Origin of the sequence: Burkholderia sp. Nafp2/4-1b (genome assembly GCF_003635165.1) — a bacterium.
Classification (GTDB): Bacteria; Pseudomonadota; Gammaproteobacteria; order Burkholderiales; family Burkholderiaceae; genus Burkholderia.
In genome coordinates, this window is record NZ_ML058597.1 from 509,660 (window position 1) to 567,330 (window position 57,671).

Here is a 57,671-nt window from a genome sequence, read left to right on the forward strand (position 1 = left end):
GCGAGCGACCGGCAGGTCGTGAAGGAAACCCGACGGCATGCGGGTGCGGTCACGCTCAGATGGCCGGCGCAGGGCAAGATCGTCGATGCGTTCCGGCCGGGGCAGAACCGCGGCATCCAGATCGCCGGGAGGCCGGGCGACCCGGTGCGCGCGGCGGCCGACGGTCGCGTGATGTATGCGGGTACCGGCCTGAATGCTTACGGCAGCCTGATCATCGTCCAGCACAACGCGGATTTCCTGACCGCGTATGCGCACAACCGCAAGGTGCTGGTGAAGACCGGCGACATCGTGCGCCAGGGCGACGAGATCGCCGAGATGGGCGATCTCGACAACTCGCGTGTCGCGCTGCTGTTCGAAGTGCGGCGCGACGGCAAGCCCGTCAATCCGATGCCGTACCTGCCTTCGTCGCAAGGCTGACGCCGGCCGCGTTGCTGGAATGCGGCCGTGGTCGCTGCTACGCTACGGTCTGTTCATGCGAGCCCCGCCGCGTGCGGGCCGACGGTCGTTTGCGGGGATGTGCGGCGCAGGTCGTCGTGAGCCGGTCGTCGGCGTGAACGCGTGCGCATCGCCGATGCGCACGTGCATTGCTCCATGCCATCGTTTCCGACAGACCACCATTCATCCATGGAACACTCTCCGACACGCCGCTCGCTGTTGCTCGCCGCCGTCGCCGCGCCGTTCGTCGCCGCGTGCTCGTCGGCGCCCGTCGCCGAGCAGGGGCACGCACATGCCGCGCAAGCCGAACTCGCCGCGCTCGAAAAAGCGTCGAACGGCCGGCTCGGCGTCGCCGCACTCGATACGTCGAACGGCACGCGCATCGCGCATCACGCGCGCGAGCGCTTCCCGCTGTGCGGTACCTATGCGGTGGTGACCGCCGCTGCGATCCTCGCGCGCGGTTCGCTCGACGCGTCGCTGCTACCGCGCCGCATACTGTATCGCCGCTACGACGTCGTGGCCGGCTCGCCGGTGACGGAAAACCACGTCGACACGGGGATGACGATCGCGCAGCTGTGCGCCGCGATGCTGCAGTCGGGCGACAAGGGCGCCGGGAACCTGCTGATGGGCGTGCTCGGCGGCCCGCAGGCCGTCACCTCGTTCGCGCACGAAAGCGGCGACACCGTGTTCCGGCTCGACCACTGGGAACCCGAACTGAACCGGGTCGCGCCCGGCGATGAGCGCGATACGTCGACGCCGGTCGCGATGGTCGACCAGCTGCAGCGGCTGCTGCTCGGCGACACGCTGCGCGAGCCGCAGCGTGCGCAGCTCACCGAATGGATGACCGGCGGCGCGCGCGGCGCGACCGGGATCGCCGCCGGCGTGCCGCCCGGCTGGCGCATCGCCGACAAGGCCGGCAGCGGCGGTTACGGCACGACGACCGACGTCGCGGTGCTGTGGCCGCCATCGCGCGCGCCGATCGTGCTGGCCGTGTCGTTCACGCAGCCCAGTGCGGACGCGGCCGCGCGCGCGGACGTCGTCGCGTCGGCGGCGCGCATCGCGACGGGCGCGTTCACCGCCACGGCCTGAGGGTCCGGCGCATCTCGCGCAAAGCCGGCGTTTGGCTTATCGTGTCGGTCAGCGCGCGCCGGTGACGGCGCGCGGTCCTGCCGCGCCCGGCTTTGGCGCGGTCGATTCGTCTACCCGCTTCGTCATGCGCCGACTTCCCCCTCTGCACGCGCTGCAGATCTTCTCGACGGTGGCTCGCCACCGCAGCTTCACGCGCGCGGCCGAGCAGCTGTGCCTCACGCAGGGTGCGGTGAGCCGGCAGATCCAGACGCTCGAAGCGCATTACGGTTTCCCGCTGTTCAAGCGGCACGCGAAGGGCCTCACGCTGACGGCAGAGGGCGAGCAGCTGCTGCCGGTCATCAACGAGAGCTTCGCGCGGATCGAGGACATCTCGATGAAGCTGACGCGGCAGCGCACCGATCTCGCGCTGAAGGTGCCGACGTGCGTGATGCGCTGGATGCTGCCGCGCATCATGCGCTTCCAGGGCGAGCATCCTGATCTCCATGTGCAGATCACGACCGCGTGGCAGCACGTGGTGGACTTCTCGACCGAGCCGTTCGACGCGGCGGTCGTCTACGGCACATCGCCGGGCCCGGGCGTGTTCGCGCTGCCGCTGTTCGACGAGCGGCTGACGCCCGTGTGCGCGCCCGAACTACGGCACGCCGCGCCGCTCGATGCGGTCGGCGATCTCGCGCGCCATACGCTGCTGCACCCGACCCGCGACCATCGCGACTGGCGTGCATGGCTCGACCACGCGGGCGAGCGTGCGGTCGATGCGGAGCGCGGGCCGACCTTCGACACGCTCGATCTCGCGACGAACGCGGCCATGCAGGGCTTCGGCGTCGCGATCGGCGATGTGACGCTCGTCGACGACGACGTCGCCGCGCGCCGGCTCGAACGGCCGTTCGACATCGTGCTCGAGACCGGCGCCCGCTATTTCTTCGTCTATCCCGAGAACATCGGCAGCCAGCAGAAGATCCGCGCGTTCAGCGACTGGATCGCCTGCCATCGCGACTGACGCGCGACGTCTCCGGCAGCGCGCTTTACTGGTAAGTCACGACCGCGATCAGCGGCGCCTGCGCGCTGCCCGGACGGTTCGGTAAAACGATTGCGGGCGAAGCTTGCGTAAAGGCCGTGGTCTTGATCGTGCGCAGGCTCGCCGCGTCGACGAACGCGACTTGGCCGCTCGCCGGGCGCGGGCAATTGGGCCGTACGCGTGCATGCGCGGCGTCGGCCGTGTCGAGCGCGAACGCGCATGGCGGCTCGACGATCGAGCCGGTGAAGTGAATGACGCCGGACACGCCGGCTGCAAATGAAGAGGACGAGGCCAGAAGCGAGGCAGCCAGGGCAAACGAGGCAGCAAACAGGCGATGCTTCATGACAGGCTCCAGAGAGGAAGCGCGTCGCAGCTGGGCCGCTCGAGTGGCAGTCCGTCAACGCTGCGATGCTGTATGCGTAAACGGCAAATCCATCGGACCTCTTGAATGAAAAATCGGAAATAACGGCAATAAGCAAATGACGCCGTATTCCTTCAATCAATTTATCTCAAATTTGTGCGGCCGCAAGTCAGGGTATTGCCGGTGGCGTACGCTAGCGGAACGGGCGTCAATGGATGCGCGATTCGCCGGTAAATCGTTGAGGACTCAACGAATCGATAAATCGGCTAGTGCGGCCAATTCGGTAAATCGCGAATTCGCGATGACGCAAAAGAAAACGGCCGCTCGATGAAGAGCGGCCGTCCTGCGTTGAAGCGGGTGCTTGCGGCGATCAGCTCGCGCGCTTGCGCACCGCACCGACGATCACGAGCAGCACGATCGCGCCGATGATCGATGCGATCCAGCCGGCGCCCTGACCCGGCGCATACCAGCCGGCGGCGCGGCCGACGTAGCCCGCGATCAGCGAGCCGACGACGCCGAGCACGACGGTCATCACGATGCCCATCTTGTCGTCGCCGGGCTTGAGCGCACGGGCGAGGAGGCCGACGATGAGCCCGACCACCAGGGTTTCGATGAATTGCAGCATGAATGCCTCCCTGTTGCTGTTGAGTTGTTGACGAAAGGACATGGACCCGCGCGGCGCGCCAGGGTTCCCGGTGGCGGCGAACCCGCGCGCGGCGTGCCGAGTATGGCACGCTGCCGTGTCGCACGGATGTCGGCGCTGCCGGGCCCGCGTATCGTTCACTGATAGTCGAGCAGCACCTGCGCCGCGCCATGCACGGAACCGCCGCCGATGTTCGCAGCGGTTTGCAGGTAGGACGCCCGCAGCGGAATCGACGGCGATCCACCGTTGGCCCGGTCGTAGTTCGTCACCGTGTGCGATTTTCGCAGCGTCAGCGGTTGGCCGGTGGTGGCATCTGCGATATGGATACCGACGCCGCTGGCCGTCGCATCCGGACGCAACTGCATTCCGCCGGGCGTGCCGACGACCACGTCGTCCAGCGGCGCCAGCTGGTATCCGATCCGGTTGTAGCCGGCGGGGCAGTTGTTCAACCGCACTTGGAACTCGGTCGTGCCGGCAGTCGAGCCCACGCCGTTGAAGTCGCGGCGCTGCACGGGCGGCAGTGTGACGGTCTGGTCGGGAATCGAGCAGGTTCCGTTGATGAAGCTGACCTTCGTGTCGAGGAAGACCGTTGCCGTTTGACCGAGGATGCCGGACTTGTAATTGATGAGGAAATACCCGTTGAAGGCGCCTGAATTGAGCGAACCATCCCGGGGCTGACGGCTGTCGCGAAACAACTGCACCTCGACTGTATTGCGCAGCGTTACTTTCGTCGTCGAGACGGCCACCGTGCCGTCGATCAGCATCCGCGTCGAGAGGCCGGACACGTTGGTTTCGAGGTCGGGGCCGTTGGTGCCGCCCCACACGCTCCCCTTCGAGTACATCGGGATGCTCGTGATCTGGCAGGTGCTTGCGCCGCACACGTCCTGCGGCGTGAAGTAATGACGGGCGACGATCGTTCCGGGCGTCGTGTTCGACGGACTCGACACCGTTGCCTGCCCGAATGCATAGAGGGCCTCCGCAGCCGCGTCGGTCGCCAACGCGCCGTATGCGAGCAGAAAGGTCGACGCGCCCGCAATCATGCGGGCCATGCGTCGGGCCACGGTGCCGCAAGCGGCACGCATGTGCACGATGGCTGCCCAGCTCGTAACCCGGGGCGCTTCGGACGATGAGTAAAGGCAGGTCATCTGGATTCCTTATTGAAAGGCGGCGGCGCTCGAATCGGTCTGGTTGACGCACGTGACGGTCTGGATGCCCGACGATCGCCGGCGATGTTCCGCGATGGGAAGCTCGTACGCGATTCGGCAGACCGGGCGACCGTCGGTGCCCCATTGAATCGTCAGCGCGCCGCGGTCGTTGAGTCCATGCGCGAAGATCTTGCTCGCCTGCGTGACGATGCCGACTTCCTTGCCGGCCTCGTCGTGCACGGTGGCGCCGAATGGCTGCGGCGAGCCGTCGACGCTGCGGCGCCCGGACGAGCGCGGCGCGGTCGGTGTCGCTTGCAAATCGGATAAGCGGCACCGCATCGGCGCGCGGCGCGAACTGCCGGCTGGTTTCCTCCACGGAGCGGACCGGTGTGGCGCACCGAGGTTCCGGTGGCGGGAAATCGGCGCGCGGCAGCCGAGTGTTACATGGCGCCGTGTCGCGCGAATGTAGACGCCGCCAGGAAGTGCGTGCCGTTCATTGATAGTCGATCAGGATCTGCGCCGCCGCGTGAACGGAACCGGTGCCGACCTGCGCGCCAGTTTGCAGGTAGGCCGCGCGGAGCGGAATCGACGGCGATCCGCCCGTGGCCGGGTTGTAGCCGGTCACCGGGAGCGATCGTCGCAGCACCAGCGGCTGGCCCGTCGTGCCATCGGTGAGTTGGAGGCCGACGCCGCTGGCCGTGGAATCCGGTCGCAACTGGATTGCGCCGGGTGTGCCGACGATCACGTCGTCCAGCGGCTCCAGCTGGTATCCGATCCGGTTGTAGCCGGCCGGGCAGTTGTTCAACCGCAGCTGGAAATCGGTCGCGCCGGCGGTCGAACCCACGCCGTTGAAGGCGTTGTACATGACGGACGGCAGCATGACGGTCTGGTCGGGAACCGAGCACGTCCCGTTGATGAAGCCGACCTTGGCAGCGAGGAAGATCTTGGACGATACACCGGACTTGTAATAGAGCGAGTAATAGAAGTCGTACCTGCTCGAAGAGAGCGAACCGTTCTTCGGTAGCCGGCTGTCGCGAAACAGTGTGACTTCGAGCGTGTTGCGTAGTGTTATCGGCCTCGTTCCCGCGACGACCACGTTGCCATCGATGAGCATACGTGTGGACAGGCCGGATACAACGGTTTCCAGATCGGGGCCCGGGGACTGAATTTCCGCGCCCCGGGTATACATGATGATCTCGTTGATCTCGCAAGTGCTCTTGCCGCAAGCCTCCTGCGGCGTGAAGTAATGACGGGCCACGACCATTCCGGGCGTTGCGGTTGACGGACTCGCAACCGTTGCCTGCCCGAATGCATAAAGCGGCCCTTCTGCTGCCGCGTCGGTTGCAAATGCGGCGCATGCGAGCAGCAAGGCCGACGCAATCGCGATCATGCGGCCCGTGCGTCGCGCAACGCTGCCACGTGCGTCGCGCATGCACGCGATGCCTGCCCGGCTCGCGACCGGGAACGCTTCGGAAGATGAGTAAAGGTAGGTCATCTGAATTCCTTATTGGGTGGCGGCGGCCGTCGAATCCGGCTGGCAGACGCTCGTGACGGTCTGGATGCCCGGCGATCGACGGCGGTGTTCCGCGACGGGAAGCTCGTACGCGATTCGACAGACCGAGCGACCGTCGGCGCCCCATTGAACCGTCAGTGCGCCGCGTTCGTTGAGCCCGCGCGCGAAGATCTTGCTCGCCTGCGCGACGATGCCGACTTCCTTGCCGGTCTCGTCGTGCACGACGGCGCCGAACGGCAGCGGCGTGCCGTCGGCCTGCGGTGCCCGCACGAGCGCGGCGCGGCCTGTGTCGGTCGCAAACCGGATGAGCGGCACCGCACCGGCGCGCGGCGCGATCTGCCGGCTGGTTTCCTTCAGTTCGACGTCCATCGACATCCCCTTCGGATCGAGCGCGATCGTGTTGAGGCTGTACGGCGTCAGGTAGGGCACGACCGCATAACCGTTGCCGTCGACCTTCACGCCTGCCGCATTCGTGATGCGCGCGCCCGACGCACCCGGCGCCTCGACGATCGCGAACGTCTCGGATACCGGCTGCGAGAACGTGATGCCGCCGCGGTGCGCGACGAGCGCGCCACGCACGCCGAGCGAGCCCTGCTGGAAGTCCGTGCTCGCGCCCGCGCTGGCATTGATTTCTGCCATGCGCGTGCGATACGTGACGTTGGCGCTGCCGTCCGTGACCGAGTCCGCCCCGGACGCATGGTTCGCGCTGACGCTGTACGACAGCGCGTGATCGTCGCCGAGCGATCCGGACAGCGTGGATTGCACGCGGGTGCGGCCGAGCGTGTCGCGCGACACGTTGCCCGAGACGGTCATCGGGCTCGCGTGGCCGAGCGGGATCGTGACGCTCGCGTAATAGAGCGTGCCCATGTCGCCGCCGGCATTGCGCTGCCGCGTGGCCGTCAGGCTGTAGGACAGGTTGCGGAACTGGTTCGTATAGCCGATCGAATAGTTGACGTCCGAGCCGGAGCGGTTCCAGTAGTTCACGGTCGAAGCCGTGGCGTTGATGCGTCCGCCGGTCGCGCCGAGGCGCTGCGTGAGCGCCAGCGACGCGCGATGGCGCTGACGCCAGACCGAACTGGCCGGACGGCCGTCCCGGACGGCATCGCGCGCCTGCATCGCATCGTTGAGGCCGAAATAGCCGTCGGTCGAATAACGATACGCGGCAAGCGCGATGTCGGTGCCGGTCGCATCGACGGACTTCGCATAGCTGACGCGCACGCTCGAACCGGTGTAGCGTTTCGCGCCGGGAATCGAGGTCATCGCATGCGTCACGTCCGCGCCGAATGCGCCGAACGACGTATTGAAGGCGCCGCCCAGCATCGCGGACGCATAGCCGCCGGCGAGCGTGACGCCGCCGTAGGCCGTCAGCAGGTTGGTCAGGCCGCGCTGGTACGTGGCCTGCGTGAACAGCGGCTGGCTCGATCCGTAGGGATTGCGGAGCGTGCCTGCAACGAAGCTGTAGCGGCCGATGCCCGGCCGCAGCGACATCGGCACGGCGGCGTAGGGCACGGAGAACGAGTGCACGGAGCCGTCGGCCTCGGCGACCGACACCTGCAGGTCGCCGCCATACCCGGTCGGGTAGAGGTCGTCGATTTCGAAGTTGCCGGGCGCGACCGTCGTCTCGTAGATCGTCACGTCGTTCTGGCGGATCGTCACCTTCGCGTTGCTGTTCGCGATGCCGCGCACCACGGGCGCATAGCCGCGCAGCGAGTCGGGCAGCATCCGGTCGTCGGTCGACAGGCGCACGCCGCGGAACTGCGCCGAATCGAACAGTTCGCCCGACGTGTAGCTTTCGCCGACGACGAGTTGCGACGACAGCGACGGCAGGTCGCGCTGCAGATAGGTAGCAATGCCCTGGTACCGGCTCTCGCCGCTCGACGACCAAGAATACGAGCCTTCGTGTCGAAAGCGCCAGCCGCCGAGATTCACGCCGCCGTTCAGGCCGAGGTAGCCCTGCGTCTGGGTGGTGTGGCCGTTGGCCTTCGACGTGTAAAGGTTGAAGTTGTAGCCGAGCAGGCCGACGGTTTCGCCGGAGGTCCATTGATCGGGGCTCACGTAGCCGCGCGCCTTGCGCGCGAGCGACGCTTGCGGGATCGACAGTTGCAGCACCTGTCGCGTGAAGTCGAACGTCGCGCTGGCGTCGGGCACGACTTGCTCGATCCGGAGGCATGCGCCGTTGCCGTCCAGCGTTGCGACGACCTCGGGTGCGAGCTTGCCGAAATCGATGCCGATGCGTTCGAGCAGCGTGCGGTCGAAGCATGGCGCGGCGTCACCCGAGTCCGGCGTGGCCGCGAAGCGCACGTCGTAGCGGCCGATCCAGTCGGCGCCGACATGGATGTCGGTGGTATACACGCCCGGGGCCGTCACGTTGCGCTGCGCGAAGCGCGACACGTCGAACTGCTTGCCCAAGCGGTTCTGCAGGAATGCACCGTCGAACTCGACTTGCGCGAGCGTGGTTGCGGATTGCGTCGTCGCGCGGCCATCGCTCGACCACGCGCCGACGCAGGCCACCACCAGCAGATGGATCGGCTTGATGCGTGGCATGTCGGCCACGGCGTGGCGCGGCAGTCGAGTCGGGGTCATGCGCAGTACTCCATATTGTTTTTGGATCGGACGAATGCGTTTGGCCGACGCAGTCGCGCGGGTGTGCGCGTCGCTGCGTGGCGGATAGCGAATCCTGGGATCCCGTGCCGTCCGGCCGGGACGGCGGGAATGACGGCGGACGAAGAGGCGGAACGGACGGCGCGCCGGTGGTGCGCGCTGCCGGCCTCGGCCGCGTTACGGGGCGACGGCGACCGGACGCGTGATGTCGATTGAGCGGCCCCAGTCGTTGATGCTGCCGAATTCGACCGTTGCGCCTGCGGCGGGCGCGGTGTCGAGATTCTTGATCGGGAATCGTTGCGTGCTTCGGGGCAGCACGTAACCCATGCCGGCGTCATGCTTGCGGCCGGCGGAATTGAGCAGCACGTTGCCGAAATTGACGACGAACGGCGTCGGGTTGCTTGCCTCGAGCGCGTAGCCGCCATCGACATGAACCACGCGCCAGTCGAGTTGCTTGGGCGCATCGTCCGCGTTGCCGGCCAGCCCGTCGGGGCGATACATGATCTTGATGCGGGAGCGGAACGCAAGCTGGATGCGGTTCCGGTTTTCTTCTGCGGATGCCTTCGGCGGCACTTCGAGCACGTTCAGCCAGAACAGCGATTCCTTGTCGGCAGGCAGCGGTTCGCCGGTGTGCACGAGACGCAGCGTCTGGCCATTGCCGGATTCCATCCGGAAGATCGATGGTGTCAGCGTGAACGGCACGTCGATGTTCTCGGGCAAGGCGCCGCTATTGCCGTCGTCGAGCCAAGCCTGCACCAGCGCCGGACGCTTGCTGTCGTTCGTGAGCTGGATCGTGACCTCGCGCTCGCTGGACGGGAAGATCACGCGCGTGCCGGCGATCACGACGCTCGCGTCGGCCTGCGATGCGAATGCGGTGACGGCGACGGCCATCGTACGGAGGAGCTTCAACAGTTTCATGGGCGTAGAGAGTCGGATCGTTGGCGGGAAGCGGGCGGAAACGGACTGAATCGGACTGAATCGGCGGTTTCCGCACCGCGCGGCGTGACGGGGCGGAGATCGCCGGGGCGGCGATCTCCACGTGCTCGTCCTTACTGGTAGATCAGCGAATATTCGACGCGCGAGGCGACGTCGCCGGCCTTCACGGCGCCGGACGCGTAGTACTCGGCGAAGTAGTTCAGTTTCGCGTTGCCGCTAGCGTCGATATCGGCGAGTTGCGTGCTGGCGCCGGTTTGAGCGCCGATGGGGATCAGCTTCTGCTGAGCATCCAGCACGTTGATCTGGACACCTGTCGCTGCCTTGTCGCCCGCGTCGATCGTCAGGCGGCCGCTCGATTGATCGACGTTCGTGCCGTTCTCGAACATGACGCCGACCTTCACCGGATTGTTGTCGCCAACCGTGCAGCCCTTGAGCGACAGCGAGAATGCGCTGCGACCGGCGACGGAGCCGGCATCGGCGAGCGCGGTGGTGCTGACCGGCGGCAGCGGGACGGTGAAGTCCGATCCGCCTTCGACGCTGCACGTCGACGAGACGATTTTGCCGTGGAAGTTGACGGTGCCGTCCGTCGCGTGGGCCGCGGACGAGAAGGCGGCGCCGGCGGCGAGGAGAACGAACGGAACTGCGCTGCGCTTGAGGATTTTCATATTTAAAAACTCCAAATAAAGTTCGACTTTCGAAAGCGCGGGTTAAATTTAAATCATTGAATGTCGCGTTTCGGATTGAATTATGCTGATGTGGTAATAGTTTTGTAATATGACATGTACGATTCCATCGTCTCTGGATCTAGTACAAGTACTAATCTGTTTGTTGCCGGACGCGGCATTCAGGCGGACGGGAGACGGAGCGGGGCAGGAGGGAGCGGACGAGCGTGCTCGTCCCCCTACCGAAATCGGTCGAGGGGCCGGTTTCGGCGGTCGCGCTATTCGTTATTCGTTATTCGTTATGCGCGATGCGTTATTCGTTATTCGAAGCGGATCAAGGCAGGAGTGACCGGCCGACGGAATGCGGCCGGCACGCCGCGCGGCGGCCGGCGTACGTCATGCAACGTTCGCGGGCGCGAACGGTCGCGATATCGTCGGGCGACGCGCGTCAGGCCGCCGGCGCGTCGATTGCCGGATCGAGGCGGCGGTACCCTTCGGTCGCGCGCAGCAGCGTGCGCGTGTAGTCGCGTGCGACCTGGCCGGCGCGCACGTCCTCGATCCGCAGCTGTTCGACGATCTCGCCGTGCTGCATCACCGCGACGCGCTGGCACAGGAAGCCGATCACCGCGAGGTTGTGGCTCACGAGGATCATCGTCAGGTTGCGTTCGCGATGCAGGCGGCGCAGCAGGTTGAGGATTTCCGCCTGCACCGACACGTCAAGCGCGGACGTCGGCTCGTCGAGCAGCAGCACGCGCGGCTCGACGATCAACGCGCGCGCGATCGCCACCCGCTGGCGCTGGCCGCCCGACAACTGGTGCGGATAGCGGAAGCGGAACGACGGGCCGAGCCCGACTTCGGACAGCGCGCGGGCGATGCGCGCGTCGGCGTCGTCGATCCCATGGATCGACAGCGGCTCGCGCAGCGTCTGGTCGACCGTGAAGCGCGGATGCAGCGATGCGTACGGATCCTGGAACACCATCTGCACGTGGCGGCGGAATGCGCGATCCGGCGTGCCGCCGACGGGCCGGCCATCGATCGACAGGCTGCCGCCCGCGAGCGGCACGAGGCCGGTCAGCGCGCGCAGCAGTGTCGACTTGCCGGAACCCGATTCCCCGACGAGCCCGAACACTTCGCCGTCGCGCACCGCGAAGCTCGCGTCGCGCACGGCGTCGACATGACCCGTGCGGGTCGGAAAACGGATCGAGACGTGTTCGACGTCGATCATCGCGCGGTCTCCTGCGGTTCGGCCGACGCGGGCGCGTGCGACGCGGCATCGAGCCACGCCGGATCGCGCCGCAGCACCGGCAGTTCATCGGGCGGGTTCGCGAGCGGCGGATTCGCCGCGAGCAGCCCGCGCGTATAGGGGTGCGTCGCATTGCGCAGGTCGCGCGCGGCGCAGGTTTCGACTACGCGGCCCGCGTACATCACCGCGACGCGATCGCAGAACGACATCACGAGCGGCAGGTCGTGGCTGATGAACATCAGTCCCGTGTTGTGCCGCGCGATCATCGCGTCGAGCACCGCGAGCACCTGCATCGACACCGCGACGTCGAGCGCGGACGTCGGTTCGTCCGCGATCAGCAGGCGCGGCCCCGTCGACACCATCATCGCGATCATCACGCGCTGCCCCATGCCGCCGGACAGCTCGTGCGGATATGCATCGGCGACGCGCGCCGGATCGCGAATCTGCACGGCCGCGAGCGCGTCGACGATCCGCTCGCGCAGCGCGCGGCCGCGCAGGCCCGGCTCGTGCCGCCGGAACGCTTCGCCCATCTGCTTCGCGACGGTCATCACCGGGTTCAGCGAATACTTCGGATCCTGCAGGATCATCCCCATCTGGCTGCCGCACAGGCGCCGGCGCTCGCGTGCCGACATCGCGAGCAGGTCGTGCCCCGCGAACCGCATCGTGCGCGCCGAGCAGCGCGCGGCCTCGGGCAGCAGACCGAGCAGCGCGCGGCCCGTCAGCGACTTGCCCGAACCCGATTCGCCGACGATGCCGAGCCGTTCGCCGGGCGCGAGCGTCAGCGACAGGTCGCGCACCGCATCGGTGACGACGCCGTCGTGCCCGCGAAAGCCGATCTTCAGGCCGTCGATCTCGCAGAGCGGCGCGGCGGCGTTGATGGAATTCAATGACATGTCACGCTCCATGACGCGGATCGAAGACGTCGCGCAGCCCGTCGCCGAGCAGGTTGAACGCGAGGCTGACGAGCAGGATCGCGATGCCGGGCAGCGTCGCGACCCACCATGCGTCGAGCAGCACGTTGCGGCCCGACGCGACCATGAAGCCCCATTCGGGGCTTGGCGGCTGCGCGCCGAGGCCGAGGAAGCCGAGGCCCGCGACGGTCAGGATGATGCCGGCCATGTCGAGCGTCGCGCGCACGATCACCGACGACATGCACAGCGGCATGATGTAGCGCAGCAGGATCCGCGGGCCCGACGCGCCCTGCAGCCGCGCTGCGTGGATGAAGTCGGCCTGCGCGATGCGGATCGTCTCGGCGCGCGCGAGCCGCGCGTAGGCGGGCCACGCGGTGATCGAGATCGCGACGACCGCGTTGATCACGCCCGGCCCGAGCGCGGCGGCGAACGCGAGTGCGAGCACGATCTTCGGGAACGCGAGCGCGATGTCGGTGATGCGCATCAGCACGCTGTCGACGAAGCCGCCGCAATTGCCGGCGGTCATGCCGATCAGGAGGCCGATCGGCACGACGATCACGACGACGAGCAGCGCGATGCCGAGGGTGAGGCGCGAACCGTCGATCATCCGCGAAAGGATGTCGCGGCCGAGCTGGTCGGTGCCGAACCAGTGCGATGCCGAACCGGGCGGCAGCAGCCGGTCGGACAGCACCTGCCGCAGCGGATCGTGCGGCATGATCAGCGGGCCGACGATCGCAACGACGATCAGCGTGACGAGGATCGCGAGCCCGAACAGGTTCAGCGGATTGGCAGCGAAGCGGCGCCAGCGGCGGTACGCGAGGCCGAACGCGGCCTGCGAGCGCGACGCGGGCGCATGGGACAGCAGCCACGCGCGCAGTGTGAGACGCTCGGCATTCATGGTCGGGGGGCCTTCGGCATGGGTGGAACAAGAAGCAGGATGGAAACGGTCATGTCGAGGCGGCCCTCAGCGCGCACGCGGATCGAATACGCGGTACAGCGCATCGGTCAGCAGGTTGACGGTGATGAACATCACGCCGATCACGAGCGTCGCGCCGAGCACCGCGTTCATGTCGGCGTTCAGCAGCGCGCCCGTCAGGTACGAACCGATCCCCGGCCACGCGAACACGATCTCGGTCAGCACCGAGCCTTCGAGCAGGTTGCTGTACGTGAGCGCGATCACGGTGAGCAGCGGCACCGCGATGTTGCCGAACGCGTGCCGCCAGATCACGCGGCGCTCGGACAAGCCCTTCGCGCGCGCGGTGACGATGTATTCCTGGCTCAGTTGATCGAGCATGAACGAGCGCGTCATCCGGCTCAGGTACGCGACCGAGTAGTAGCCGAGGATCGCGGCCGGCAGCGCGATGTGCGACACCGCGTTGCGGAACACGTCCCACTCGCCCGCGAGCGCCGCGTCGATCAGCAGGCTGCCCGTGCGCGGGTCGACCATCCCGTCGTACACGGGATCGAGCCGGCCCGGCCCGCCGACCCAGTGCAGCCGCGCATAGAACAGCAGCAGCCCCATCAGCCCGAGCCAGAACACCGGCACCGAATTGCCGATCAGGCCGACGAAGCGCGCGATGTGATCGATCGGCCGGTTGTGCTTCACCGCGGCCGCGACGCCGAGCGGCACGCCGATCGCGATGCCGATCAACGTCGCGATCGTCGCGAGTTCGAGCGTGGCGGGGAACACGCGCCGGATGTCGTCGAGCACCGGGTTCGACGTCAACAGCGACATGCCGAGATTGCCGTGCAGCACGTCGCGCGCGTAGATCAGGAACTGCGTGACGAGCGGCTTGTCGAGGCCGAGCGCGATGCGCTCGGCCGCGTACGCCTCGGCCGACGCGCGATCGCCGAGGATCGCGAGCACGGGGTCGATCGGCACCTTGCGACCGATCACGAACGTCAGCGCGAGCAGCCCCGCGAACGTGACGGCGAGCGTGAGCGCCCAGCGCAGCACGCGCAGCGCCCAGCGCACGGCCGGGCGCCGCGCGGGCAGCGTGCGCAGTGCTTCGAGGGAGGAGGCGGGAGTCGACATGCGGCGAACCTTATTGCTTCTTCAGGTTACGGTACGACACGAGATCGTTGATCGGTCCGACTTCGAGCCCGCTCACGCCGGGCCGCGTCGCGACCTGCGCGACCTTCTGGAACATGATCACGAACGGCGAGCGCGCGAGCATCTCCTTCTGCATCGCCTGGTACCGCTGCGCGCGCTGCGCGGCGGTCGGTTCGGCGAGCGCGGTGTCGGTTTCCTTCGTCAGTTGCGGGATGTCCCAGCTGTTGCGCCAGGCCAGCATCTTGTAGCTCGACTTGTCGGAGTTGTCGGGGTTCCATGCGAAACCCTGCGCGTTGCTGTGCGGGTCGATGTAGTCGGCCGACCATTCGCCGATGTAGACGTCGTGCTGGCGCGCGCGGTATTTCGCGAGCGTTTGCTTGTTGTCGCCGGGGATCAACTGCACCTTGATGCCCGCCTGCGCGAAGTTCGCCTGCACGGCCTGCGCGATCTCCGTGTACGGATAGTCGTTGCGCACGTCCATCGTCATGGAGAAGCCGTTCGGCACGCCGGCCTTCGCGAGCAGCGCCTTCGCCTTCGCGACGTCGAGCTTGTACGGGTTCGAATTCAGCGTGCCGAGGAAACCTTCGGGCAGGAAGGTCTGGTGCACCTTGTAGGTCGTCTTCACGACGTTCGCCTGGATGCCCGCATAGTCGACCAGCCACTTCAGCGCTTCCTGCACGTCAGGCTTCGCGAGCGTCGGGTTCTTCGTGTTCAGGCCGAGATACAGCAGCGTCGCCTGCGGCGAGGCCGTGACCTTCGCCTTGCCCGATTTCACGACCGACGCGAGATCGTCGGGGCTCAGGTCACGCGCCGCGTCCACGTCGCCGTTTTCCAGCAGCAGCCGCTGGCTTGCCGCTTCGGGCACGTGGCGCAGCACGATGCGCTTCATCGCGAGCGGCAGCCGGTAGCCGTCGAAGCGTTGCAGCACGATGCTGTCGCTGGGGGCCCACTTCACCAGCTTGTAGCCGCCGGAGCCGGCCTCGTTGGTCTTCAGCCACGCGTTGCCGAAGTCGTTGCCCTGCTGGTGCGACAGCAGCAGCTTCTTGTCGAGCACCGACGCGGGCCACGAACCGAGCACGTTGAGCACGAAGGTCGGCGCGTATTTGTGATCGGTGGTGATCGATACCGTCTGGTCGTCGAGCTTCTTCACGTTCGCCGCGACGTTGGCCTTCGTGAGGCCGATGCCGGTCAGCACCGCGGCCGGGCCCTTGTCGAGCAGCACCGTGCGCTGGATCGACCACGCGACATCGTCGGCCGTCAGCGGGTTGCCCGAGTGGAACTTGAGGCCCGAGCGCAGCTTGAACGTATAGGTCAGGCCGTCGGGGCTCACCGACCACGACTGCGCGACGTCGCCGTTGAATTTCGACGGATCGCGCAGGTCGACGCGCACGAGCCGGTCATACGTGTTCGCGACGTATTCCTCCGGCACCAGCTCGTAGATTTCGCCGGGATCGAGCGTCGTGAATTCGTCGAGCAGCGTGGCCATCACGAACATGTCCTTCGGCGTTTCCGCGCGGGCGGCGGAAAGCGGAACGGCGGCGAGCAGGGATGCGGCGGCGAGCGCCGCGACGAGCCGGGAGGTCGGGAATTTCATGGGCGCTTCTCCATCTGTCGTTGAAGTCGTTTGAGTCGTTGAACGTGAACGTGCATGAAAAAGGGGGCGTGCAGCGTCGTCACATCAGGCGCCACGGGCCGCTCGCCGCGTTGTCGATCGGCGGCAACGCGTGCGAACCCGGCAGCTCGTAGTGCCACCACTCGCTGTCGATGTGCGCGAAGCCGGCCGCATGCATCACGCCGAGCAGCAGCAGCCGGTTGCGTTGCACTTGCTCGGGCAACCCCGCGTGAAAGTGCCCCGACGCGGCCACCATCTCGTCGAAGCCGGTGCCCATGTCGAGCGGCTCGCCGTTCGCACCGACGAGCGTCAGGTCGATCGCGGTGCCGCGGCTGTGGTTCGACCCGCGGCCGAGATCGGCGACGAAGTTCGGATCCGGCAGGAAATCCCACAGCACCTGCTGCGCCTGCGGCGGCCGGTACGCGTCGTAGATGCGCAGCGTGAAGCCGGCCTGCGCGGCGACCTCGACCGCGCGGCGCAGCGCGGCTTCGGCCGGCTCGAGCAGCAGACAGTGCGCGTTGCGGTAGATCGGCTTGCCGGTCAGGTTGCGCTCGGTCGCATAGACGAGATCGATCTCGACGCGATGCGTGGCGGGGGTGATTTCGACGAGGCGGTGACGGTTCATTGGCGGTCGGGATGCGCTCAGGATTCGAATTGGTCGAACGTGCGCTGCAGTTCGCGGTTGCGCTCGACGCGCCGGTCGATCGCGGGACCGAGGCGGTCGACCACGGCGGTGATCAGCAGGTTGAACAGGCAGGTGAGCGGCGCGAGCGAATCCCAGAACTGGCCGACGTCGGTCTTCACCTGCAGCAGGTCGGCCGGCCATTCGCGCGCCCACGGGCAATACAGGTCGGTGACCAGCGCGAACGGCTGGCCGCGTTCGGCAGCGGCCTGGCAATAGCGGCGCGCGCTGCGCGAATAGGCGCGCGTATCGGTGACGATGCAGTACGGCCGCTCGAATTCGGAGTTCAGCGAATCGACGTACGAGCCCGACTGCCCGTCGGAATAGAACACGCGCGGGCGCAAGTATTCGAGATAACTGCTGAACGCATTGCTGATACCGCGGGTCGACTGGATGCCGAGGATGAACACGGCATCGGCTTGCGCGATCCGGTCCGCCACCTGCGCGAACACCGGTTCTTCGGCAAGCCGGTACACGTGGCGGATCGCGTCGAGTTCGCGATCGAGCGACGACGCCAGCGCGCCGTCGCCGCGAGGGCTGTCGCGCTCGCCGGTGGACGTGAGCGTGGCGGCGGTGCGGCGGTATTCGTCGAGGCGATCGGTGATCATCCACGGGCGGTCGCTGCCGCCGCGCAGTTCGCGTTTCAGGTCGTCGAGGTTCCGGTAGCCGACGCTGCGCAGGAAGCGCCCGACCGAGATGCCGCTGGTGCCGGTCTGCTGCGCGATCTGGTCGGCGGTTTCGAGCCCGAGCCGGTCGAGGTTCGCGAGCATGTAGCTCGCGATGCGCTTCGCGGTCGGCGTCAGCTCGGCAAAGCGGGATTCGACGGTATGGGCGAATGCGCAGGTCATCGAAATGTTAGATCGTTGTCATCGAATAATTTGATGTCATCTATCTAACAAAGCCAAAATCATTCGCGCCAGCGGATAAAAACTATGGGGTGGTGGTGGGTGATAGGGCTGGGCGGCCGCGCCAGACAACAGAATAGCGCAGGCTGCACCGCAAATTATGTCTGTCAGGAATATTTTGCGTTTATCTCTCACGGAGATAATTTGCGTTTATGTCTGTGAGAGATATACTGCGTTTATTGTCTACTGGACTCCATGCCGTGAATCTCATCGTCAATACCCCCGCGCAACTGGGCGAAATCCTGTCGTCCGCGCGTCAGGCCAAGGGGCTGACGCAAGCCGAGGCGGCGACGCGCATCGGCGTAGGCCAGTCGCGCATATCGTCGCTTGAAACTACGCGCACCGAAAGCCTGTCGCTCAGCCAATTGCTCGAATTGACCACGCTGTACGGTCTCGAACTCAGCATCCGCATGAAGGACGGGCGCGACGCTGCCGACGTCGAGTGGTAGACGATGGGACGTAAGTCGCACACTCGCGCCCTGTCGATCTGGGCCAACGGTCAGCGGGTCGGAGCATGGCGAATTCCGGCGCGCGGCGACATGGAGCTGTTGTACGACACCGGCTGGAAGCAGTCCGATGCCGGGCGTCCGCTGTCGCTGTCGCTACCGTTCGGGATCGGCGATGCGCCGTTGCGCGGCGCGCGCGTGAACCACTACTTCGACAACCTGCTGCCCGACAGCGATGCAATTCGTCGCCGGCTTGCGTCGCGGTTCGGCACGGCGACGATCGAGCCGTTCGATCTGCTCGCCGCGCTTGGTAGAGACTGTGTCGGCGCGGTGCAGTTGCTCGGCGAGGACGAAACGCCGACCGGCCATGACCGGATCGATGGTACGCCGTTGTCCGATGACGAGGTGGCGCGCGTGCTCGATCAGGCGAGCGGGGTGGCGGGCGGTGCACAGGATGACGACGACTTCCGCCTGTCGCTGGCTGGTGCGCAGGAAAAGACCGCGCTTCTGTTTCATGACGGGCGATGGATGCGCCCGCATGGCGCGACGCCGACGACGCATATCCTCAAGTTGCCGCTCGGGCTGGTCGGCAACAAGCGTGCGGATCTCACCGCGTCCGTCGAAAACGAATGGCTGTGCCTCGCGATCCTGCGGGCATTCGGCTTGCCGACGGCCGATGCCGACATCGTGCGTTTCGGCGAACACAAAGTGCTGTCGGTCGCGCGTTTCGATCGTGCGCTTCATCGTGACGGCAAACGGCTGTTGCGCTTGCCGCAAGAGGATTTCTGCCAGGCGCTCGGCGTGCCGCCGCATCTGAAATATGAATCGCACGGCGGCCCCGGTGTACCCGATCTTGCAGCGATCCTGCGCCGGTCGGAAACGGCGCAGGCCGATCTCGACACCCTGTTCACCGCTCTGGTCGTGTTCTGGATGCTGGCCGCCCCGGACGGGCATGCGAAGAACTTCAGCCTGCGGCTGCTGCCGGGCGGCCGCTTCCGTCTGACGCCGCTTTACGACGTGATGTCGATCTGGCCGGTAGAGGGGGACGGCGCGAACCAATGGTCGTGGCACAAGGCGAAACTCGCGATGGCCGTGCACGGCAAGCGCAAGCACTACGCGATGCGTGACATCACACGCCGTCACTTCAGCGCGATGGCCGAGCATTGTCTGCTCGGCGACATCGCGACGCCCATCGTCGAACGGCTCGTCGCCGCGACACCGGACGTGATCGACTCGGTCGGCGCGGCGCTGCCGACCGGGTTTCCGGCAAGGATCGCCGAACGCGTTCTGGGCGGATTGCGCTTCGCTGCCCAGCGCCTCGCCGAACTTCCGCGCACCTGACATCGGGCCGCAACGCTTCGGCGCATTTTCCCGCGCCTACTGCTGCATGTCCTGCGCCTCGCGCAGCCGCCAGATCGCATTGCACTGCTCGTTCAGCCGCCCCCCCCCCCCCCCCCCCCCCCGCGCACCGGCATCGCCGGCCGCGCGGGCAGCAGGCGTCACTTTGCCAGCGTGCGGTACGACACGAGGTCGTTGATCGGCCCGATCTCGGGGCCGGTGGTGCCGGGGCGCGTCGCGACCTGCACGACCTTCTCGAACATGATGATGAACGGCGAGTTCGCGAGCACGGACTTCTGTAGCGCCTCGTAACGCTGTGCGCGCTTCGCGGGCGACGGCTCGGCGAGCGCGGCCTCCGTGTCCTTCGTCAGTTGCGGGATGTCCCAGCTGTTGCGCCACGCGAGCATCTTCGTCTTCGACTGGTCGGAATTGTCCGGATTCCATGCGAAGCCGCGCGCGTTGCTGTTCGGGTCCATGTAGTCGGGCGACCATTCGCCGATGAAGATGTCGTGCTGGCGCGCGCGATACTTGCCGATCGCCTGCTTCGCATCGCCCGGAATCAGCTTCACGCGGATGCCGCCTTGCGCGAAGTTCGCCTGCAGCGCCTGTGCGATCTCGACGTACGGATAATCGTTCGGCATGTCCATCGTCACGTCGAAGCCGTTCGCCACGCCGGCCTTCGCGAGCAGCGCCTTCGCCTTCGCGACGTTGAGCTTGTACGGATTCGAATCCAGCGTGCCGAGGAAGCCTTCGGGCAGGAACGTCTCGTGCACCTTGTAGGTCGTGCTGACGATGTTGTGCTGGATGCCGTCGTAGTCGACGAGCCACTTCATCGCCTGCTGCACTTCGGGCTTCGCGAGGTTCGGGTTCTTCGTGTTCAGGCTCAGGTACAACAGCGCGGACACCGGCCACGACGCGACCTTGATCTTGCCGGCCTTGGTCAGCGCGGCGAGGCTGTCGGGGCTCAGGTTGCGCGCGGCGTCGACGTCGCCGTTCTCGAGCAGCAGACGCTGCGCCGACGCCTCGGGCACGTGACGCAGCACGACGCGTTTCATCGGATACGGCGCGCGGTATTTTTCGAAGCGCTGCAGCACGATGCTTTCGTTCGGCGTCCACTTGGCGAGCTGGTACGGGCCCGAGCCCGCGTCGTTGGTCTTCAGCCAGCCGCTGCCGAAATCGTTGCCTTGCTGGTGCGACGTCAGCAGCTGTTTGTCGAGGACGGATGCCGGGCACGCGCTCAGCACGTTGAGCACGAAGCTCGGCGCGTACTTGCGGTCGGTTTCGAGCACGAAGGTCTGCGCATCGACCGCGCGCACCTTCTGCATCACGTTCGCCTTCGTGAGGCCGAGATCGGCGAGTACGCCGGCCGGGCCCTTGTCGAGCAGGATAGTGCGCTGCAGCGACCACGCGACGTCGTCGGCGGTGACGGCGTTGCCGGAATGGAACGTCAGGCCCGGGCGCAGCTTGAACGTGTAGGTGACGCCGTCGGCGCCGACCGTCCAGGATTGCGCGATCTGCCCGTTGAATTTCGTCGGGTCCTTCAGGTCGACCCGCACGAGCCGTTCGTAGGTGTTCGCGACGTATTCGGACGGCACGAGCTCGTAGATTTCGCTCGGGTCGAGCGTCGTGAATTCGCCGAGCTGCGTGGCGACGACGAAAATGCCGGGCGGCGTCGCGGCGTGGGCCGGCAGCGCCGGAACGAGGGCGACGAGCGTGGCGCTGACGAACAGCCGGGACAGCAGGTGCTTCATGCGGGCTCCGTGGAAAGGGAATCGTGGTGCGATTCTCTCATCGACGGCGGCCCGGATGAAAATATTCGATGGGCGCGCAGAAGGGCGCCCGGAAGGAAACGGCGAGCGCGCCGGGCGCGGTGCCCGGCACCGGCGGCGGTCAGATCACGCAGCGCGCGATCGCGAAGCGCATCGCTTCCTCGGCCGGTTCGCTGCCCGAGCCGCGCACGACCTTGACGACGGAACCATTACCCGACGGCGTCAGCGTGACGAAGTACGAGCGCGATCCGACGGTGATATCGGTCACGCCGTTGTGCTGCGACTGCTCGGTGCCCGACAGGCGGCTGTCGAGGCAGTTGGCGATCGCATGGGCCGGGCGCGCCGATGACACGTAGATCATCGGCGCCGAGCCGGACGCGGCCGAATCGGACGAGGGCGCGGAACCGCAGGCGGCGAGCAGGGCGGCGGGAAGGAGCAGCAGGAATCGTTTCATGATCGGGATCGTCGTGTGTCTCGTGTCGAGGCTGGGGCGCGGTACGCGAAACGCGGAGCTTCGCGACGAAACCGCCGGCATCGTGCCGTTCTTGACGGTCGATACGGGAGGCGGCTGACGTCGGAGTATACCCGCGGCCTCTGACCCAAGCGGCGCGCTGAAACGATTCGATACAACAACAAGCGCCCGCTGTCGCACGGCGGCAGCGGGCGTTTCAAGCGATGGCGAATCGACGTGTGCCGGCGTTACTGCCCGATCTTGTGGCTGACCGCATTTTCCTGCTGGTTCAGCACGTGCTTTTCGCTCTGCGTAATGTGGCCGCGATCCTGCGCGGCCATGTCCCGCTCTTCGCGGCGGATCTTGCGGTCGTCACGATGCAGGCGCGCGGCCTGGGCGTGCGACATCTCGCCTTCCTTCACTTCGTGATGGATCCGGCGATTCTGGTTGGCGAGGCGCTCGTTGACCTCTTCGCGGCGCGGATGCGCGCGCTGCCACGGCGTGTCGGCGAACGCGGTGCCGGTCAGCACCGACATCAGGGTGGCGGCGATCGCGAGATGGCGGGTAAGGGCTCGCATGCGGTTTTCTCCTGTCGTTGCGCGTCACGAAACGTGTGCGCTTGTCGAAAAAACGCGCGGAAGGCCCCGGCTGTTGACGTTTCCGCCTGTATCGATTGCAAGCGTTTATTACGTCTGCAGAGAGCGGGCAGCGCTCGCGGTGCGCGATCAATGCGCACCGGCTGCCGCCGCATCCGTGTCGCCGCCGCCCGAACGTGCCGGCTTCGTGATCCAGATCAGCGGAATGATCGCGATGAAGATGATCGCCGACACGTAGAAGATGTCGTTCAGCCCCATCACGGCCGCCTGCGAATCGACCGACGCGTTGAAGAACGCGAGCGCCGAATCGGGGCCCAGATGCAGCAGCGCGCGCGCCGCGTCGATCTGCTGCGCGAAGACCGGATTGCCGACACTCGCCTGTTCGGTGAGCCGCACATGATGCAGGATCGTCCGGTCGTTCCACGCATTGCTGATCAGCGACGTGCCGACCGCACCGCAGAACGTGCGGCCGAAGTTCGACAGGCCGGCGGCGGCCGGGATCTTCTCCGGCGGCAGTCCCGACAGGATGATCGCGGTGAGCGGCACGAAGAACATCGCCATCGGAATGCCCTGCAGCAGCGTCGGCAGCACGAGATCCCGGTGCGACACGTCGGAATAGAACGCCGTGCGCATCATGAACACGACCGCGAAGCCGATGAACGCAAGGGTCGCGAGGTAGCGCGGATCGGTGCGCGGCAGGATGCGCCCCATCACCGGCGTCAGCACGATCGCGAAGATCCCGAGCGGCGCGGTGGCGAGGCCGGAATCGATCGCGCGATAGCCGAGATAGCCCTGCATCCACTGCGGCAGCAACACGAGCGTGCCGAAGAACATTCCGTAGGCAACCGAGATCGCGATCGTGCCGCCCGCGAAGTTGCGCTGCGTGAAGAGCCGCAGATCGACGATCGGATTGGCCGAGGTGAGCTCCCACACGAGAAAGAACGCGAAACCGATCAGCGCGACGATGCCGAGCGCGACGACGACGGGCGAGTTGAACCAGTCGAGATCCTTGCCCTTGTCGAGCATGATCTGCAGCGACGCGACCCACAGCACCAGCAACACGAGGCCGACGGTATCGATCGGCAGGCGGCGCACGGGCGATTCGCGGTCGCGGAACACGATCCACGTGACCGCCGCCGCGAAGAAGCCGACCGGAATGTTGATGTAGAAGATCCACGACCAGTTGTAGTCGTACGTGATCCAGCCGCCGAGCGACGGCCCCGCGATCGGGCCGACGAGCGCCGTCATCGACCACAGCGCGAGCGCCGTCGCCGATTTCTGCCGCGGCCACGCGCCGAGCAGCAGCGCCTGCGACAGCGGTGCGAGCGGCCCGGCGACCGCGCCCTGCAGGATCCGCGCGGCGAGCAGCGTCGGCAGGTTCGGCGCGATCCCGCACAGCCACGACGCGAACACGAACAGCAGGATCGACGTGACGAACAGGCGGACCTGGCCAAAGCGCTGCGTGAGCCAGCCGGTGAGCGGAATCGACACCGCGTTCGCGGCCGCGAAGATCGTGATCACCCACGTGCCTTCGTCGACCGACACGCCGAGGTCACCCGAAATCGTCGGGATGGCGACGTTCGCGATCGACGAGTCGAGCACGTTCATGAACATCGCGAGCGATACCGCGATGGTGCCGATCGCGAGTCGGCCGCCCGACAGCGGGCGTGGGGTGAACGAAGAGGACATGGTATTCCTGCGGGATGAAGGCGGCGTACGCCGCACGCGGCTCGGCGCGCATGCGCGCCGGCGGGTGAAACGGACGGCCGCACGCGAGCGCGCGAGCGGCCCGGCCAAGCGGCGCCGTCGCGTGGCGGCGTACGGATCGATCGTTGAAGCGGATGCGCGAAGCCGTGGCGGGCTTCGCGAGGCGGATGAACGCCGGTCAGGAAGGAGCGACGCGCGTGACGCGTCGGCGGGCAGCCGGTGCGTGGCTGCCGTAGCGTGCAGGTGTTTTTTGCATCGGCACAGGCTAACGGATGCGGCGAACGACGAGCAACGCTCGCCGCCTCATTAATTCCTTTCGTGAGCTGCAATAATCCGGCGCGCGCGTGCCGCTCGCCGAGCGTGCGATGGCGATTACGGCACGCTGCGCCACGCGGTGAAGCGTTCCGTCAGGAACTCGACGAACGCGCGCACCTTGCTGTCGAGCGTCGCGCGGCGCGGATAGAGCACGTGAAGCTCGACGTCGTCGGTGCGGTGCCAGTCGGGCAGCACGATTTCGAGTTCGTTGTTCTCGAGCCGCCGTGCCGTGTAGTGCGTGGAGATCAGCGCGATGCCGCCGCCGCTCGCGGCCTGGCGCAGCACGGTGACCGATTCGTTCGCGATCAGCACGGGCCGCACCGGCACGTCGGCCACGTCGCCGGCGGCGTTGGTGAGCGTGAGCGTCAAGCCCGGTGCATCGCGGCCGACGTACAGGATGTCGTGCTGCGCGAGTTCCTGCGGCGTTTGCGGGCGCCCGGCGCGGTCCAGATACGCCGGGCTCGCGGCGAGCTTCGCGTGCGACCAGCCGAGCGAGCGCGCGACGTAGCCGGAATCGGTCAGCATGCCCGCGCGCAGCGCGACGTCGAAGCCGTGCGCGACGAGGTCGAGCGGACTGTTGTCGTAGATCAGCACGAGCTGGACGCGCGGGTAGCGCCGGCGAAATTCGGCGAGCGCCGGCTCCAGCTCGAACAGGCCGATCGAGTACGGCACCAGCACGCGCAGCGTGCCTTCGGGATCGGTGCGCAGCGCGCGGGCCTGGCGGTCCGCGTCGAGCAGGATCTCCTCGGCGCGCAGGCAGCGGTCGTAATAGTCGCGCCCGGCTTCGGTGACGGACACGCGACGGGTGGTCCGGTACAGCAACTGCACGCCGAGATCGTCCTCGAGCTGCTTGACCTTGCGGCTCACGCGACTCAGCGGCATGTCGAGTTGCACGGAGGCCGCGGTGAAGCTGCCGCGTTCGACCACGCGCAGAAAGATGCGGATGCTCTCGAAGTCCATACAGGTTGTTTCATCAGTGTTCGGGCTGCGCGCATCTTACCGCCGCTTGCAGGATCGCTTCGTGTCGGTCGCGCGGATTATCCCGACCGCTGCAATACCGCATTGCGTCCGCACCGTAGTGGCGGCCGCCGCGCGACCGTATGCTCGCCGCATGAAATTCGCCTTCCCCAGCCTGCCGCCGTTCACGCTCGTGCGCACCGCGTTGCGCGACGCATGGCCCGCGTTGCCGCCCGGCGCACTCGGCTTCGCACTGCGCAATACCGCTGCATCGCTGCTCGCGCTCTACATCGCCTTTCGCATGAATCTCGACGATCCGAAATGGGCGGCCTCCACCGTGTGGATCGTCGCGCAGGGCACGCGCGGGATGGGGCTGTCGAAGAGTCAGTACCGGATCCTCGGCACGGCGATCGGCGCGCTCGTCGCGCTCGCGCTGGCCGGTGCATTCGCGCAGACGCCCGAGCTGTTCCTGACCGCGCTCGCCGTGTGGATCGGCCTGTGCGCCGGCGTCGCGACGTTCCTGCGCAATTTCCGCGCGTATGCGGCGGTGCTCGCCGGCTATACGGCCGCGATCATCGCGATGGATGCGGCGTCCGCGCCGCTGCACGCGTTCGATATCGCGACCGCACGGTTCCTGTACGTAGTGGTCGGCATCCTGTGCGGCGCGGCGTTCGAAACGGTGTTCGCGCCGGGTTCGCCGTTGCGCGACGTCCGTACCCGGCTCGCCCGCTATCTCGAACGCGCGGTCGCCGTCGGTGCGGCTGCGTTGCGTCGCGAGCCGAACGGCGCGGCGGTTCACCGGCTGTTCGCGGATGCGCTCGAGCTCGACACCGCGGCCGAATATGCGGCCGCCGGCGCACCGCCCGTGCGTAACGCGATCGGTCATCTGCGCGCGGCGGTGCTGGGCGTGTTGTCGGCCCACGCGGCGGGACAGGCGATCGAAGCGCACGCGGCGCGCAGCGGCGATGCACCGGAGCCGCTGGTCGCCGATGCCGCGCGTGTGCTCGACGGCGTGGCAGCGTCGGGCGCAACCGGGCCCGGGATGGCGGCGCTGCGTGCGCGGGTGGACGATGCGTTGCGCGCCGAGGCCGCCGACCCGACGGGTTCGGACGTCTCGCGCCTGCTCACGCTCGACCGGCTGGGCGCGGTGCTCGCCGGATTCGACGATGCCTTCGCGAACAAGGCACAGGTCGATCTGCCGGTCTCGACACCGTCACGGGTGCGCTACGCGTTCCATCGCGATGCGGTGCTCGCATTTCATAACGGCCTGCGCGCGTGCATCGCGGTGCTGGTCGCGTCGGCGATCTGGATCGTCACCGCATGGCCGTCGGGCGCCGGCTTCGTCGCGATCACGGCCGTGGTCGGCGCGCTGTTCTCGACCCGGCCGAATTCGGCCCGGGCCGCGATCGGGTTCCTCAAGGGCACGGCGTGGGCGGCGGTCGCGGGGATCGTCTGCAATTTCATCCTGCTGCCGGCGGTGTCGGGCTTCGAGATGCTTGCGTACATCCTCGGCGTGTTCCTGATCGGCACGGGTCTCGCGATGCGTCATCCGCGCACCGCCGCGCTCGGCAGCGCGTTCTCGATCTTCTTCTGGAACTTCACGTCGCCGGACAACACCACCCGCATCGGCGACGCGGCGTTCCTGAACAGCGCGCTGGCGACGCTGCTCGGCATCGCGTTCGGCGTGCTGGTGTTCGCGCTCGTGTTTCCTGGTGATCCGGGCACGAGCCGGCGACGGCTGCATCGTGCGGTGCGCCGCGATCTCGCGGAGATCGCCCGCAATCCGCGTGCGTGGTCCGCGAGCACGTGGCTGAGCCGCACGGCGGACCGGCTCGGGCGCGAGCTCGGCTTTGCCGGCAGCCTGCCGCAATCGCTGATCGAGCGCGACATGCGCGACCTGCTGGCGATCTGGGGCATCGGCGACAGCCTGATGTCGCTCGCGGAGCTGCCAGCCCGCGAGCCGGTCGTGCGTCGCGCGGTGACCGTGGTGCGCGGCCGCGTCGCGCTGGCGGACTTCGCACGTCTCGAACGCAGTTGCGATGCGGCCGCACGATCGTTGCGGCGGCGCGTGGCCGACATCGACAGCGACGGCGGCCGGGCATTGCTGCGCGGCGTCGTGCTGCTGAGGCGGATCGAGGACGCGGTCGCCGAACACGGCGCCTTCCTGCGCGGCCGCCGCGACTGAACGACGGGAAGGGCGGCGGCGCGCCGGCGGTTCAGGTGAGCCGATCTCGCGGCCGTACGATCATCGCGGGCGCCGTCAGGCGGCGGCCGATACCGGCGCGGCCGCGCGATGCAGCAGCACGGGCACCGACTTCGATGTCGGCGTGTTGCACACGTCGCCGACGCTGTCGAGCGGCACCAGCGGGTTCGTTTCGGGGTAATACGCGCCGATGCAGCCGCGCGGGATGTCGTATTCGACGAGCAGGAAGCCGTCCGCGCGCCGCTCGATGCCGTCGTGCCACACGGTTTCCAGGTCGACCCAGTCACCGGCCTTCAACCCGAGCATCGCGAGGTCGTCGCGATTGGCGAACACCACGCGGCGCTGCCCGTACACGCCGCGATAGCGGTCGTCGAGCCCGTAGACGGTCGTGTTGTACTGATCGTGCGAGCGCGTCGTCATCAGCGTCATCAGCCGCTCGCCGTGCAGCGCGCGGGCGCGCTGGATCGGCGTGTCGGTCGGCAGCGCGTGCGCGATGAAGTTCGCCTTGCCCGTCGGCGTCAGCCATTCGCGGTCGCGCGAGGCGACGCGCAGGTGGAAGCCGCCCGGCCGCGCGATGCGCGCGTTGTAGTCGTAGAAGCCGTCGAGGGTCGCCTCGATCGCGTCGCGGATCTTCGCGTAATCGTCCTTGTAAGCGAGCCAGTCGATCTTGCCGCTGCCGAACAGCGCGTGACCCAGGTGCGCGACGATCGCGGGTTCCGACATCAGGTTCGCGGAAGCCGGCTTGTTCATCCCGTACGACACATGCACCATGCTCATCGAGTCCTCCACCGTCACGCCTTGCGGCACGTTCTCCTGCAGGTCGATCTCGGTGCGGCCGAGCGTCGGCAGGATCAGCGCGTCGCGGCCGTGGATCAGGTGGCTGCGGTTCAGCTTCGTCGTGATGTGCACCGACAGATCGCAGCGGCGCATGCCTTCCCACGTGCGCGGCGTGTCGGGCGTCGCCATCGCGAAGTTGCCGCCGAGGCCGATGAGCACCTTCACGTGGCCGTCGAGCATGCCTTCGATCGTCTCGACGACGTCGTAGCCGTGGTGACGCGGCGGTTCGAAATCGAACACGTGGCCGAGCCGGTCGAGGAACGCCTGCGACGGCTTCTCCTCGATGCCGACCGTGCGGTTGCCCTGCACGTTCGAGTGGCCGCGCACCGGGCACAGGCCGGCGCCGGGGCGGCCGATGTTGCCGCGCATCAGCATCAGGTTGGTCAGCATCTGCACCGTCGCGACCGAATGCTTGTGCTGCGTGATGCCCATCCCCCACGTCGCGATCACGCGCTCGCTGCGCGCATAGAGCTGCGCGAGGCTGTCGATCTGTTCGTACGGCACGCCGCTCTCGGCCGTCAGCGCCGACCAGCTTTCGTTGCGCAAGTCGTCGGCGAACGCGTCGAAGCCGGCCGTGTGCTCGCCGATGAACGCGGTATCGAGCACGCGCGGCGCACCGGCGGCGCGCGCGGCGTCGTCGAGTTCGAGCACGCGCTTGGCCATCCCCTTGATTAGCGCGAAGTCGCCGCCGATCGTCGGCTGGACGAACGTCGATGCGATCTTCGTGCCGGACATCGTCAGCATCTCGAGCGGGCTTTGCGGATCGGCGAAACGCTCGAGCCCGCGCTCCTTCAGCGGGTTGATCGACACGATCGTCGCGCCGCGCTTCGCGCATTCGCGCAGCTCGCCCATCATCCGCGGATGGTTGGTGGCCGGGTTCTGGCCGAAGATCAGCAGCGTGTCCGCGTGCTCGAAATCGTCGAGCGTGACGGTGCCTTTGCCGACCCCGACCGACGCCGGCAGCCCGCGGCTCGTCGCCTCGTGGCACATGTTCGAGCAGTCGGGGAAGTTGTTCGTGCCGTAGAGGCGCACCAGCAACTGATACAGGAAGGCCGCCTCGTTGCTCGCGCGGCCGGACGTGTAGAACGCAGCCTGGTTCGGATCGGGCAGCGCGCGCAGGTGGCGCGCGATCAGCGAGAACGCGTCGTCCCATGCGATCGGCACGTAGTGGTCGGTCTGCGCGTCGTACACCATCGGGTCGGTCAGGCGGCCGTGCTGCTCGAGTTCGAAATCCGACTGTTCGAGCAGCTCGGTGACCGTGTGCGCGGCGAAGAATTCGGGCGTCACGCGCTTGCTGGTCGCTTCCGCGGCCACGGCCTTCACGCCGTTCTCGCAGAATTCGAACGTCGACGCGTGTTGCCGGTCGGGCCATGCGCAGCCTGGGCAGTCGAAGCCGTCCGGCTGGTTCTGGCGCAGCAGCGTTCGGTAGTTGCCGCCGGTGACTTTTTCCTTGATCAGGTTGATCGTGACGGCTTTCAGCGCGCCCCAGCCGGCGGCCGGGTGGGTGTACGGTTCGATGCGCGCGGCGGCGGATTTCTTTTTCATGATGCTGCGAGGCAGGTGTCAGGGTCGATGCACGCAGCGTACGCGCGGCGTGCTGGCCGCTGTGTGTACACCTTTCAGCTTCAAAAAAGAGTACAGTTGCGGCCATCCACGCAGTGCGGACTGCAACTGTGTTGTTGAAGGGAAGCTGAAAGGGAGGCGCGTGAAGCGTTACGAACAACTGGCCGACGATCTGCAGGCGCAGATCGAGCGCGGTGTGTACCGGCCCGGCGAGCGGATTCCGTCGGTGCGGCAGGCGAGCCGGCAGCAGCAGCTCAGCGTCACGACCGTGCTGCGCGCGTACCTCGTGCTCGAGAGCCGCGGCCTGATCGAGAGCCGGCCGCAGTCCGGCTATTTCGTGCGGGCGCGTGCCACGGCACCCGCCGAAGCGGAGCTGCACGTGTCGGCGCCGGCCGCCGAGCCGTCGGCGGTGGACGTGAGCCGGCTCGTGCTGTCGACGCTGCGCTCGATCTCGCGCGACGACGCGGTGCCGCTCGGCTCGCCGTATCCCGATGCATCGCAGTTCCCGGTGCAGCGTCTTGCGCGCTACGCGCAGACGATCGGGCGCCGCCGCACGCGCTGGGGCGTGATCGACGACCTGCCGCCCGGCAACCAGGAGATGATTCGCCAGATCGCGCGGCGTTACGCGGAGCGCGGGATCGCGGTGGAGCCCGCCGAGATCGTGATGACGATCGGCGCGACCGAGGCGATCAACCTGTGCCTGCAGGCAGTCGCCAGGCCCGGCGACACGATCGCCGTCGAATCGCCGACGTTCTACGCGATGCTGCACGCGATCGAGCGGATGGGCATGCGCGCGCTGGAGGTCGCCACCCATCCGGGCGACGGCATCGATCTCGACGCGCTCGAACGGATCCTCGCGCGCGAGCGCATCGCCGCATGCATGGTGATGCCGAATTTCCAGAATCCGCTCGGCTTCCAGATGCCCGATGCGCGCAAGCGCGCGCTCGTCGAACTGCTCGCGAAGCACGGCGTGCCGGCGATCGAGAGCGACGTCTACCACGAGCTGCATTTCGGCGACACGACGCCGAGCGCGCTGAAATCGTACGATCGCCACGGGCTCGTGCTGCATTGCGCGTCGTTTACGAAGAGCCTGTCGCCGCGCTACCGGATCGGCTGGGCGATGCCCGGCCGTTATCGCGACCAGGTCGAGAAGCTGAAATTCCTCAATACGCTCGCGACGCCGGCGATCGAGCAGCTCGCGATCGCCGAATACCTGAAGCACGACGGCTACGATTTCCATCTGCGGCGGATGCGCAAGCTGTATGCGCAGCAGGCGAACCTGATGAGCGCGATGGTGCGGCGTTTCTTTCCGCAAGGCACGCGGCTGTCGCAGCCGCAGGGCGGGTACGTGCTGTGGGTCGAGCTGCCGCCGCGGGTCGATGCGATGAAGCTGTATGCGCTCGCGCTTGCGCAAGGGATCACGGTCGGGCCGGGCCACATGTTTTCGGCGACGAACGATTACCGGCACTTCATCCGGCTCAACTACAGCTATCCGTGGTCGCGGCAGATCGAGGACGCGCTGAAGGTGCTGGGGCGGCTCGCGACCGACTGCGCGGGGCGGTGAGCGGCGCCGCGCGTGCCGCGCGGCGCTTCGCGGTGGCGCGCGCTGGCTCGCGCCGGCCCGTTGCAGGCCGCCGCGGCGAACATTACCGCGCGTAGGACGCCTGCGCTTCGGCTTGCGCGGCGCCGGCCATCCGGCGCATGTCGAAGCCCGACGGGTGCTGGTACACGCGCAGCCCGAATTCCGGCAGCACCGCGATCAGGTGATCGAACAGGTCGGACTGGATCGTCTCGTAGTCGACCCAGCTCGTCGTATCGGTGAAGCAGTACAGTTCGAGCGGAATGCCTTCGGCCGTCAGCGGCAGCTGGCGCGCCATGCACGTCATGTCGCTGCGAATGCGCGGATGCCACTTCAGGTAGTTCGCGACGTACGCGCGGAAGGTGCCGAGATTCGTCAGCTGGCGGCGGTTCGCCGGGCAGTCGCCGGCCGCACCGAGCGTGCCGTTCCATTGCGCGATCGCGTCGACCTTGTCTTCCAGATAGTCCTTCAAGAGCGTCAGCCGTTCGAGCCGCGCGATTTCGTCATTGTCGAGAAACCGCACGCTCGTCGCGTCGACGAACAGTGCGCGCTTGATCCGGCGCCCGCCGGCTTCGGTCATCCCGCGCCAGTTCTGGTAGCTCTCGGTGATCAGCTTCCACGTCGGCACCGTGATGATCGTGTGATCGAAGTTCGCGACCTTGACCGTGTTCAGCGTGATGTCGATGACGGTGCCGTCCGCGCCGGCCGACGGCATCGTGATCCAGTCGCCAATGCGCAGCATGTCGTTCGACGACAGCTGCACGCCGGCCACGAGGCCGAGCAGCGTGTCCTTGAAGATCAGCATCAGCACCGCCGACATCGCGCCGATGCCCGACAGCAGCAGGCCGATCTGCTTGCCGGTCGCGTCGCCGATCACGACCAGTGCCGCCGTGATGAACATCACCAGCTTCACGAGCTGCATCGCGCCTTTCAACGACAGGCGCGGCTGGTCGCGATGGCTCATGCGATGCGTATGCTCGAGCGCGGACAGCGTCGCGCTGATCGTCATCGACAGCAGGAACACGATGAGCGCGAACAGCACCTTGTCGGCGGCCTGCGCGGCCACGGCGGGGATGCCCGGCACGGCGGCGAGCCCGAGCTTGACCACGACGAACGGCACGATGCGGTTCAGCCACTTGAACGCACCGAACTCGAACAGCGCGTCGTCGATGCGGGTGGCCGACAGCCGCGCGAGCCGCGCGACCACGCGGAACAGCAGGAAATGGACGGTGGCCGTGATCGCGCCGGCGGCCGCGAGCAGGATGACGAGGCCGACGAGCGGCGCAAACCAGGATTCGTTCAAAGTCATAGGGGCAAACAGGGTCCTTCGCGTGCGTTGAATCGGCGCCGCGATGCGGCGCGCGCCCGGTGAAGGGCGCTTGAAAGGGACCGTGATTGTGCCATCGGGTTCCGGGCGGGTGCGGCGAATGGCCGTCGTCGCGGTCGCGAACATGCGTACCATTGCGCGGATTTTCGGAGCGTGCCGGTGTCCTCATCGCTTTGCTTTCGCACCGTGCAACAGGCTGCGTACTTGCCGCGCGAGCGTCGCAGCCGTGAGGTTCAGCGCGAGCCGGCTCGTCCGCCCGCACCGCTCGACCATCGCGGCAGCCGCAGCGTCGTCACGAAGCTCGCCGCATGCAGCGCGCAAAGCAGCCCGAACGCCCATGCGTAGGCCGTGCCGTGCGTGCCGCTCGTCGTCGCCGGTTCGAGCTGCAGCCGCCACGCGAGAAATAGCGTGCACATCGTCGTGAACGTCGGGCCGCCGAGGCGCTGGACGATATTGAGCGACGTCGTCGCCATCGGCAGGTCGCGCCGCTCCACCGACGCATACGCGGCCGAAATCGACGGCGCGCCGATCGCGCTCTGGCCCATCCCGCGTAGAAACAGCACAGGCACGAGCACGTACGGATCGTAGCCGGCCAGCGCGAGGTACACGAACGGCAGCGTCGCGACGAGCGCAAGCAGCGCGCCGGCGGCGGCGAGCCGGCGCACGCCGAACCGGCTCGTCAGTGCGCCCATCGACGGATAGGTGACGAGCATGCCGAGCCCGAGCGGCGCCAAAAGCCAGCCCATTTCGCCCGGCGAACGCCCGCACGCCTGGATCAGGAACACCGGAATCAGCATCTGGCCCGCGTAGATCGCGCCGTTCGACAGAAACTGCGTGGCCGCCGCCGCGCCGAACACGCGCGAGCGAAACAGCGCGAGGTCGATCAGCGCATGCTCGCCCTTGCGACGCTCGACGCGCAGGAACGCCGCGAGCAGCAGCGCGGACAGCGCGATTGCCGCGATGCCGGGCGCCGCGTCGATCCGTTCCGCGCCAAACAGGAACAGCACGAGCGCCGGCGACAGCAGCGCGAGGCCGATCCAGTCGAGTTCGCGCCGCTGCGTTTCGTCGCGGTCGCCGGGCAGGAACCACACGGCCAGCGCAAGTGCGAGCGCGCCGACCGGCAGGTTCACGAGAAAGAGCCAGCGCCACGATGTGTGCTGCAGGATCACGCCGGCGACGACGGGGCCCAGGATCGGCGCGATCAACACCGGCACCGCCGCATACCCGATCACGCGCGCCATCTGCTGGCCGGCCACGCGCGCGATCATCATCTGCGCCATCGGTGCGAGCAGCCCGCCGCTGACGCCTTGCAGCATGCGGAACGCGATCAGCGACGGCGCGGACCACGCGAGCCCGCACAGCGCCGATGTCAGCGTGAACGCGGAGAAGCACCACAGGTACAGCGCTTTCGCGCCGATGCGATCGACGAGCCAGCCGTTCAGCGGCAACACCAGCGTGAGCGCCAGCAGGTAGCCGCTTGTCACCCACTGAATCGTCGACAGGCTTGCGTGCAGGTCGGTCGCGAGGCTCGACAGCGATACGTTGACGATCGTTGCGTCGAGTTGCGACAGCAGCGAGCCGAGTGTCGCGACCGCGCTGACTTTCCAGATCGACGGATCGAGCCGGCCGGCCGCATGGCCCGTCGCCGGCCGGGCGTGTTTGTCGCTCACGCGCCGCGCCGGTCGAGCAGCGCGAGGATCTCTTGCGTCGAACCGGTCTCGCCGAGACGCGGGAACAGGCGTTCGACGCTATTGGTGTGTGCGTCCGCGTTGAGGTCGGTCATCGCGTCGATCGCGAGCGTCACGTTGTAGCCGAGCTCGTGCGCCTGGCGGGCCGTCGATTCGACGCCGATGCTGGTCGCGACGCCGGTCAGCACGATCTGCGTGACGCCGACCGCCTTCAGGTACGCGTCGAGATCGGTGCCGGTGAACGCGCCCCAGGTTTTCTTCGTCACGACATGGTCGGTCGGCTGTCGGTTCAATTCGGGCACGAGTTCGGCCCAGTCGGCCGGAAGCGGCGCCGTGCGCGGCGGTTGCTCGGTGCGGCCCGGTGCGCCGCCGGCGACATTGACCAGCACGACTGGCAGCCCGCGGCTGCGGAATGCGTCGAGCAATTCGCGGGTGCGCGCGATCACCGGTGCGACCGGGTGTGCGGTGGGAAGGGCGACGATGCCCTTCTGCAGGTCGATGACGACGAGCGCCGTATGCGTGTCGAGACGGGTTGTGCTCATGATGCGGATGCTCCGTGAATTGGGCGAGGGGACGCGTACGCGTGGAAGCCGTGCGGCACGCGGGCGGCTTACTGCTCGCCGATGCGCCGGATCAGCGGGATCGCGGCGGCGAGCGTGCGGATCTCTTCGGGGTCGAGCCGCTCGATCGCGGCGCCGAGCCACTTGTGCTTTGCGCTGTCGCGCTTGCGTCGCGCTTCGCGCCCGGCGGCGGTCAGCAGGAACAGGATCTGGCGGCCGTCGGTCGGATGCGGCTCGCGTTCGACGAGCCCGTCTTCCTCGAGGCTCGCGAGAATCGCCTTCATCGATTGCGGTTTCATCGCTTCGGCGCGCGCGAGATCGGCGGTCGTCATCGGACCCTGTCGCTCGAGCCGAGCCAGCGCGCTCGTCTGCGACATGCCGAGCCCTTCGGACTCGATTTCGGAACGCAGCCGGCGAATCAACTGGCCGACCGCGAGGGTCAGGTCGGCGGCGACGGTGTCGGCGGAAACGCGGGGTGTGCGTGGTGGCGTCATGCGGCGGATCATAGGACATGACAGTTAAACTTGCAAGTTTATCTGTTGAATCGGTATGGGCGCCGCGGGGTGCGCTGCGTCAGCGCGATCGGGCAACGGGAGCGATGGACAGCGGTAGGACAGCTGCGGATCGACGGGATGCGGCCGGCACGCGGAGCGTGGCCGGCTCTGGCGTTACGCGCGACGCGGCAACGGAACCGGCACGACGTCGTTGTACTTCGGCGACGCGTTTTCGTGCAGCAGGTCGCCGAGATATTCCGCGAGCTCGTCCGCGGTGAGCGCGGCCGGAATCTGCAGATTGGCCGGCCGCCGCTTGCCTTCCGCGCCGACGTCGAACACGGCCCAGCGGCCGTTCGAGCGCACGACGGCGAGCAGACGGCCGAACGCGTTGAAACGGTATTCGTCGTGCATCGCTTCACTCCGTCGTCGGTCAATGGGCCGCCCGCTTGCGGCCGCCTGCATGGCGAACCGTCTCTCGAGCGCGTCGGTCAGCGTCCGGCCGCTGCGCGATTGCGCGTTGGCGCTGCGGATCGTGAGCAGCGCCAGCAACGTGCCGGCCGCATGCGTCGCGTCGCTTCGTGCCTACTGGATCGAACAGGCGAGCCAGCGATGGATTTTCATCGCATCGCTCGACACGCCGGCGCGCGTCGATGCGCCGAGCAGCACGAGCGTTTCGCGGCGACCTTTCACGCGCATGCGCATCACGACGCCGTGCCCCGATTCGTTGATGAAGCCGGTTTTCTGCAGCCGGATCGGCAGGCGGCCGTCGCGCACGAGCGGATCGGAGTTCACGTACAGCAGCTCGCCGTCGCCGGCCTGCACGGTGGTCGACGTGTCGGTCGAGAAATAGCGGATCAGCGGATCCTGTGCGGCTGCGCCGACGAGCCGCGCGAGATCCTCGGCAGTCGATACGTTGTGCGGCGACAGGCCGGTCGGTTCGCGGAAATGCGTATCACGCATCCCGAGCCGGCGCGCTTCACGGTTCATCGCCTTCACGAACGCGGCGCGTCCGCCCGGATAGTCGCGGCTCAATGCGGCGGCCGCACGGTTTTCCGACGACATCAGCGCAATATGGAACATCTGGCGGCGCGACAGTTCGGCGCCGATCGGCAGCCGCGAACCGGTGAACTTGATCGTGTCGCGATCACGTGCGGTGACGCGCAGCACGCCGTTCAGCGGCCGGTCCGCGTCTCGCGCGACGACGGCCGTCATCAGCTTCGAGATCGACGCGATCGGGCGCACGGTGCGTGCGTTGCGGGCGAGCAGTGGCGTGCCGGTGTCGACGTCGAGCACGTAGGCCGCGCGCGAGTGCAATGAGCGCACCGCGCGCGGGCTATAGCCGCAGCTCGCGAGCAGGCGAGGTTTAGCGGCGGGGCGCAGGCGAACCGCGGTCGTGCGTTTCGCGCGCCGGTGTTGCGATGCGGGCGCTACGTGACGCTTGACCGCGTGATGCGTCACGCGCGGCCGACGGTGCTTGACGGCCTTCTTGCGGTGGGTGGGCTTCTTCTTGATGACTTTCGCGTGCACATGCGGCGATGCAGTGCGATGCGGCTGCGCGCGCTGCGCGGACGCGTTCGTTGCAAACGCGAGTGTCAGGAACGACAGGGCGATGATCAGGGTGGTCCGGGCGCGACACAGGCGCGCGATGAGGCCGGTCAAGCGAAAGTCTCCTTTTCACGCGCGTTGCGGCGGCGCGAAATGCGTGGGCGGTCAACGAGTGCGGGAAATTATAAGGTCGATCGTGGGGCGATGACGATGGATGCGCACGCAATCGTGCGTGATGCAGGCGGATTCCCGCTGTTTTTTGTGGAAAGTCGTGTGTGCGCATTCGAAGCGATGCGCGCGATGCGGCGACTCAGCGCGGCCAGTTCCGCCGCGAGACGACCGCGAAGCTGATCGCGATCGATCCGGTGACGACCCGCGACGCCTCGTCGTCCAGCGCATCGCCGAAGCGAAAGCGGCGGCTGCGTCCGTCGGCGCGCGCAGCATCTGCAGCCCCACGCTTGGGCGCCGGCACATCGGGCTCGGCACCGCTTTCGCCGGCGACAACCGTGTCGCACGACACATCGGGCAGGCACTCGGCCGCATGATCAACGGACATGACAATGGATTCCAGAAGGGGCATGCCCGTATTGAACGTCACATCGTTCAATCAGTAAAATGAATGTTTCGATCGCTACGATTCCTTAAAAGAATGGAATTGAAACTGCTGCGTACCTTCCTGACGGTCACCGAGCTCAGCCATTTCAGCCGCGCGGCCGACACGCTGCACATGAGCCAGCCGGCGCTGAGCAAGCAGATCGGTGCGCTCGAGACGAGCCTCGGCGGCAGGCTGTTCGAGCGCGGGCGCCACGGCGCGGAGCTGACGCCGTTCGGCGAACGCTTTCTGCCCGACGCGCAGGCGCTCGTGCGCGATGCCGACGAGATCCTCGCGCGTGCGCGCGAGGCGACCAGCGGGCAGCGCGGGCATTTGCGGCTCGGCATCTGCCTGTCCGTGCTGACGCTCGTGCCGAAGCTCGTCGCCGAATTCCGCCGCCGCAATCCGGGTATCGCGGTCACGCTGAGCGACCTGTCGTCGTCCGAGCAGACGCGCCGGCTGCGCGCGGGCAAGCTCGACGCCGGGTTCCTGCGCTTGCCGTCCGACGAAGGGTTGTCGTCGTTCAAGGTGATCGACGAGGCGCTCGCGCTCGCGGTGCCGCCGCATCTGGGTTTCAAGCGTGTGCCGGCCGATCTCGACGTGCTCAACGAGATCGGCTTCATCGCGCTGCAACGCGCACGCGGCCCAGGGCTTGCCGCGCAGATCGACCGGTGGTGCATCGAGCGGCGCTTCGTGCCGCAGGTCATGCAGCAGGCGGAGGACGTGCAATCGGTGCTCACGTCGGTCGCTGCAGGCGTGGGCGTCGCGTTCATTCCGTCGCGTGCGCAGTACCTGTTGCGCGACGCGACCGTCCTGCCGCTCGACGGCCGCGACGCGAAATGGCGCGTCGGGCTCGCATGGCTGTCGGGTCGCGACGATCCCGTGACCGCGCGTTTCGTGTCGTTCATGCGTGCCGCGATCAAGGCTGCGTGACCGGTCGGGCGTATAGTGTCCGCGATTGTCCTCCGTCTGAATGCCGGTCTCGCGCCGGCTCATGAACCCGAACCGATGACTTCCGAATCCGACGAATCCGACGAATCCCCGCTCGATCCCGCCCTCGTCGCAACGCTCGCGACGTTGCACGAAGCCGCGACCGATCCTTCCGGCAAAACGTGGTCGCTGCCGAAGATCGCGAAGCGCGCGCAATTGCCGATGAGCTCGCTTCGTCGCGTGCTGACCCAGCTCGACGCTGCCGGCCTGAGCGCGACGACGCTGAACGACGACGGGACCGGCAGCGCGACCTTGACCGACGAAGGGCGCACCATGTGCGCGCAACTGTTCGGCGCGAACGACGGCCGATAAAAAAGGCTGCCCGAAGGCAGCCCGTCATCGTGCGGTTCTCGTGCGGTTCCTGTGTGGTTCGATAGGCGGCGGGATCCCGCTCACCGTCGGATCACCACCGTGCCGTCACCCGTCCCACGACGGAGTGTCGACAGGTCCGGCCCGTGCGGGCCGGCACGCCGCCGTTCGAAGGAACTCAGAACCACTGCTTGTAGCGACGCACGTAGATCGTCTTCACGATCTGCGCGAGCAGGATGTAGCCGACCATCGTCGCCGCGAGCCACAGCCAGTAGGTACCCGGCAGGTGCATGAAGCCGAGCGAATCGGCGAACGGCGAGAACGGCAGCCAGCAGCCGATCGCGATCGCGGTGAACGTCGACAGCAGCACCGGCAGCGCGGCCGTGCTCTGCAGGAACGGGATCTTCTGCGTGCGCAGCAGGTGCACGACGAGCGTCTGCGATACGAGGCTCTCGATGAACCAGCCCGAGTTCATCACGATCTGGCCGCCCGAGCCGCCGTGCAGGTGATACATCGCACCGGCGCCGAACACGGTCCACATCAGCACGTATGTCGTGATGTCGAACACCGACGACGTCGGCCCGACCCACAGCATGAAGCGGCCGATGTTGCCGGCTTCCCACTTGCGCGGCTTCTTCAGGAACTCCGGATCCATCTTGTCCCACGGCAGCAGCATCTGCGACGTGTCGTAGATCAGGTTCAGCACGAGCAGCTGGGTCGCGAGCATCGGCTCCCACGGCAGGAACGCGCTGGCGACGAGCACCGACAACACGTTGCCGAAGTTCGAGCTGGCCGTCATGTTCAGGTACTTGAGGATGTTGCCGAACGTCTCGCGACCCTTGATCACGCCTTCCTCGAGCACCATCAGGCTCTTTTCGAGCAGGATGATGTCGGCGGTTTCCTTCGCGATGTCGGCGCCGCTGTCGACCGAGATGCCGACGTCGGCGTCGCGCAGCGCGGGCGCGTCGTTGATGCCGTCGCCGAGGAAGCCGACCGTGTGGCCGTTCGCCTGCAATGCCTTCACGATGCGCGCCTTCTGCAGCGGCGTGAGCTTCGCGAACACGGTGGTGCGTTCGACGACCTGCGCGAGCGTCGCGTCGTCGAGCGCCTCGATCTCTGCGCCGAGCATCGGCTTGCCGGGCTCCAGCCCGACCTGGCGGCACACCTTCATCGTGACGGTCGGGTTGTCGCCCGTCAGCACCTTCACCGACACACCGTTCTCGCGCAGCGCCGCGAGCGCCGGCGCGGCCGATTCCTTCGGCGGGTCGAGGAAGGTCAGGAAGCCGCGCACGACGAGATCGCGCTCGTCGGCGGTGCGGTACTGTTCGCGTTCGTCGCCGCGCGGGATCATGCGCGTGGCGAGCACCAGCACGCGGAAACCGTCCTCGTTGTATGCATTCGCCTGTTCGAGCAGCCGCTTGCGCGCGACGAAGTCGAGCGGGCGCACGCCGTCTTCGTCCTGCACATGGGTCGACACCGCAAGCATTTCCTCGACCGCACCCTTGCAGACGAGCATGTGCGTGCCGTGCGTGTCCTCGACGACGACCGACAGGCGGCGTCGCACGAAGTCGAACGGCAACTCGTCGATCTTCTTGTAGCCGTGCGGCTTCACGCGGTCGCCGATCTCGTCGGCGCGCGCGACGACGGCGATGTCGATCAGGTTCTTCTGGCCGCTCTGATGGAAGCTGTTCAGCCAGCCGAGACGCAGGATGTCCTCGTTCTTGTGGCCGGACAGGTCGAGATGGTGCTCGAGGATGATCTTGTCCTGCGTGAGCGTGCCGGTCTTGTCGGTGCACAGCACGTCCATCGCGCCGAAGTTCTGCACGGAATTCAGCCGCTTCACGACGACCTTGCGGCGCGCCATCGCGATCGCGCCGCGCGCGAGGTTCGCGCTGACGATCATCGGCAGCATCTCGGGCGTGAGGCCCACGGCCACCGCGAGCGCGAACGTGAGCGCGCTCAGCCAGTCGCCCTTGGTCAGTCCGTTGATCATGAACACGATCGGCACCATCACGAACATGAACTTGATCAGCAGCCAGCTCACGCTCGCGACGCCGCGGTCAAAGCTCGTCTCGATGCGCTTGTGGCTCACGACGTTGCGCGCGAGCGAACCGAAATAGGTGTCCTCGCCGGTCGCGACGACCACGGCCGTCGCGGTGCCGCTCACCACGTTGGTGCCCATGAAGCACACGTTCTCGAGATCGAGCAGCGACGTCGATGCATCGTTCGCCGCGCCGGGCGTGCCCGGCGTGCCCGCCATGCTGCCGTTGGCCGACTTGCCGGCGACCGCGCCGAGCGTGTCGTACTTCTCGACCGGCAGCGCTTCGCCGGTCAGCACCGCCTGGCTGATGAACAGGTCGCGTGATGCGAGCAGGCGCACGTCGGCCGGAATCATGTCGCCGGCCGACAGGTGCACGATGTCGCCGACCACCACCTCGCGCATCGGCACTTCGCGGCGCGCGGGCTCGGATACATCGGTGACCGCGCGCTGCACGGTCGTCGTCGTGCGGACCATCGCCTTGAGCTTTTCGGCTGCGCGCAGCGAGCGGAACTCCTGCACGAAGCGCAGCAGCGCGCTGATGGTGACCATCGTCAGCAGGATCGTCATGCCGACGTAGTCGCGGTCGTCTGGCGCCGCGAAGTAGACGTCGGTGCAGAAGCTGATCGCGGCCAGCACCAGCAACACGTAGACGAACGGATTGTGAAACGCGTGCAACAGCTGGCGCGTCCAGTGCGGCGGCTTGTCGTGCGCGATTTCGTTCGGGCCGTTGCGCTGCAGGCGGTCGGCGGCCTGGTCGTAGGTGAGGCCGCGCGTGCTGGTGCGCAGCGACTTGAAGGTTTCTTCGAGCGGGCGGGCCGCTTCCAGCGCGGCGCGCATGATGCGCGGTTCGTCTTGACGACCGGGGCCGGTGTTGATGAAGCCGCGCTGTTTCTTTTGCGAAGTATTGCGTTGTGTCATGTATCGCTCCTTGCGCACGAGGCGGCGGGCGGGGAGCGACCGTGACGTTATCGACGCACGAGCGCTCCCCGCCGCGTCGCGTCAGGCGCGATCGGCTGTGGATCGGTGAAAGGGGGAACGCTCGCCGGCGCGCGGAATGCGGTCGGAGAATCGATGCGCAAGGTCGCACCGGCGAGCGGTAATCGACTACTGTCGTCCGAGTTCATCTGCACTCCTGTCGGTTGCGGGTAGGCGACACGGGCAATCGGCAGCGCGCACGCACGATGGCGCGCGGCCGGACGGCACGCGAACGGAACACGCACGCAGCTTGCGCCGCGCGCAGCGCGAACGCACGCGCGCGGCAACGCACGTTGCGCAGCGCGGGCATTCGGCGATATCGAAAAAATTCGGCGGGGATTCTGGCCAGTCAGGCCGGAAGGGCGCCGCATCCTGCTTCCCGGGATGCGGCAGAAGACGAGGCTCTGCGCGGTTTCCTCAGGCAGCAGTCAAGTTGGTCGAGGACCAACTACAACTCGCATCGGTGTTCACAGAACACTCCATGTAATCAGACGGGGGCGATGGTAATAGGTCGTCGTGCGAAGCGTCAACCCTTTTCTCCGCCCATTTTTTCGGGCAATTCTTGCGAAGTGTTAGCGCGACGCCTGGAGCAACACCTGGCGCAACACGGCCGGCGCCGCGAATGAAAAACCGCGCGCAGGCCAGGCCGGCATGCGCGCGGTCGTGTCGAGTCGACGCGCCGGTTACTGCGTCGCCGCCGTGACGGCCGCGCCTGCATCGGCGATACCGGAGCCTGCCGGCAGCGCGGTGCACGACGTGCTGGCCGGCAGCATCGCCGCACGCGCGTTGGCTTGCAGCTTCTGCTGGATCTGCGCGGGCGTGAGGTTGCCGTTGATCGACAACATCAGGCCGACGATGCCCGCCACCTGCGGTGTCGCGAGGCTCGTGCCGCTCGCGGTGCCGTACGTGTCCGAACCCGGCGTTGTCGTGCCGCTGTTGGCTGTCGACAGGATGCTGACGCCCGGCGCGCTCAGCGCAACGTCGGTGCCGAAGTTGCTGAACGAAGCGCGGCGGCCGGTCGCGTCGGTCGCGCCGACGCTGATCACGCCGCGGCAGTTCGCGGGTTGGTCGAGCGCGGTCGCGAGGCCGTCGTTGCCGGCCGCGACCACGACCGTCACGCCCTTCGCGTTCACGTCGTCGATCGCCTGCTGGAACGTCGCGCTGCATGCGCCGACGCCGCCCAGGCTCAGGTTGATGACCTTCGCCGGATTCGGGTTCGTCGGCACGCCGATGACCGGAATGCCGGCCGCCCAGCGCATCGCGTCGGCGATGTCGCTCGTCGTGCCGCCGCACTTGCCGAGCACCCGCACCGGCAGGATCCGGCCGAGCCACGACACGCCGGCGACGCCGACGCCGTTGTTGGCGGTCGCACCGATCACGCCCATCACGCGCGTGCCGTGCCAACTGCTGTCGCTGGGTTCGCTCGCGCAGTGATAGAACGGGCCGCTGGAATTGTCGATTTCCTGCTGCGTGACCCAGTCGCCCGGATCGGTCGCATCGGTGCCGCGCGCCTGGCCGTTGTTGCTGGTGTTGACGTTCGAGATGAAGTTGTAGCCGGGCAGCAGGTTGCCGACCAGGTCGGGGTGCGGCCGGTAGCCGGTATCGAGCACGGCCGTGACGACGGTCGGCGAACCCTTGGTCCGCGTCCACGCGGGGGGCGTGTTGATGCCGACGCTCGCGTCGGACAGATACCACTGCTGGCTGTAAGCGGGGTCGCTCGGCGTATCGCGGATCTGCATCGGGTGATCCGGTTCCGCATAGTCGACGTCGGTGTCGGCTGCGAATGCCTGCGCGAGCGCGGCCGCGTCGCCGGATGCGATGCGCTGGCCGATCGACAGCACGGCCGCGCCGTCCGATAGCGTCCGTTCGACCTGCACGTTCAGCGGTGCCTGCGACGCATTCGCCGCGGCATAGGCGCGTGCGGCGCCGGACGTCGTCGGCGCCGACCAGCGCGTCATCGAGCGCTGGATCACCGCGTCGAGCCGCGTGCCGGCGGGGAGGGCCGCCATCGCGCGCGCGGCCGTCACCGTCTTCAGCCTGACGATCAGGTGATCGACCGGCGGCTCGGCGGACGCGGACGTCTGCGCGGCCATCTGCGCGGCAGCCTGCTGTGTCGCGCACGCGTTGTTGCCGCCGGTCGAGGGCGGCGTGGTCGGGCTCGGGGAAGGCGACGGCGCGGGGGCCGGCGCGGCATTGGACGAAGACGGATTGCTGCCGTCACCGCCACCGCCGCCGCAGCCGGCGATCGGCAGCAGGGCGGCGGCCGATAGCACGCCGGCGAGCATGCGCGCATGAGGGGAGCGGGCCAGCGTGAAATCGAAACGTTTGGCTCTCATGGTGAGACGCGATCCTCGTAGATAACCGTCGTGCTGGCGGTGTGCCTGGGGTCCGCAGGAACACCGGACCTTGTCGTTTTTGTCCGGCGCTCGTCGCAGGGTTGCTGCGACGCGCCATGCACTGGGTAACGGCTGCTACGGGCGCTTCTTGAGTGCGGTTTGGGAGAAAAAGGCGCGCGGGCGCAAACGATTACGCTGCTGCGATGCAGCGCGATTGCGGGAATGGAGCGGGTAGCGCGGGCGGTCGGATGCGATTGAAGCCGGCGGTCCGGGCGCGGCGCGTGACGTGCACGCGTTTGCGCACCACGGAAAACCGGCTGCCGTGCACGACCCCGGCGCGAACGTTGCCTACGCTTTCCCCGATGCGATGCGAATTTTGTCCGGCGTACGATCGCGAATCGATCAACGTTTCGTCAGGAGAAAAGCATGGATCGCCGCTTCCGTTTGCTGGCCGTCGCGCTGACCTGCGTGCTGGCGGGCACCGCGCATGCGCAGGCCCTTACCGGCACGCTGAAGAAGATCAAGGACACGGGCATCGTGTCGCTGGGTATCCGCGAATCGTCGGTGCCGTTCTCGTATTCGGACAACCAGCAGAAGAACATCGGCTACTCGCGCGACATCGCGGCGCGCATCATCGACCAGCTGAAGACCGAGCTGAAGGCGCCGAACCTGACGGTGAAGGAAATCCCGATCACGTCGCAGAACCGGATTCCGCTGCTGCAGAACGGCACGATCGATTTCGAATGCGGGTCGACGACCAACACGCTCGAGCGGCAGAAGCAGGCCGCGTTCTCGAACAGCATCTTTCTCTACGGGATCCGCTTCAGTACGCGCAAGGATTCGGGCGTGAAGGACTTCTCGGACCTCGCCGGCAAGACGGTTGCGACGACGGCCGGCACGTCGGACGAGCGCCTGCTGCGCAAGCTCAATGAAGAGAAGGCGATGAACATGACGATCATCAGCGCGAAGGATCATGCAGAGGCGTTCATGAACGTCACGACCGGGCGCGCCGTGGCGTTCGTGATGGACGAGCCGCTGCTGTACGGCGAGATCGCGAAGGACCGCAACCCGGGCGCGTACACGGTCGCCGGCACGCCGCTCGTCCACGAAAACTACGCGTGCATGATGCGCAAGGACGATCCGGCGTTCAAGCACGTGGTCGACGGCGTGATCGCAAAGCTGCAGACCTCGGGCGCGGCCGAGAAGCTGTACGACCAGTGGTTCATGCAGCCGATTCCGCCGAAGGGCGTGAGCCTCAACTATCCGTTGTCGCCGGAGATGAAGCAGCTGTTCAGGAATCCGACGGACCAGGCGCAGTACTGATCGTACTGATCGCTGCGACGGGACGATGCTGCGTTGCCAACGAAAAACCGCCGGCAGATGCCGGCGGTTTCCGTTTGCGGCCCGGTCGCGCGTGCGACGCAGCCGTACGTGAGCCCTGATTTCAGGCCTTGATTTCCGGCCCGCGGGCGGCCGGCCGGGCCGGCGCCGCCGGCGCCGGTGCCATCGAGCGCGTGGACGGTTGCGCCGGCACGACCACGACGACCGGTTCTGGCATCGCCCACAGCGGCATCGCGAAGCCGACCGGTTGGGGCATCGGCATCGCGAACGCGTTGGCGAGCGCGACGTGCTGCAGCGCCATCATCTGCTGCTGCATCGCGACCATCTGCGCCTGGGCCGCCTGCATCCGATACTGCGCGGCCTGCATCTGCCGCAGCGCGGCAGCCGGCGGCATGCCGCCCGACGACGACGTCTGCATCTCGAAGCTCGCGCCGCCCTGCGGGCTGTGCCAGCTCCACGTGCTGACCTTCATCGGGCCGAGGGCCGTCTGGACGACACGGGTTTCGGCTTTGACGGGCACGGCATGCCCGTTGACGTTGACGAACATCGGTTGTGCGGCCGGGGCGGCGTCGGCCTGCCCGGCCAGGGCGAGCATGGGCGTCAGCGCCAGCGCGCCCGCCGCCATATACGAACGGAATCGCATATTCGTATCTCCATCAAACGAAGACTGATCGAATCAACATTGAACGAATCGTGCGGCTCACGGACGGAGCCACCCGCGACTATGCGAGCGCCGGCTTAAAGCAGGATTAAAACCGCGGCGGGCCCCCGGGCCGGGGCTGTGCGGGTTTCACGGGCCGGCTCGCGAACGCCGGCGAACGGGCTGTCCAGCGCGTGGCGGAACGGGCGGCAAGCAGGATTCAACCTCGTCCGTGCCAGGGACTTCCCGTCGTGTCGCGCAACAACAGGCACAATATGCGCTTCGCCGCGCACCGCTGTTCGTCATTCGAACACGCTGGCGCGCGCCGCCGCCGTCCGAATCCTCCCGGTTGTCATGAACGCCTCGCTCACTCCCGCGCGCGAATCGAACTCGCCGCGCTTCCTGTTGTTCCTGATCTGCCTGTTCGCGTCCGCCGGCCAGCTCGCGATCGACATCTACGTGCCCGCGCTGCCCGACATGGCGCGTTCGTTCGCGACCACGCCGCAGGCGATCCAGTCGAGCGTGTCCGGCTACATGGCCGCCTATGCGCTCGGCCAGCTGATTTTCGGCCCGGTCGCCGATGCGTACGGGCGCAAGCGCGTGCTCGGGTTCGGGCTCGTCATCTACACGATCGGCTGCCTGCTTTCGCTGGGCGCGCCGAATCTCGAGACGTTCGTGCTGGCGCGCTGCCTGCAGGGCTTCGGGATCGCGACGACGAACCTGCTCGCGAAGGCGATCATCACCGACTCGTTCTCGGGGCAGGCGCTGCTGCATGCGTTTACCTATATGTCGATCGCATGGGGGCTTGCGCCGATCATCGCGCCGGTGATCGGCGCACACCTCCAGGAATGGTTCGGCTGGCGCGCGTGCCTCGTGTTCCTGCTCGTCTATTCGCTGGTGATGTGGGCGCTGCTGTGGCACTACCGCGAGACCTTGCCGAAACCGGTCCATCTGGAGCCGCGCACGCTGATGGCGAACGCCGGCAAGGTGCTCGCGAGCCCGGTGTTCCAGAGCTGCTTCCTCGCGCAGGGGCTGTGCTACAGCATCCTGCTGGTGTTCAACATCGTCGGGCCGTTCATGGTGCAGACCACGCTGCACAAGCCGCCGACCTTCTTCGGCTATCTCGCGCTCGGGATCGGCCTGATGTATTTCCTCGGCGGGCTGTCGAACCGGATTCACGGGCGCGGGCTGCCGAGCGCCGAACAGCGGCTGCGCATCGGCGCGCGCGTGATGGCGGGCGCGGCGGTCGTGATGCTGGTGCTGGCGCTGACCGTCGGGTTGCGCGTGTGGACCCTCGCGACGCCGGTGCTGGTGATGGGCTTCTGCGCGGGTGCGATGTATCCGACGCTGATGGCCAAGGGCAATTCGCTGTTTCCGCATATCGCGGGGCTGACGAGCGCGATCCTCGGGTGCGCGCTGCTGCTCGTGTCGTCCGCGATGATGGGCCTGGCCGGCTTCGTGTCGATTCACGTGCTGACGCCGCTCGCGGTGTTCTTCGTCGCGTTGTCGTTCATCGTCGTATGGATGGTGACGAAGCTGCTGCGCTACCTGACGCAGCAGCAGGCCGCGAGCGTCGCTTGCGGGAGCGGGGAGGCGGCGTAACGCCAGACATGGTGGGTGCTGCCGGCCGATACCGGGACCGGTGCCGGCAGCGGCAGTGGCGGTGGCGGTGGCGGTGGCGGTGGCGCGGGCGCGGGCGCCCAATGTCCGGTTTGGGCCGGGGCGACAGGCGCTGCTCAGAGCGGGTGCGCCGCGCCCGCCTGCGTCAGCAGCGAAACCGCGGCCGGATCCGGCGTCCCGTTTGAACCGATCGCGCCGGCCTTTGCGAGCGCGTCGAGATCGCCGTCCACGCCCGGTTGGCCGACGACGAACGGCGTGGTGAGGAACGCGGGCGTCGACAGCGTCACCGAATAGCGCTGCTGCAAGTTCGTCACGACCGCCGATTGCGCGGCCTGTATCGTGCCCGGGCTGTTCATCACCTGCTGGAAATGCGCATTGCCCTGGAAATTGCCGATCAGCCCGGCCGTATTCGTGCCGAGCTGCGCGGCCAGATAGACGAGCATCAGCTCGGTCTCGGGCGTCGTGTTGAAGGTGCCGCCCGCGTATGCGAGCGAATGCAGACTCGTACCGCCTGATGCGACGGTGATCACGCAGGGCAGCGCCGCGTTGACCGACACCCGGTAGTTGCCGCCGCCGTCGGTCAGCGTGGTTGCCGAGCCCTGCGCGCAACTTACCGTGACCGATGCGCTCGCGAGCGCGCTGACCGTGGCGGCCGTGCCGGACAGCGCGACGGCTTGCGTGTTGTTGTTGCTGAAGCACACATCGACGCCGAAACAGGCGTCGCCGTTGCAGCCGGCAAGCGACGCAAGAGCGGCGACGCAGAGTGCGCGCAGCGCGGGGCGGATAAGGCGCGGATGGCGAAGGTTCATGATCGCGGGCAATCGGAAATGGGGACAACCGCCGTGCGCCGCAGGCGTGGCGCCGCTCATATTCTAGGTCCCGAATCGCCGCGGTGCTTGGCCGTTTTCCTGGCGGAGCGCGGGGAGCATGGCTGGCGACCCGTTCAGCCTCGTTTGCTTGCGCCAGCGGCACGCCACGCCGGCGCGACGGGCCGCGCCCGAACCTTTCGGTTCCCTTCGCAATTGGTTATGCTTCGGGACGATCAAAAAAACGACGAGAGAACGCTCCGTTCGACGGAACGGGCGCGACGTTTCCGACATGAACCTGAAACGACTGACGGGCCGGCCAGGCCCGCCGGATTGCGAGGGCGATCCGGCATCGAAGGCATGCACGACCCGCACACCACCGCAGGCCGAACGCAGGCGCAGCAACGCAGGTATCGGCGGCGTCGGCAGCGCGGCGCTGGCTGCCGTGCTGTTGGCCGGCGCAACGATCCTTGGCGGTACGGCATTGGCTGCGTCGCCCGAAGTCGACGCCGGCACGCGCGTGGTTCCGTTGGCAGCCGGTGCGCCGTCTGTCTGCACGAACATCGCTGCCGCGGCCCCCTATCCGGTTGCCGACAAACCCGAAACGGCGCCGCCGCTGAAAGGCCGCGTGACCGACCTGACGGGCGTCCTGAGCGCTGCCTGCGCGTCCGAACTGACCGAGCGCCTTGCCGATCTCGAGCGCCGGCTCGGCGTCCAGATGGCGATCCTGCTGGTCGGCTCGACCGGCCAGTCGACCATCGAGCAATTCGCGACCACGGTGTTCGAAAAGTGGCGTCTCGGCCGGAGCAAGATCGACAACGGTCTGCTGCTCGTTGCCGCACTCAACGATCGCATGGTGCGGATCGAGGTCGGATACGGCCTCGAAGGCGCGATTCCGGATATCGTCGCGGGGCGGATCATCCGCGAGCGGATCGTGCCGGCGTTTCGCGAGCAGCGTATCGAAGCCGGCGTGAGCGATGCGGTGGATGCGCTGGTGCGCGAGATGACGCCGCAGGAAATGGGGGCGTCGGATAGCGCGATGCCGGATGAGGACGCGCAGCGGGGGACGTCCCGCGACACGAAGCGGCAGTCGAACGGCTTGCCGGAGGAAGCGCCGGCCGACGCGGGAAGCTTCCTGTTCTGGTTGCTGCTCGCGCTGGCCGGCGTCGTGCTCGGTGTCGTCACCGAATGGCGCAAGCTGCGCTGGCAGGTGACGTTGCCGGTGAGCTTCGTGGTCGCGACGATCGTGCCGGTTGCGATGCTGCCTGTCCGCGCGATCTTCAAAGGGGATGCCGAAGCGATCCTGGGGGCGCTGGCGATCGTCCCGACGAGCGTGGGTGTCGGTGCGTGGCTGCTCGGCATCGGCATTATTCGTTCCGGACGTGTTCGCAAGTACACGGTAATCATCGGGGGGACGTTGCTGGCACTGATCTGGATCGGGCATCTGATGGGATATTCGCCCGGCGAAGTCCTGGTGACGATGTTTATCGCGGTGACGGCGATCCTCGCGATCATCAACAAACTGACGGGCGGAAGCTCGTCGTCATCCTCCTCGCCGTCGTCGTCCTTCAAATGGTCGTCGTCGGACTCGGATTCATCGAGCTCGAGCTCGAGTTCCAGTTCGTCCGACTCGTTCAGCGGCGACGGCGGCTCGAGCGGCGGCGGAGGCGCATCGGGTCGCTGGTAGCCGTCGCGTGCGCGACGTTTCTTTTCAAGCTGCCGCTCCGAGCGGAGCGTCCAACCGGAAGTCACACACAATGAAATGGTTTCGAATCCTGCTCGTCTGCTGCGTACTCGCACCGCTTGCCGGTTGCGGCTACAACGCGATCCAGTCGTCCGATGAGGACGTCAACGCGGCATGGTCCGAAGTGCTGAACCAGTATCAGCGTCGCGCCGATCTGGTGCCGAACCTCGCCGCGGTGGTGAAGGGCTATGCGTCGCACGAGGAGCGCGTGCTGACCGAGGTCGCGTCGGCCCGCGCGCGCGTGGGCAGCGTGCAGATGACGCCGGAGATGGCGAAGGATCCGGCCGCGTTGGCGGCGTTCGATCAGCGGCAAGGCGAATTGTCGGGTGCGCTGAGCAGGTTGATGGTCGTATCGGAACGCTATCCGGAGCTGAAGGCGAACGACGCGTTCCGCGATCTGCAGACGCAGCTCGAAGGCACCGAAAACCGCATCGCGGTCGCGCGCGGCCGCTACATCAAGACAGTGCAGCAGTACAACGTGCAGATTCGCCAGTTCCCCGGCGTCGTGATCGCACGCGTCTTCGGCTACCAGCCGCGCCCGAACTTCAGCGTCGCGAACGAGGCGTCGATCTCCACCGCGCCCGTCATCGACTTCTCCGCCCAGCCGCCGAAGGCGAACGCAGCCGGCCAGTAAGCGGCCGGCGCAGGCGTTCAGGGCTTGCCCGCCGCCGGCTTCGCGAACGCACCGCGCACCTCGAACCCGATCGCATCCGCGACGTTGCCGCGCGCGTCGACGAGCTCCAGCCTGTGCCGGCCCGGCCACGGCATCCACGCGATGCGATCGGCGTGCCCGATCACCTTGTCGTCGAGCCGCCACGCGAACCGCGCGGCGTGCCCGGACGATCGCTCGAACCAGATCCGCTGATTCTTCGGCGGAATGTCCGGATCGATCGCGAAGATCGTGCCGTCGGTCGGCGCGCCGATCGTCAGCGGCGCGCGCGCGCCGTCCTTGCCCGGCGTGACGGGCGCCGCGAGCCGGATCGTGTCGAGCGCGGTGCCCGCGATGAACCATTCGCTGCGTGACGGCTCGACGTCGCGCTCGAACGTGATGCGGCGCGTTTCGACGCCGGCCGGCGGACGCGGCGCGCGGCTCGGCACGTCGCGATGCAGGTAGCCGACGACCGCCGACCACACCGGCGACGCGCCCGTGACCCCCGACACGTCCCACATCGGCGAACCGTCCGCGTTACCGACCCACACGCCGACCGTATAGCGCGACGTGAAGCCGACCGTCCAGTTGTCGCGCATGTCCTTGCTCGTGCCCGTCTTCACCGCCGAGAAGAAGCGCGTCGCGAGCGGGTTGTCGAAGCCGAACGTGCGCACGCGCGCATTGTTGTCGGACATGATGTCGGTGACGACGAAGCTGGCCGCTTCGCTGAACACGCGCGTGCCGTCGTCCGCGCGTCGCGGCGCCGACGCGCTGGAAGCGGGCGTCGCTGCAGGCAGATCGACGACCTTGCGTGCCACACCGCCGTTCGCGAGCGCGCGATACGCATTGGTCAGCGACAGCAGCGTGACGTCCGCGCTGCCGAGCGCGAGGCTGAAGCCGTAGTAGTCGCCTTCCTGCGCGAGCGGCAAGCCGAGCGCGGTGAGCGTGCGCGCGAAGCGGTGCGGCGTGACGAGCACGAGCGTGCGCACGGCCGGCACGTTCAGCGAGCCGCCGAGCGCGCTGCGCACGCTCACCCAGCCCTTGAAATCCTTGTCGTAGTTCTGCGGAATATAGAGGCCGCCGCCGGCCGCGAGGTTGATCGGCGCGTCGTCGAGCAGCGATGCGGCCGTCAGCCGTTTCTCGTCGATCGCCTGCGCATAGAGGAACGGCTTGAGCGTCGAGCCGGCCTGGCGCGGCGCGAGCACGGCGTCGACGTCGCGCGCGCTCGACAACGCCCCCGACGAACCAACCCACGCGCGAATCTCGCCGGTCGCGTTGTCGATCACGACGACCGCGCCGTCCTGCACGTTGCGCCGGTGCGCGGGCGCGTTGAGCTCGGTCAGCGCGCGCGTGAGCGCGTCGCGCGCGAAACGCTGCAGCGGCGCATCGAGCGTCGTGCGCACCTGCGCGCCGGCCGCCGGCCTGACCTCGGCCGCGATGCGGCGTGCGAAGTGCGGAGCGAGGGCCGCGCCGTCCGCCGTGATGTCGTTACGCACGGCGTTGGCCGGGCGCGCGATCACGAGCTGCACGTAGCCGTCGAGCGACGCGCACGCTTGCGGCGCCTGCATGTCGCGCAGGATCCGGCACGCACGCTCGGCGATCTTCGCGGGCGCGGCGTTGGGCGCGCGCACCAGCGCACCAGCGCGGCGGCGATCGCGGCCTCGCGTGCATCGAGGCCGGACGGCGCCTTGCCGAACAGCACCTGCGACAGCGCGGCGAGCCCGACCGTCTCGCCGCGGAACGGCACGAGGTTCAGATAGGCCTCGAGGATCTGGTCCTTGCGCCAGCGGCGTTCGAGCAGCAGCGCGTTCATCGCCTGCGTGGCCTTCTGCGGCAGCGAGCGCTGGCCGGAGCGGCGCGGCGAATCGCTGAGCAGCCCGGCGAGCTGCATCGTCACGGTCGACGCGCCGCGCGTGCGCTCGTTCCACAGATTGCCCCACGCCGCGCCGGCGATCCCGCGCCAGTCGACGCCGCTGTGTTCATAGAAACGCTTGTCCTCGGACACGACGATCGCTTCGCGAAACGCGGGCGACACGTCGGCGAGCGACACCCAGTCGCCGCGCCGTTCGGTGAGGTCCACGCGCGTGCGCTGCAGCGGCGTGCCGTCGCGCGCGAGCAGCACCCAGTCGGAGCTGCGCCAGTTGCGGCGTACGTCGTCGTAGCCGGGCAGCGCATGCGCGACGAGCGGTGCTGCCAGCACGACGGCGACGAAGAGGCGGCCGGCGAAGCGCGCCGGCCGCGGCAATACCCGATCGATCATCACGTACCCGTTCGTACCTGTTCGTACCCGTTACTTGCCCGCGTCGGCCGGCTTCACGGTCAGCGGCGGGTTCGGCCACAGGCCGTACACGGACGGCGCATACAGCGCCTCGACGCGCGTCGGCGGCAGCCCGAAGGTGCCGACGTTGTTCAGCCGCACGGTGTATTCGACCGAGAGCTTGCCCTTCGGCAGATAGTCGTAATACGCGCGATAGCCGTCGAAGTCGCGTTCGATGAACGCCGGCCATGCACCGTCCGGCGATTTCTCGCCCTGCGTCGCGGCTTCGGAGTCGCGGCCGAGGCCCGAGCCGAGAATCGTCGCGCCGGACGGAATCGGATCGTTGACGACGACCCACGTCATGTCGCTCTGCGCGTCGATGTCGAGATGCACGCGCACGACGTCGCCGCGCGTCAGCACGCCCTTGACGGCGGGCGACACGGGCGTGACGGTCTTCGTGATCCGGTAGCCGGCCGCGAACGGCGCGCGCAGCGGCACGGCCGCGAGGCTTTCGACGGTCGCCCACGGGCGGCCCGTGCCGTCCTGCGTGACGGACAGCGTGGCCGGCGCCTGCGACGCACGCGGCCACGGCATCAGCACGCTGCGCGCGGCGGCGGCACGGGTCGCGGGCGTGGCCGACGCGGACGTGTCGGCGGGCGCGGCCGCAAGGGCTTGCAACCACGAGATCGCGCGCTCGTTACCGCCGAGCGCGACCTTCGTCGTGCCGGCCACCGGCGTGCTCTCGTAGGTGCGCGAGAAGCGCTCGATCGCGAGCTGGCCGAGTGCGTTCGACGTCGTCGTCTGCCATGCGCCCTGGCGTTGCAGCGCGAGCAGGCCGGTCGCCACGCGCGGCATCTCGTCCTTCCACGCCGGGTCGCCCGCGAACTCCAGCGCGAGGCGCGCGGCGTTGGTCTCGTTGCTCGTCATCAGCCACCACAGGTCGTCGTCGCGCGCGGTCGAGAACACGAGCTGCGTGCCCTGGTACGTGAGACGCGCACGCAGGATCTGCTCGACCTGCGCGCGTTTCTCGTCACGCTGCGGGATGTCCTTCACGCGCGTGAGGATCGCGTGATAGTCGATCACCGCCGACGTCGGCCACTGGTTCGGCGCGATCTCGATCGAACCGAGCATGCGCCCCTGTGCGGCACCGTAGCGCGACAACGCCTCGATCGCGGCGAGCTTGCGCAGGTCGCGGTCCTGGCGCGGCGCCCACGCGTTGCGCTCGATGCGGCCGTCGACGAAGCGCGCGAGCCCGGCTTCGAGCTGCGTGCGCAGGTCTTCCGGCAGCGCGAAGCGCGGGTCGAGGCGGCTGGCTTCGTCGGCGACCACGAGCAGGTACGACGACAACGTCGGGCTGCCGTAGTGCGCATCGCCGGACGGCGGCGGGAAGTAGCTCGCGAGCCCGTCGCTGTCGAGATAGACGGGCATGCGCGCAACCAGCGCCTGCCATTGCGCGGCGTCGTGCAGGCCGATCGCGCGCGACGTCTGCTGTTCGAGGCAGCGGTACGGATAGCGCTCGAACCAGCGTCGCACGCCGGGCAGGCCGTCCGCGAGCTTCGACTGCAGCGACACGGCGATGCCGCCGCGCGGCGCGCCTTGTGCGTTGTTGACGGCGCCGGCCGGCGCCGCGACGGGCACCGTCAGCGTGCCGTCGACCTGCGTGAGCGTGGCCTGCTGCACGGTCACGGGCAGCGCGGGCACCACCTTCTGCGCGACGGCCAGCGCGTCGGCCGCGCGCTTGCCGCCTTGCTCGGCGGCTTCGATGCGCCAGTTCAGCGCGCCGGCTGCGTCGAGCGCCTGCTCGGGCACGGTGATCGTCCACGCGACCTCGGTCGCCGCATTGGCCGCGAGCGACACGGTTTGCGGCGCGACGTCGAGGCCCGTCACGCGCGGCGTCACGACAACCTGCATCGCGCGCTCGGTCGTGTTGCGCAGCGTGACCTGCGCGCGGAACGCATCGCCTTCGCGCACGAGCGGCGGCAGGCCGGAGATCAATTGCAGGTCCTGCGTGCTGCGGATCGACGTGCTGCCGGTGCCGAAGCGATCGGGGCCGACTGCCGCGATCGCGACGATCCGGAAGCGCGTGAGCGCGTCGTTCAGCGGCACGTCGACGGTTGCGCTGCCGTTCGCGTCGAGCGTCACGCGCGGATTCCACAGCAGCAGCGTGTCGAACAGTTCGCGCGTCGGCGCGCTGCCGCCACCGCCGCCGGCCGGCACGGCCTTGCGGCCGAAGTGACGGCGGCCGACGATTTCCATTTGCGCGGTGGCCGTCTCGACGCCGTACGCGCGGCGCTGCAGCATCGCGTCGAGCAGGTCCCAGCTGTTGTTCGGCATCAGTTCGAGCAGCGCCTCGTCGACTGCGGCGACCGCGATCTGCGTGCCGGCCGGCGCGGGCTGCCCGTTCGGCAGCGTGACCTTCACGTGCGCCTGCGCCTTGCTGCGCACGGTGTAGCGCGTCGCGTCGGTCGTCACGCTCACGCCGAGACGGTGCACGCCGGTGCCGACCTTGATCTCGCCGAGGCCGTAGCGGAACGCGGGCTTCGACAGGTCGACGAACGCGGTCGGCGCTTCATAGTGACGGCCTTCGCGCCAGAACGCGCGCGCCCATTCGACCGGCGCCTTCCAGCCCCACGTGAAGAACGAATACCACGGCACTTCTCGGATCCGGCCGCGCAATGCGAGCACCGACACGTACACGTTCGGCCCCCACGATTCGCCGACCTTCAGGTCGACGGTCGGGTTCTTGCCATTCAGCTGCACGACGTGCGTTTCCATCACGCCGCCGCGTTCGACCGCGACGAGCGCGGTCGCGTAGCGGAACGGCATGCGCACCTGAAAGCGGGCCGTTTCGCCCGGTTCGTAGGCGGTCTTCTCCGGAATCACGTCGATCCGGTCGGTGTTGTCGCCGCCGAACCAGAGCTCGTCCTCGCGTGTGACCCACACCGACGTCGACGCGTTCGACGTGCGGCCGTCGCCGTCCTTCGCGACCGCGATCAACTGTACGTTGCCGGCCTGTTCGAGCGTCGCGTCGCAGGCCATGCGGCCCTTGTCGTCGGTCTTGCCCGAGCACAGCACGCCGAGCTCGCGCGTGTCGCTCTTGTTGTCGTACGCGTAGAAGCCGCCGACCATCCGCTTGCGCGACGACGTCGTGATGTGCGCGACACCCTTGATCTCGATCGACACCGACGCACGCGGCTTGCCCTGCAGGTCGACCGCGAGCGCCTGCACCGGCACGCGCTGGCCGACCGACACCCAGCGGCCGGCCTTGATGCCGGCGACCACCGCGGCCGGCCACAGGATCGTGTCGCCGCGAATCGTATGCACTTCGCCGTTCGGATCCGCGAACGTCGCCTCGAGCGCGATGCGCTTCGGCGCATCGACGTCGGGCAGGCCCTTGAGCGTGACGGAACCCGCGCCGTTGCGGTCGAGCGTCAGCGGCAGCTTGTCCGCAATCAGTTTGGTCGCGTCGGGATCGTTGTTCGCGGCCGCTGCGTTGTCGCCGTCCTGCGCATCGTCTTCGGCGTTGCCGTTGCTCCGGTCGGGACGATAGGGCGTGAAGCTGAAGTCCTCGAAGCGATCCGCGAACGGCGGCGATGCCCACTTCATCAGCGCCGACACCTGCACGGGCAGGTTCGATGCGCCGCCGCCCGACACGTAGTCGATCTGCACCGCGAGCGGCGCTTCCTTGACCGCGACGAGCGGGCTCTTCTGCGCGTCGCGCGCGCTGATGGTGCCCTTGAGCACCGGCAGGCGGAACGCCTCGACGCGGAAGCTGCCGCTGTAGTAGCTGGCGGTCGGCGCATCGTCCGGGCCGCCTTCGAGCGACACGCTGTATTCGCCGAGCTTCGCCGCGGCCGGCAGCGCGAACTGCGTGTCCGCGCTGTGATCGGCCGACCACGTGAGCGGCAGCTTGTAGGTCTGGTCGGAACCGAGATGGCGGATCGTCACGCGGGTCGGATAGTGCGGCGGGAACGCGAGGCTCTGCAGCGTCTCGGTGCGCAGGAAGTGCTTCATCGACACCGTTTCGCCGGCACGCAGCAGCGTACGGTCGAACACGGTATGCGCACGCACGGTCGGTGCGCTGTCGGTGTCGGTCGGCACGTTGAAGCGCCACGATTCGATCCCGCGGTTCCAGTTCGAGCTGACGAACGCCATGTCGCGGCCCGTCTTCGGATCGTCGACGCGTGCCG

The 57,671-nt window shown here is 67.6% G+C and carries 46 protein-coding genes and 1 pseudogene (2 of these 47 running past the window's edge); 13 read left to right on the forward strand and 34 right to left on the reverse strand.

Annotated features, from left to right (window positions below; all coding sequences use genetic code 11):
* The 3 genes from C7H84_RS02410 to C7H84_RS02420 all read left to right on the forward strand — a co-directional run.
* On the forward strand, positions 1–417 hold the end of the coding sequence (locus C7H84_RS02410; protein WP_121857240.1) for a peptidoglycan DD-metalloendopeptidase family protein. The gene continues 420 nt to the left of window position 1, outside the view; only the last 417 of its 837 coding nucleotides appear in the window; its start codon lies off the left edge, out of view; it ends in the stop codon at positions 415–417.
* Between the two features lie 207 nt (positions 418–624).
* Positions 625–1,524, forward strand: a complete 900-nt coding sequence (bla, locus tag C7H84_RS02415; protein ID WP_121857241.1) for a class A beta-lactamase — start codon at positions 625–627, stop codon at positions 1,522–1,524.
* Between the two features lie 124 nt (positions 1,525–1,648).
* Positions 1,649–2,521 (forward strand): LysR substrate-binding domain-containing protein, encoded by an 873-nt coding sequence (locus C7H84_RS02420; RefSeq protein WP_121857886.1) that lies wholly within the window; start codon positions 1,649–1,651, stop codon positions 2,519–2,521.
* Positions 2,522–2,546: 25 nt separating this feature from the next.
* On the opposite strand, the gene C7H84_RS02425 is transcribed toward C7H84_RS02420, so the two are convergent.
* The 15 genes from C7H84_RS02425 to C7H84_RS02495 all read right to left on the reverse strand — a co-directional run bounded on the left by C7H84_RS02425 (position 2,547) and on the right by C7H84_RS02495 (position 17,749).
* Entirely contained in the window at positions 2,547–2,882 is a 336-nt protein-coding gene (locus tag C7H84_RS02425; protein WP_121857242.1) for a type 1 fimbrial protein, read from the reverse strand.
* Between the two features lie 388 nt (positions 2,883–3,270).
* A complete protein-coding gene (locus C7H84_RS02430; RefSeq protein WP_040140091.1) occupies positions 3,271–3,525 on the reverse strand; it encodes a GlsB/YeaQ/YmgE family stress response membrane protein in 255 nt (84 codons plus the stop codon).
* Between the two features lie 155 nt (positions 3,526–3,680).
* A complete protein-coding gene (locus tag C7H84_RS02435) occupies positions 3,681–4,688 on the reverse strand; it encodes a fimbrial protein (protein WP_121857243.1) in 1,008 nt (335 codons plus the stop codon).
* Between the two features lie 9 nt (positions 4,689–4,697).
* Positions 4,698–5,006, reverse strand: a complete 309-nt coding sequence (locus tag C7H84_RS02440; protein WP_240461947.1) for a FimD/PapC C-terminal domain-containing protein — start codon at positions 5,004–5,006, stop codon at positions 4,698–4,700.
* A 175-nt stretch (positions 5,007–5,181) separates the two neighbouring features.
* Entirely contained in the window at positions 5,182–6,183 is a 1,002-nt protein-coding gene (locus C7H84_RS02445; protein ID WP_121857244.1) for a fimbrial protein, read from the reverse strand.
* Positions 6,184–6,192: 9 nt separating this feature from the next.
* On the reverse strand, positions 6,193–8,784 hold the full coding sequence (locus C7H84_RS02450) for a fimbria/pilus outer membrane usher protein (protein WP_121857245.1): 2,592 nt from the start codon (positions 8,782–8,784) through the stop codon (positions 6,193–6,195).
* A 195-nt stretch (positions 8,785–8,979) separates the two neighbouring features.
* Positions 8,980–9,720 (reverse strand): fimbria/pilus periplasmic chaperone, encoded by a 741-nt coding sequence (locus C7H84_RS02455; RefSeq protein WP_121857246.1) that lies wholly within the window; start codon positions 9,718–9,720, stop codon positions 8,980–8,982.
* A gap of 131 nt (positions 9,721–9,851) precedes the next feature.
* Positions 9,852–10,403, reverse strand: coding sequence for a fimbrial protein (locus C7H84_RS02460; RefSeq protein WP_121857247.1), 552 nt, complete (start codon positions 10,401–10,403; stop codon positions 9,852–9,854).
* Between the two features lie 445 nt (positions 10,404–10,848).
* Positions 10,849–11,625: an ABC transporter ATP-binding protein gene (locus C7H84_RS02465; RefSeq protein WP_121857248.1), complete on the reverse strand. Its 777-nt coding sequence runs from the start codon at positions 11,623–11,625 to the stop codon at positions 10,849–10,851.
* Positions 11,622–12,536 (reverse strand): ABC transporter ATP-binding protein, encoded by a 915-nt coding sequence (locus tag C7H84_RS02470; RefSeq protein ID WP_121857249.1) that lies wholly within the window; start codon positions 12,534–12,536, stop codon positions 11,622–11,624. Before C7H84_RS02470 ends, C7H84_RS02465 begins: the two co-directional genes overlap by 4 nt.
* 1 nt (position 12,537) lies before the next feature.
* Positions 12,538–13,452 (reverse strand): nickel transporter permease, encoded by a 915-nt coding sequence (gene nikC / locus C7H84_RS02475; RefSeq protein WP_121857250.1) that lies wholly within the window; start codon positions 13,450–13,452, stop codon positions 12,538–12,540.
* A gap of 66 nt (positions 13,453–13,518) precedes the next feature.
* Positions 13,519–14,589 carry an ABC transporter permease gene (locus C7H84_RS02480; RefSeq protein ID WP_121857251.1) on the reverse strand — a complete coding sequence of 357 codons (1,071 nt, stop codon included), beginning with the start codon at positions 14,587–14,589 and terminating at the stop codon, positions 13,519–13,521.
* 10 nt (positions 14,590–14,599) lie between these two features.
* Positions 14,600–16,201, reverse strand: a complete 1,602-nt coding sequence (locus C7H84_RS02485; RefSeq protein ID WP_121857252.1) for an ABC transporter substrate-binding protein — start codon at positions 16,199–16,201, stop codon at positions 14,600–14,602.
* Between the two features lie 79 nt (positions 16,202–16,280).
* Positions 16,281–16,844, reverse strand: coding sequence for a D-alanyl-D-alanine dipeptidase (gene ddpX / locus C7H84_RS02490; protein WP_121857253.1), 564 nt, complete (start codon positions 16,842–16,844; stop codon positions 16,281–16,283).
* A 17-nt stretch (positions 16,845–16,861) separates the two neighbouring features.
* Positions 16,862–17,749, reverse strand: a complete 888-nt coding sequence (locus C7H84_RS02495) for a MurR/RpiR family transcriptional regulator (RefSeq protein WP_121857254.1) — start codon at positions 17,747–17,749, stop codon at positions 16,862–16,864.
* Positions 17,750–18,006: 257 nt separating this feature from the next.
* Here C7H84_RS02495 and C7H84_RS02500 point away from each other — a divergent pair, with 257 nt between their 5' ends.
* Both C7H84_RS02500 and C7H84_RS02505 read left to right on the forward strand, forming a co-directional pair.
* Entirely contained in the window at positions 18,007–18,255 is a 249-nt protein-coding gene (locus C7H84_RS02500) for a helix-turn-helix transcriptional regulator (RefSeq protein WP_121857255.1), read from the forward strand.
* A 3-nt stretch (positions 18,256–18,258) separates the two neighbouring features.
* Positions 18,259–19,593 carry a type II toxin-antitoxin system HipA family toxin gene (locus tag C7H84_RS02505; protein WP_121857256.1) on the forward strand — a complete coding sequence of 445 codons (1,335 nt, stop codon included), beginning with the start codon at positions 18,259–18,261 and terminating at the stop codon, positions 19,591–19,593.
* A gap of 158 nt (positions 19,594–19,751) precedes the next feature.
* Here the strand turns inward: C7H84_RS02505 and C7H84_RS02510 are convergent, their stop codons facing one another.
* The 5 genes from C7H84_RS02510 to C7H84_RS02530 all read right to left on the reverse strand — a co-directional run bounded on the left by C7H84_RS02510 (position 19,752) and on the right by C7H84_RS02530 (position 25,388).
* Positions 19,752–21,341 carry an ABC transporter substrate-binding protein gene (locus C7H84_RS02510; protein WP_121857257.1) on the reverse strand — a complete coding sequence of 530 codons (1,590 nt, stop codon included), beginning with the start codon at positions 21,339–21,341 and terminating at the stop codon, positions 19,752–19,754.
* 139 nt (positions 21,342–21,480) lie between these two features.
* Entirely contained in the window at positions 21,481–21,813 is a 333-nt protein-coding gene (locus C7H84_RS02515; RefSeq protein ID WP_121857258.1) for a sugar ABC transporter ATPase, read from the reverse strand.
* 245 nt (positions 21,814–22,058) lie between these two features.
* On the reverse strand, positions 22,059–22,388 hold the full coding sequence (locus C7H84_RS02520; protein ID WP_121857259.1) for a hypothetical protein: 330 nt from the start codon (positions 22,386–22,388) through the stop codon (positions 22,059–22,061).
* Between the two features lie 147 nt (positions 22,389–22,535).
* Positions 22,536–24,095, reverse strand: coding sequence for a DHA2 family efflux MFS transporter permease subunit (locus tag C7H84_RS02525; protein WP_121857260.1), 1,560 nt, complete (start codon positions 24,093–24,095; stop codon positions 22,536–22,538).
* Positions 24,096–24,485: 390 nt separating this feature from the next.
* A complete protein-coding gene (locus C7H84_RS02530; protein ID WP_121857261.1) occupies positions 24,486–25,388 on the reverse strand; it encodes a LysR family transcriptional regulator in 903 nt (300 codons plus the stop codon).
* A 151-nt stretch (positions 25,389–25,539) separates the two neighbouring features.
* On the opposite strand from C7H84_RS02530, the gene C7H84_RS02535 reads away from it, so the two are divergent.
* Positions 25,540–27,570, forward strand: coding sequence for an FUSC family protein (locus tag C7H84_RS02535; protein ID WP_121857262.1), 2,031 nt, complete (start codon positions 25,540–25,542; stop codon positions 27,568–27,570).
* 75 nt (positions 27,571–27,645) lie between these two features.
* On the opposite strand, the gene C7H84_RS02540 is transcribed toward C7H84_RS02535, so the two are convergent.
* Positions 27,646–29,970 carry an FdhF/YdeP family oxidoreductase gene (locus tag C7H84_RS02540; protein WP_121857263.1) on the reverse strand — a complete coding sequence of 775 codons (2,325 nt, stop codon included), beginning with the start codon at positions 29,968–29,970 and terminating at the stop codon, positions 27,646–27,648.
* Between the two features lie 160 nt (positions 29,971–30,130).
* On the opposite strand from C7H84_RS02540, the gene C7H84_RS02550 reads away from it, so the two are divergent.
* Positions 30,131–31,552: a PLP-dependent aminotransferase family protein gene (locus C7H84_RS02550; protein WP_121857264.1), complete on the forward strand. Its 1,422-nt coding sequence runs from the start codon at positions 30,131–30,133 to the stop codon at positions 31,550–31,552.
* Between the two features lie 82 nt (positions 31,553–31,634).
* Here the strand turns inward: C7H84_RS02550 and C7H84_RS02555 are convergent, their stop codons facing one another.
* The 7 genes from C7H84_RS02555 to C7H84_RS02590 all read right to left on the reverse strand — a co-directional run bounded on the left by C7H84_RS02555 (position 31,635) and on the right by C7H84_RS02590 (position 37,761).
* Complete coding sequence (locus C7H84_RS02555) at positions 31,635–32,876, reverse strand: mechanosensitive ion channel family protein (protein WP_121857265.1); 1,242 nt, start codon at positions 32,874–32,876, stop codon at positions 31,635–31,637.
* A 251-nt stretch (positions 32,877–33,127) separates the two neighbouring features.
* A complete protein-coding gene (locus C7H84_RS02560; protein WP_121857266.1) occupies positions 33,128–34,564 on the reverse strand; it encodes a DHA2 family efflux MFS transporter permease subunit in 1,437 nt (478 codons plus the stop codon).
* On the reverse strand, positions 34,561–35,124 hold the full coding sequence (locus tag C7H84_RS02565) for an isochorismatase family protein (RefSeq protein ID WP_121857267.1): 564 nt from the start codon (positions 35,122–35,124) through the stop codon (positions 34,561–34,563). Before C7H84_RS02565 ends, C7H84_RS02560 begins: the two co-directional genes overlap by 4 nt.
* 68 nt (positions 35,125–35,192) lie before the next feature.
* The gene (locus C7H84_RS02570; RefSeq protein ID WP_121857268.1) at positions 35,193–35,648 is read right to left on the reverse strand and encodes a MarR family transcriptional regulator; all 456 of its coding nucleotides are present in this window, start codon (positions 35,646–35,648) and stop codon (positions 35,193–35,195) included.
* Between the two features lie 162 nt (positions 35,649–35,810).
* Positions 35,811–36,047 carry a hypothetical protein gene (locus C7H84_RS02575; protein WP_121857887.1) on the reverse strand — a complete coding sequence of 79 codons (237 nt, stop codon included), beginning with the start codon at positions 36,045–36,047 and terminating at the stop codon, positions 35,811–35,813.
* Between the two features lie 171 nt (positions 36,048–36,218).
* Positions 36,219–37,295, reverse strand: a complete 1,077-nt coding sequence (locus C7H84_RS02585; RefSeq protein WP_121857269.1) for a serine hydrolase — start codon at positions 37,293–37,295, stop codon at positions 36,219–36,221.
* Positions 37,296–37,491: 196 nt separating this feature from the next.
* Entirely contained in the window at positions 37,492–37,761 is a 270-nt protein-coding gene (locus C7H84_RS02590; protein ID WP_121857888.1) for a hypothetical protein, read from the reverse strand.
* Positions 37,762–37,830: 69 nt separating this feature from the next.
* Between C7H84_RS02590 and C7H84_RS02595 the strand changes: the two genes are divergently transcribed.
* Together C7H84_RS02595 and C7H84_RS02600 are read left to right on the forward strand one after the other, a co-directional pair.
* Complete coding sequence (locus C7H84_RS02595; protein WP_121857270.1) at positions 37,831–38,706, forward strand: LysR substrate-binding domain-containing protein; 876 nt, start codon at positions 37,831–37,833, stop codon at positions 38,704–38,706.
* Between the two features lie 75 nt (positions 38,707–38,781).
* Complete coding sequence (locus C7H84_RS02600; protein ID WP_121857271.1) at positions 38,782–39,075, forward strand: transcriptional regulator; 294 nt, start codon at positions 38,782–38,784, stop codon at positions 39,073–39,075.
* A 175-nt stretch (positions 39,076–39,250) separates the two neighbouring features.
* Here C7H84_RS02600 and mgtA read toward each other — a convergent pair whose 3' ends face one another.
* The gene (gene mgtA / locus C7H84_RS02605; protein ID WP_121857272.1) at positions 39,251–42,031 is read right to left on the reverse strand and encodes a magnesium-translocating P-type ATPase; all 2,781 of its coding nucleotides are present in this window, start codon (positions 42,029–42,031) and stop codon (positions 39,251–39,253) included.
* A gap of 740 nt (positions 42,032–42,771) precedes the next feature.
* Positions 42,772–44,424 (reverse strand): S8 family peptidase, encoded by a 1,653-nt coding sequence (locus tag C7H84_RS02615; protein ID WP_121857274.1) that lies wholly within the window; start codon positions 44,422–44,424, stop codon positions 42,772–42,774.
* A gap of 426 nt (positions 44,425–44,850) precedes the next feature.
* Between C7H84_RS02615 and C7H84_RS02620 the strand changes: the two genes are divergently transcribed.
* Positions 44,851–45,747 (forward strand): glutamate/aspartate ABC transporter substrate-binding protein, encoded by an 897-nt coding sequence (locus C7H84_RS02620; RefSeq protein WP_121857275.1) that lies wholly within the window; start codon positions 44,851–44,853, stop codon positions 45,745–45,747.
* Positions 45,748–45,868: 121 nt separating this feature from the next.
* On the opposite strand, the gene C7H84_RS02625 is transcribed toward C7H84_RS02620, so the two are convergent.
* Positions 45,869–46,408, reverse strand: coding sequence for a hypothetical protein (locus tag C7H84_RS02625; protein WP_121857276.1), 540 nt, complete (start codon positions 46,406–46,408; stop codon positions 45,869–45,871).
* A 351-nt stretch (positions 46,409–46,759) separates the two neighbouring features.
* Here C7H84_RS02625 and C7H84_RS02630 point away from each other — a divergent pair, with 351 nt between their 5' ends.
* Positions 46,760–48,007, forward strand: a complete 1,248-nt coding sequence (locus C7H84_RS02630) for a multidrug effflux MFS transporter (protein ID WP_121857277.1) — start codon at positions 46,760–46,762, stop codon at positions 48,005–48,007.
* Positions 48,008–48,141: 134 nt separating this feature from the next.
* On the opposite strand, the gene C7H84_RS02640 is transcribed toward C7H84_RS02630, so the two are convergent.
* On the reverse strand, positions 48,142–48,834 hold the full coding sequence (locus C7H84_RS02640) for a hypothetical protein (protein ID WP_121857278.1): 693 nt from the start codon (positions 48,832–48,834) through the stop codon (positions 48,142–48,144).
* A 118-nt stretch (positions 48,835–48,952) separates the two neighbouring features.
* On the opposite strand from C7H84_RS02640, the gene C7H84_RS02645 reads away from it, so the two are divergent.
* Positions 48,953–50,518: a TPM domain-containing protein gene (locus tag C7H84_RS02645; RefSeq protein WP_121857279.1), complete on the forward strand. Its 1,566-nt coding sequence runs from the start codon at positions 48,953–48,955 to the stop codon at positions 50,516–50,518.
* Positions 50,519–50,588: 70 nt separating this feature from the next.
* A complete protein-coding gene (locus tag C7H84_RS02650; RefSeq protein WP_121857280.1) occupies positions 50,589–51,209 on the forward strand; it encodes a LemA family protein in 621 nt (206 codons plus the stop codon).
* A gap of 17 nt (positions 51,210–51,226) precedes the next feature.
* Here C7H84_RS02650 and pbpC read toward each other — a convergent pair.
* A pseudogene (gene pbpC / locus C7H84_RS02655) lies at positions 51,227–53,484 on the reverse strand (penicillin-binding protein 1C).
* 30 nt (positions 53,485–53,514) lie between these two features.
* Positions 53,515–57,671 carry the 3' portion of an MG2 domain-containing protein gene (locus tag C7H84_RS02660; protein WP_121857281.1) on the reverse strand. The gene runs 1,882 nt beyond the window's last position, so 4,157 of the gene's 6,039 nt are visible here — the last part of the coding sequence; its start codon lies off the right edge, out of view; its stop codon occupies positions 53,515–53,517.

What these genes read in the sequence shown, in the direction of transcription:
- bla (WP_121857241.1), top strand. Translation starts at nt 625, where the DNA reads ATGGAACACTCTCCGACACGCCGCTCGCTGTTGCTCGCCGCCGTCGCC.
- C7H84_RS02420 (WP_121857886.1), top strand. Translation starts at nt 1,649, where the DNA reads ATGCGCCGACTTCCCCCTCTGCACGCGCTGCAGATCTTCTCGACGGTG.
- C7H84_RS02425 (WP_121857242.1), bottom strand. Translation starts at nt 2,882, where the DNA reads ATGAAGCATCGCCTGTTTGCTGCCTCGTTTGCCCTGGCTGCCTCGCTT.
- C7H84_RS02430 (WP_040140091.1), bottom strand. Translation starts at nt 3,525, where the DNA reads ATGCTGCAATTCATCGAAACCCTGGTGGTCGGGCTCATCGTCGGCCTC.
- C7H84_RS02435 (WP_121857243.1), bottom strand. Translation starts at nt 4,688, where the DNA reads ATGACCTGCCTTTACTCATCGTCCGAAGCGCCCCGGGTTACGAGCTGG.
- C7H84_RS02445 (WP_121857244.1), bottom strand. Translation starts at nt 6,183, where the DNA reads ATGACCTACCTTTACTCATCTTCCGAAGCGTTCCCGGTCGCGAGCCGG.
- C7H84_RS02450 (WP_121857245.1), bottom strand. Translation starts at nt 8,784, where the DNA reads ATGACCCCGACTCGACTGCCGCGCCACGCCGTGGCCGACATGCCACGC.
- C7H84_RS02455 (WP_121857246.1), bottom strand. Translation starts at nt 9,720, where the DNA reads ATGAAACTGTTGAAGCTCCTCCGTACGATGGCCGTCGCCGTCACCGCA.
- C7H84_RS02460 (WP_121857247.1), bottom strand. Translation starts at nt 10,403, where the DNA reads ATGAAAATCCTCAAGCGCAGCGCAGTTCCGTTCGTTCTCCTCGCCGCC.
- C7H84_RS02465 (WP_121857248.1), bottom strand. Translation starts at nt 11,625, where the DNA reads ATGATCGACGTCGAACACGTCTCGATCCGTTTTCCGACCCGCACGGGT.
- C7H84_RS02470 (WP_121857249.1), bottom strand. Translation starts at nt 12,536, where the DNA reads ATGTCATTGAATTCCATCAACGCCGCCGCGCCGCTCTGCGAGATCGAC.
- nikC (WP_121857250.1), bottom strand. Translation starts at nt 13,452, where the DNA reads ATGAATGCCGAGCGTCTCACACTGCGCGCGTGGCTGCTGTCCCATGCG.
- C7H84_RS02480 (WP_121857251.1), bottom strand. Translation starts at nt 14,589, where the DNA reads ATGTCGACTCCCGCCTCCTCCCTCGAAGCACTGCGCACGCTGCCCGCG.
- C7H84_RS02485 (WP_121857252.1), bottom strand. Translation starts at nt 16,201, where the DNA reads ATGAAATTCCCGACCTCCCGGCTCGTCGCGGCGCTCGCCGCCGCATCC.
- ddpX (WP_121857253.1), bottom strand. Translation starts at nt 16,844, where the DNA reads ATGAACCGTCACCGCCTCGTCGAAATCACCCCCGCCACGCATCGCGTC.
- C7H84_RS02495 (WP_121857254.1), bottom strand. Translation starts at nt 17,749, where the DNA reads ATGACCTGCGCATTCGCCCATACCGTCGAATCCCGCTTTGCCGAGCTG.
- C7H84_RS02505 (WP_121857256.1), top strand. Translation starts at nt 18,259, where the DNA reads ATGGGACGTAAGTCGCACACTCGCGCCCTGTCGATCTGGGCCAACGGT.
- C7H84_RS02510 (WP_121857257.1), bottom strand. Translation starts at nt 21,341, where the DNA reads ATGAAGCACCTGCTGTCCCGGCTGTTCGTCAGCGCCACGCTCGTCGCC.
- C7H84_RS02515 (WP_121857258.1), bottom strand. Translation starts at nt 21,813, where the DNA reads ATGAAACGATTCCTGCTGCTCCTTCCCGCCGCCCTGCTCGCCGCCTGC.
- C7H84_RS02520 (WP_121857259.1), bottom strand. Translation starts at nt 22,388, where the DNA reads ATGCGAGCCCTTACCCGCCATCTCGCGATCGCCGCCACCCTGATGTCG.
- C7H84_RS02525 (WP_121857260.1), bottom strand. Translation starts at nt 24,095, where the DNA reads ATGTCCTCTTCGTTCACCCCACGCCCGCTGTCGGGCGGCCGACTCGCG.
- C7H84_RS02530 (WP_121857261.1), bottom strand. Translation starts at nt 25,388, where the DNA reads ATGGACTTCGAGAGCATCCGCATCTTTCTGCGCGTGGTCGAACGCGGC.
- C7H84_RS02535 (WP_121857262.1), top strand. Translation starts at nt 25,540, where the DNA reads ATGAAATTCGCCTTCCCCAGCCTGCCGCCGTTCACGCTCGTGCGCACC.
- C7H84_RS02540 (WP_121857263.1), bottom strand. Translation starts at nt 29,970, where the DNA reads ATGAAAAAGAAATCCGCCGCCGCGCGCATCGAACCGTACACCCACCCG.
- C7H84_RS02555 (WP_121857265.1), bottom strand. Translation starts at nt 32,876, where the DNA reads ATGACTTTGAACGAATCCTGGTTTGCGCCGCTCGTCGGCCTCGTCATC.
- C7H84_RS02565 (WP_121857267.1), bottom strand. Translation starts at nt 35,124, where the DNA reads ATGAGCACAACCCGTCTCGACACGCATACGGCGCTCGTCGTCATCGAC.
- C7H84_RS02570 (WP_121857268.1), bottom strand. Translation starts at nt 35,648, where the DNA reads ATGATCCGCCGCATGACGCCACCACGCACACCCCGCGTTTCCGCCGAC.
- C7H84_RS02575 (WP_121857887.1), bottom strand. Translation starts at nt 36,047, where the DNA reads ATGCACGACGAATACCGTTTCAACGCGTTCGGCCGTCTGCTCGCCGTC.
- C7H84_RS02590 (WP_121857888.1), bottom strand. Translation starts at nt 37,761, where the DNA reads ATGCCCCTTCTGGAATCCATTGTCATGTCCGTTGATCATGCGGCCGAG.
- C7H84_RS02595 (WP_121857270.1), top strand. Translation starts at nt 37,831, where the DNA reads ATGGAATTGAAACTGCTGCGTACCTTCCTGACGGTCACCGAGCTCAGC.
- C7H84_RS02600 (WP_121857271.1), top strand. Translation starts at nt 38,782, where the DNA reads ATGACTTCCGAATCCGACGAATCCGACGAATCCCCGCTCGATCCCGCC.
- mgtA (WP_121857272.1), bottom strand. Translation starts at nt 42,031, where the DNA reads ATGACACAACGCAATACTTCGCAAAAGAAACAGCGCGGCTTCATCAAC.
- C7H84_RS02615 (WP_121857274.1), bottom strand. Translation starts at nt 44,424, where the DNA reads ATGAGAGCCAAACGTTTCGATTTCACGCTGGCCCGCTCCCCTCATGCG.
- C7H84_RS02620 (WP_121857275.1), top strand. Translation starts at nt 44,851, where the DNA reads ATGGATCGCCGCTTCCGTTTGCTGGCCGTCGCGCTGACCTGCGTGCTG.
- C7H84_RS02625 (WP_121857276.1), bottom strand. Translation starts at nt 46,408, where the DNA reads ATGCGATTCCGTTCGTATATGGCGGCGGGCGCGCTGGCGCTGACGCCC.
- C7H84_RS02630 (WP_121857277.1), top strand. Translation starts at nt 46,760, where the DNA reads ATGAACGCCTCGCTCACTCCCGCGCGCGAATCGAACTCGCCGCGCTTC.
- C7H84_RS02640 (WP_121857278.1), bottom strand. Translation starts at nt 48,834, where the DNA reads ATGAACCTTCGCCATCCGCGCCTTATCCGCCCCGCGCTGCGCGCACTC.
- C7H84_RS02645 (WP_121857279.1), top strand. Translation starts at nt 48,953, where the DNA reads ATGGCTGGCGACCCGTTCAGCCTCGTTTGCTTGCGCCAGCGGCACGCC.
- C7H84_RS02650 (WP_121857280.1), top strand. Translation starts at nt 50,589, where the DNA reads ATGAAATGGTTTCGAATCCTGCTCGTCTGCTGCGTACTCGCACCGCTT.